Source organism: Nocardia sp. NPDC059764, from assembly GCF_042732555.1.
GTDB lineage: Bacteria > Actinomycetota > Actinomycetes > Mycobacteriales > Mycobacteriaceae > Nocardia.
In genome coordinates this window covers 1-53,815 of sequence record NZ_JBHWHH010000030.1, presented here as the reverse complement: position 1 = coordinate 53,815, position 53,815 = coordinate 1, and the positions used below count along the sequence as shown (strand labels likewise).

Sequence of the window (53,815 nt, the reverse complement as noted above, 5' to 3'; positions counted from 1 at the left end):
ATGCGAGAGCGTTGCCGACTGCTCGGCGGCGACCTCGAGGCGCAACCGCATCCGGATGGCGGATTCGAGGTCGCGGCCCGGCTGCCCCTCGCCCCGGCGGGGTCGCCGCGATGACGGCCCAACCCATCAAGGTGTTGCTCGCCGACGACGAGATCCTGGTCCGGTCGGGCTTCAAGGTCCTGCTCGACTTGGAGGAGGACATCACCGTCGTGGCCGAGGCCGCCACCGGCGCGGAAGCCGTCGAACGCGCCCGCGCCACCCGCCCGGACGTCGTCCTGATGGACATCCGCATGCCGAAACTCGATGGCATCGAAGCGACTTCCCACCTCGCCCGTATCCCCGGCCTCGAACGCACCCGCGTCCTCGTGCTCACCACCTACGACACCGACCAGAACGTCTTCGACGCCCTCCAGGCCGGGGCCAGCGGCTTCCTGCTCAAGGACGCGGGCCCGGCCGAACTCCTGCACGCCATCCGGGTCATCGCCGCCGGCGACGCCCTCCTCGCGCCCCGCATCACCCGCCGCCTCATCGGCCGCTTCGCCGCGCACCAGGCGGCTGTGCGGATCGCCGAGGAAACGCTGTCGGTGCTGACCGACCGCGAGCGGGAAATCGTCGCACTGGTGGGCGAGGGCCTGAGCAATACCGAGATCGGCACCAGGCTGGGGCTCAGCCCCGCCACCGCCCGCACCCATGTCGGCAACGCCATGCGCAAGCTGGGGGCGCGCGATCGCGCACAACTCGTCGTCATCGCCTACCGCACCGGACTGGTCACGCCCTGACCCGCGGCCGCCGACCGTGCGGGACACCTGCGGTCGGCGGAAACGGTTTGAGTGGCTGGGCCTTCCGGCCGGAAGGCATCGCGGTGGGTGATGATGGTGGAATGAGCCCCGGTTCGCAGGAGAGCTTTCCGACCGACCTGGATGCCCGTCTTCTCGCGACGGCCATCGCCATTGCCGGGCGGGCGCGGGAACGGGGGAATCACCCATTCGGGGCGTTGCTCACCGGGCCCGATGGGGCGGTGTTGCTGGAGGCCGAGAACACGGTGGTGACCGGACGGGACGCGACCGGGCACGCGGAGACGAATCTGGTGCGGGCGGCCAGTGCGGCTTATGATGCCGAGTTTCTGCGTGGCTGTACGGTTTACACCAGTTGTGAGCCCTGCGTCATGTGTGCCGGGGCGATCTATTGGGCGAATATCGGGCGGGTGGTTTATGCACTCGGGGAAGACCAGCTTCTGGGGCTGACCGGGGCGAATCGGGAGAACCCGACGATGGCGCTGCCGTGCCGGGCGGTATTCGCGGCGGGGCAGCGGGGGATCGCCGTGGTGGGGCCGGTCGAGCTCGCGGAGGCGCGGGCGGTGCACGGCGGGTTCTGGCGCGGAACGACGGCGTAGTAATACCTTCCAGCGCATAGGTATTCGACGTTTCCGGAGGTCGCGGCGGGGTCGCCGGATGGTAGCGGACGGTCGGCTCGGAATCGGCTGAATGACACCTGTGAAAATAGCGGCGCGACGCGCGGAAAAGCGCTCGAAATTTACATGCCGCCTGCGGCGCGGTGCGCTGGTGTTCCGCTATCGTTCATCCCACTATCCGATGCTGCTACTGGCGCGCCAGGGCTGGTTCGTCGATTCCGGAGTGGGTGGCCGGGGCGGCCAATGCCTGACGCGACCCCCGACCGTCTCCGAAAGATCGAGGGAACGTGCCCGTACCCGTTACTCTGACCGGCCGTCTGGTACGGCTGGAACCCCTTGCGCCGCAGCATGCGTCGGGTCTCGCGGAGGCCGCGGCGGGGAATCGCGACGATTATGCGTTCACTCCTGTCCCGCACGGTATGGACGAGGCGCTGGAATACATCGCCCAGGCACTGGCCGGGCATGCCGCGGGCACCTCGCTGGCCTTCGCCATCGTGGCCATGGCCGGCGGCCGGGTGCTGGGCTCGACCCGGTTCACCCGCTTCGACTATTGGCAGGGGCCGGTGGTGTGGCCGCTGGTCCACGGTGCGCCCAGTGACAATCCGCTGCTGGCGGTGCCCGACGCCGCCGAGATCGGGAACACCTGGCTGTCCCGGGAGGCCCGCGGCTCGGGCATCAACCTGGAGTCCAAACTGCTGTTACTCCAACACGCCTTCGAGGTATGGCGGGTGCGGCGCATCGCCATGCGCGCCGACGTCCGGAACCTGCGCTCCCGCATGGCGATCGAGCGGCTCGGCGCCACCAGCGACGGGGTCCGGCGGGCGCATTCGCGCGGGCTGGACGGCGAGGTGCGCAGCACCGCGTTCTATTCGATCCTGGAGGACGAGTGGCCCAATGTCCGGGCCATCATCGAGGGCGAATTGGCGGCGCTGCCCGCACCTGGGACGCGCAGTCGTCTGGTCGGCGCGTAGGCCGGGGGAGCGCCCGCGAACCCGTTCGGACCGGCCGGAAGACCGGTCGGTCCGATCCATGGCCGACGACTATAATTCCCGGTGTTGCACCGGTCGGGCGTCGAGGAGAGATCTGTCCGAGTCTGGTCACTCGACGAGCCGGCACCACCTCGGATGACCATGCCAGCAACCCTTCTCCCGAAGGAGCGGCGCATGCCCGACCCCATGCGCACGAAAGTCTGCCTCTCCGACAGCGTGTCCGGATCCCCGGTCCTGAGCCTGTTCCTCGTTCCCGAACCCCGCGTGCCCGGAGCCGGAGTCCTGCACCTGGTCGAGCAGACGCCGCTCGCCGCCGGGCCTCGCTGGTCGCCCGCCCCCATCCCGAGCCTCAACCCCCACCTCGTCGAGTGGTTGCACGCGCACGGCGCACCCAGCATCCGAACCCGATTCCTGGCCTTCACCGCCGGACAGCACGATCCGCACCGGATGCACGTGGTGCTGCACGATCACTTCATCGCTGATCCGGAGCCCCCCATGGGGCTGGACGCGGACGATCCCGACGAACTGGCCCGGCTCGAACTGCTCCCCGAACACTGGCTCGGCCCGCGCCGCATCGACGACTTCCACAACTACGCCGTCCGGTCCGCCATGCTCGCCGTCTACCGGCATTTCGGCGTCGACCGGCGCATCCCGCTCATGTACCACGGATACGCCGAACCCGAGGACGGCTGGTTCGAGATCCCGGCCGCCGAGGCCTAGTCGAACGGGACGACGGTCAGCAGCCACCACGGCCGCTGCGGCGACCGGAACTCGAAGGTCTGCACGTACATCCGCCGCTCCTTACGGGTCAGCGGATCGTTCATCAGCACCGTGCGCTCGTAGGGCGCGGCCGGAACGACTCCGCTGTCCCACAGGCGATCCCAGTCGGGGGAGCGGCGGGCCAGATTGACGATCTCCTCCACCCGATCCGGGTGCAGCTCGGGGGCGGCGGCACGGAACGCCGACACCATCACCTGCGCCTCGGCCTCCCAGTCGCCCAGCCGATAGCGGGCCATGGGTTCGAGCAGGATCGCGGTCATCAGATTCGCGCCCGGGCCAGTGCCGGGGAACAATTTCTTGAACGCGTCGTTGGCCGCGACCACGTCGTAGCCGCCGTCGTGCAGGCAGGCCGGATGCGGGAGGCTGTGTAGCACCGCGAGATCGGCGTCGGGCGGCGGGGAGGGGTCGAACACCTTAGGCAGTGTGCGGGATAGCTCTTCGGAATGACTTCGTATCGAGTTAAGCCGGGTCACAAGACTGGGTACTGTCGCAGAATTTCTGCCATATTGAGAGGATCCTGTTTGGTTTTATTCGAAGTGGGTACGGGGGTCGGACACCGGCTATGGCGCTGATACGGATCGGGGTGCTGGGCCCGCTGCACATCAGCATCGATGGCCAGCGCGTGCCCCCGGGCGCGCCCATGCAGTGCGCGGTCCTGGGCCGGCTGGTCGCCGCCGGCGGCCGCGTGGTGCCCACCGAACGGCTCATCGACGACCTCTGGCACGGCGACCCGCCCGCCAAAGCCGTTGCCGCGCTCCAGGTGTACATCCACAACCTGCGCCGCGTCTTCGAACCCGATCGGCCGCGCCGCGCCCACTCGCGCGTCATCGTCTCCGAATCCCACGGTTACGCGCTCAACCTGGAACCCAACCAGGTCGACTCCTGGCTCTTCGAACAACTGCTGCACGGCCACGAGGCCGCCATGCGCGATCCCGCCGGGCGACCCGAACCCCTCGAACAGGTGCGGGTGCTCGACTCCGCGCTCGCCTGCTGGCACGGCGGCGCCTTCGAATCGTTCCCAGGCATGACCTGGGCGACCCAGGAGACCGCGCGGCTGCAGGCGCTCAAGATGACCGCGGCCGAACTGCGCGCCCAGGCGGCGCTCGAGATGAACCGGCCCGCCGAGGTAGTGCTGGCGCTGCGGCCCATTCTCGAGGAGCATCCCGGCCGCGAGGAGACCGCCCGGCTGCTGGCCCTCGCCCAGTACCGACTGGGACAGTCGCTGGACGCGCTCGCCACCGTGCGCCGCAGCCGCGAATTCCTCACCCTCGAATACGGGGTCGACCCCGGACCCGCGCTGCGCGACCTGGAAACCGCCATCCTCACCCACTCGGTGGACGCCGAGACCACACCACCCGCCGTGGTGGTCCGGCCCGCCGACCCCGAACCGCCGGCAGCCCCGGAACCCCTGCCGGACAGCGGATATGCCACCCAGCGCGACGCCGTGCTGGCCGCCGCCGAAGCCGCCGCCGAAGGGCACGTGCGACTGGTCTGGCTGTCCGGCGAGGCCGGGGCCGGGAAGACCACCCTCGCCACCGCCATCACCACGCACCTGAGCGAACGCGGCTGGACCACCGTCTTCGGCCGCTGCCCCGAGGTCGACTCCGCGCCGCCCGCCTGGTCTTGGGCCGAGGTGCTCACCGGACTCGACGCCGCCGACCCCGAAACCTTCACCGCCGCCGATGCTTTCACCCTGGCCCGCCGCGTGGTCCGGTCCTGCCGGGAACGATCCGCCGGGGCACCCGTCGCCATCGTGCTCGAGGACGTGCACGGCGCGGACACCGCCACCCTGCAGGTATTGCGGCAGGTGGTGAACTGGTTGCGCGACAGCTCGATCCTCATCATCGCCACCCTGCGCGGCACCGAGGCCGGACCCGGCGTCCGCGACACCGCCGCCGCTCTGGCCCTGTTCACCGCCGACCGCATCGAACTCGATGGGCTCGACATGGCCGGGACCCGCCGCGCCGCGGCCGCCGCCGGACTCACCGCCCTCGACGACCGCACCGTCGAACTGCTGCGCCGCCGCACCGGCGGCAACCCGTTGTTCGTCCGCGAACTCGCCAAACTCGTTGCCACCCAGGGTCTTACCGACGCGCTGCCGGACAGCGTGCGCGACCTGCTCGGGCGCCGGATCGCCCAGCTGCCGCCGGACGTGGTGGACCTGCTGCGGCACCTGTCGGTCTGGGGCGACAGCGATATCGCCACCCTCGCGGGCTCCACCCGGCAGTCCCACGACACCGTCATCGACCTCGTCACCGCCGGCGAAACGGCGCGGCTGCTGCGCACCGACCGGGCCGGGCGCGTCACCTTCGACCACGCGCTCGTCCGCGAAACCGTCTATTACGACCTGCCCGCGCTCCGCCGCACCCGAATGCACCGGGCCGCTTTCGAATACCTGCGCGACGACCCCGACGCCGAGACCCGGAACCCGTTGAGCTCGGAGCGTGCCGCCGATGCCGGAAGGTCGTCGACCCGTCCCCCGACCGACGGCGCGGGCTTCCCCCTCGAGGCGGACCGGGCGCTGTCCGCACTGCGCGGCGCCGACGAAGTGGTCGCCGCTCTCCTCGGAATGCCGCGGTACGCCAACGGATCTCGAATCGATCGCACACTGTCGGCCCTGCGCGGCGCGGACGAGGTCGCCGCGGCCACCCCGAACGCCCCAGCCCCGCCCGCACCGAGACTCGATCCGTCGGCACTCTCGGCCGCGTCGCTGCGGATGGCGGGATTGTTCCAGGCCGGAATCAGGCACGCCGCCGGCGATGCCGGCGCGTCCTTCGCGCACGGAACCGTCGCCCCGGCGAATGGATCGCCCGGCACCACGAGCGGAACACCCAGCGCGGCGAACAGGTCGGCCATGGCAGCTCTGAGTACGTCGGCGGTGGGCGGGTTCGCGGCCGAGTTCCCCTTTGCCGGAGCGCATTCCGACGCCGAGGAGCCTCGGGTTCCGCGTGGGCGGGATATCGATGAGTTGGCGCATCACGCGGCGCTCGGGGCCGATGGCGAGACCGCGACGGTGGCATTGCCTTATGTGCGGGCGGCGGCGCGGCGGTGTGTGGAGCGGCGGATGCGGGCCGATGCCGTGCGGCGGTGGCGGTCGGTGCTGGCGTTGCACGATCTGGCGGGGCACACCGGGGAGGGTGCGGCGCAGCGGGATCGGCTGGCGGTGCTGGAGGCACGGTGCGAGCTGGTGGTGGCGCTGGCCTACGACGGGCAGCACATCGCGGCGCGGGCGGCGCGGGCGCAGGCGCTGGATCTGGCCCAATCGGTTGGTGGGACAGCGGTTCTCGCGCACGCGGTCACCTGCTGGCCGACGCCGCTGATCTGGTCGGTGCACGACTGGCACACGCCGGATCCGGGGTTGCGGGGGCCGTTGCGGGCCGCGTCGGCCGATCCGGTGCAGCCGGTGCGGACGCGAATCATGTTGCAGGTCACCGCTGTTTTCGATCGCGCGGTCGAGGATCCGGCCGCCGCCTGTGTGCTGGCGGCCACCGCGATGGCACTGGCCGAACCGCTCGGCGACCCGGATCTGCTGTGCACGGTGCTCAACGCGCAGGCATTCGCGGCCTTCGCGGTGGGCGGCTTCCTGCGCGCCCACGACCTGCGGCGCTACGCCACCCACCTGCTGCGCATCTCCACCGAGGCCGAACTCACCGAATTCCGTGCGCTCGCCCACTATCTGCTGTTCCGCGCCACCCTCGCCGACGCCGATCTGGTGGCCGCCGCCGAACACGCCGCCCAGGCGGGGGCCTACGCCACCGACGGACAGCTGCGGCACCTGCTCGACGCCATCGCGCCCTTCGGCATGGTGCTGGAGTTGTTGCGCGGCAACACCGATGAGGTGCTGCGCCTGCTCGCCGAGGGCAGCGCGGGCATCGACGACCTGGTGGCGCACTCGCTGGAGGGGGCCGCCGAACCGACCCGCGACACCAACGCGCTGCACGTCGGCATCGCCGTATCCATCGGCTGGCTGCGCGGCGACATGTCGGAGTACCTGAACGACCTGCGCGAACGCACCGCGCTCAAACCCGAACTGTTCGTCCACGGCTACGCGCTGGCGCTGGCGCACGCGGGCCGCCCCGAGGAGGCCCGCCGCACCCTCGCCGCCGCGCCGCCCCTCGCGCCGCAGTTCTGGTCCACCTTCACCGCGGTGAAGGCCCGCCTGGCCATCGCCCTCGACGAACCGGCCGACGCGCGTGACATCTACACGCAGCTGCTGCCCTACGCGGGCACCGTCTGCGGATTGGAATCGGGAGCCTCGGCCATGGGGCCCATGGACTTCGTGCTCGCCGAACTGGCCGCCTACCTCGGCGACCACACGCGTGCCGCCGGACACCGGTCCGCCGGGACGAAACTCCAGACCCGGTTGCGCACCCAGCTGGGCGAACTCGCGCCCGCGGGCCTGGGCCTGATGCGGGCCGGGCGGCTCGGCGCGATCGGTCACGGCCGCCTCGAACCGGCCGCCGAATCGGCCGCACGGGTGGGTGAGGGAACTTCCCACCGGTGTGAGACGTCCTAACCGTCGAGGCCGATCACCGGCCGAAGGGGGAGGGTGACATGACGAAGTGGGTGCGCGGCCGCCGGATGCTGGTGGCCGTCCTGGTGCTGGCGGTGGTCAGCGGTCTCGCGGCCGGGGGAGTGGCCGGGGTGCGCTGGTGGCAGCACGGATACCCCGGGACGAATCCGTTCACTGGTCCGCGCAACCTGACCGGCGGCCTGGTGCACGATTTTCCGGCCATCGATTCCACCGGCCTGACCGCCGCGCAGAACCGCGTCGTGGATGTGCTGCGGCAACAATTCGAGGAACAGAGCGGACGCGATAAATACTCGGAGGGTATTGCCGAACCGTGGTGCGCCGACTTCGTGAGCTGGGTGATGCGTGCCGCCGGGCAACCGTTGCACAATCCGAATTCCGGATCCTGGCGCATACCGGGCGTATACACGTTGGAGGAGTACTACCGGGGTCAGCGCCGTTTCGAGGACGCGAACGCAGGTTTTCTACCGCGTGTCGGAGACGTTGTCCTGTACTCCGATTCCAGTGCGTTCCATCAGCACACGAATATTGTGATCGCGGTGGATTCGGATACGATCACCACGGTGGGTGGCAATGAAGCCGGAGAATCCGGTGGCGTCGCCATCCATGAATTCCGCCCATCCGGCACAACGGGGCTGGTCGGTTTCGGGCGATTGGGAACACGCTGATTCCACATTCTGGAAACACGCGGGGCGGGGTGTACAACCGAGCGCATCTTCCGCCTACGATGGTTTCGGCGGCGCCCGGCAGCGTCGCCGATTGATCCCTGTCCTGCTGCCCCCTCATCGGCAGGACAGGGGTCCCCGCCCGACGAAAGAGCTGGATAACGTTGCCCGACGCACCGACCTGGATCGATTACGCCGAATTCGGCGAACGTTTCGTGGCGGCGGCGGTGACGGAATCCCGGATCGAATCCGCGGTCTCCAGTGTGGCCGGTCGGGGCATCACCATCGGGCCCTTCGGAATCGGGCCCGCCGGACTGGCCCGCTTCGTGGCCAAGGGCAGCATCGGCAAGCCCACCATCATCCGGCGCGCCCCCCACGTGCACTTCGACGTCATGCTCCCGGTCACGCTGCGGGTCGACGTCACCCTCGGCGGGCAGCGGCTGCGGCTGGAGGCGGTCGTGGAGATCGACCTCACCATGCACGCGCGCACCGCCGCCCCGCTGCTCATCGTCATCGACATCCCCCCGGTCACCGGCCGCGACGTGAGCTTCGTCATGCGCGCGCAGGCCATCGGCACCGCCTGGGAAGTCCTGCTCAACCCGATCGCGCAGCTGGTGCAGCGCGAGGTCGCCAACCGGATCAACGCGATCCTGGCCGACCCGGACTCCCAGCGCGGTCGCACCTTCGACGTGCAGGCCATCCTGGACGGCACCCGCTCGCCCTACAAGGGCCGCCCCACCCACGAGTGGATCGGCTACGACGAGTTCGGGCACCGGTTCTTCGACCTGATCGTCACCGCGGACCGGGTCCGGCAGGTGGTGGAGTCGATGGCCGGCAAACCCATCGAGGTCGGGCCCTTGCGCACCGGCCCCGGCAACAAGGCCGAGGTCTGGGTGCAGGGCAGCGTGCGACTGCCCAAGGTGGCCGCCGCCGCACCGGTCACCCCGACGGCCCCGCCCGCACCGCGGATCGCCGAATTGCCCAGGGCCGCCGCCGAATCCGCCGCGGCCACGCAGGCCGCCGAAGCCACTGCCGCCGAAGTCCACGATCGCGCGCTGGTGCGCTTCGACCTGACCATTCCCGTGAGCCTGGACATCAGCGTGGACGTGCTGAAGACCAACCGCTACCGGGCCGAGGTGAACGTGCCCGTGGCCCTCACCGCGCGCGCCGCCGAACCGTTGCTGATCGTCATCGACGCCGCCCCGCCCCGGGCCCGCGACATCGATCTGGAGATGATCGCCGAGGGCTGGCGGGCCGCCGCCCTGGGCAAGCTCGCGGGTATGCGCAAGCAGATCGCCGCGCAGGTGGCGACGGTCGTGCGGAGCGAGGTCGCGGATGTCTCGCGCCGGACCATCGACGTGGGCGCGCAGCTGAACAAGACTCGCGTCTGACGGTCTCGGCAACCGCGAAGATTCATAGCTATTTATTCGCTGTCGGCCGGTCGTTGCCTGATTTTCCATCGATGTGACATATGGTGCCGATGTGCTCGATGAGTCTGGCGATTCCAATGTGAATATGGTGAAATGAGGGCACGTTCAGGGGCTCCCGGCGCACGGATGATCTTGTTGTCATCGGGGAAGGTGCGCCGGGCACGCCGCAGGTGGACCGAATAGGTCCAGAGCCAGACTCCTCCAGCACTCGATCGGAATGTTCGACCAGTGCGCGAAGGAGCCGTGATGAGTTCTGCCCCTGTCAACCGACGGAATTTCCTCTCCGGGACAACGGCCCTGGCCGCCGGGATCACCGCCGGAATGGCCCTCCCACCCGCCACCGCCGCCGCCAAGGAATCCCTCGGCACCCTGCTCGACTACGCGGGCGGCGTCCCCACGGCCCAATCCATCAGCGACGACGGCCATCTGGGCGTCATCCGTTATGTCTCCGACCGGCGGCCCGGCGCGGAATGGATGGAAGGCAAACCGCTGCTCGCCCGCGAGGTCGACGCGCTGCGCGCCGTGGGCCTGTCGGTGGTGTCCTGCTACCAGTTCGGCAAGGGCCCGACCGCCGACTGGCGCGGCGGCTACCCGGCCGGATTGAAGCACGCCGCACGGGGACTGGTGCTGCACAAGGCCGCGGGCGGCCCGGACAGCGCGCCCATCTACGCCTCCATCGACGACAACCCCAGCGACGAGGAGTTCGAGTCGATGATCGAGCCCTACCTGCGCGGGTGGGAAACCGTTATCGGGCGCGGGCGGACCGGCGTCTACGCCAACTCGCCGACCATCGACAACATCCGCGACGTCGGACTGGGTTCGTTCTTCTGGCAGCACAATTGGGGCACCCCGAAGGGCTACGTCCACCCCGCCGCCACCCTGCACCAGTTCGAGATCGACAAGCGCGAGGTGGGCGGCATCTCGGTGGACGTCAACTCGGTACTGGCTCCCCAGTTCGGCCAGTGGTGGTAATCGCCGACTCGCGGCGCTCTCGTGTCCCGCTACCTGCGGTAGCGGGACACGAATGTGAACAGGCCCGAGGTCAGGTCTGGCAGTGGCAGGTGGGGTCCTGCGCCAGATCGGGCTCCTCCGCGACTACCCGGAGCATCAGGTGGGGATCGTTGCGTTCCTCGTCGGCGCCGTTGGCGAAGGTCTGCCCATTGCCGTTCCAGGAGAACAGCGAGAAGCGGGACAGGCCGGAGAAGGCCGATCCCAGGCTGCCGAAGGAAGCCGAGGAGATGAGAGAGCCGAACGAGCCCACCGACCCGATCGACAGCACCGAGCCCACGCTGCCGATGGACAGGATCGAATAGGCCGAGCCGATCGACAGGATCGATCCCTCCGAGCGAATCGAGAGGATCGATCGGCGCGAATGCAGTCCCCGTAGCGGGTTGGAAACAGCGGCCATACTTAGCGGTCTACCACAGGAATCCGCTCCTGCAAACGATTTCGCCCCCGCCGCTCCCGGGCTTTCGCTCGGGAGGGACGGGGGCGAATTCTCGGCGCGCGCCGAGACTAGACCGTGAAGAAGCCGATGGTCGGCAGGAAGGAGCAGGTGATCGGCTGCGCCTCCGGGTCGGACTGGGTGGTCAGCGAACCCGAGACGATGGCGACCACGCGACCGGTGCCGGTGTTGGCGATGGCCGACAGGGTGGCCGGGCCGTCCGGGTTGATCTTGGCGTCGTCGGTCAGGTTCATGGTGCCGGAGGCGCGGGTGTCCAGGTTCAGCCACTGCACCGTCATCGGGGTGGGCTGCGGGTCGGTGGGCCGCTTGGTGCCCAGCGCGGTGAACACGAAACCGGCCTGGCCCTGCGCGGGTCCCGGCGGGGGCAGCTGCGCGGGACCGGCGACGGCCAGCGCGGTGCCCACCGAGTCGGCGGACGAGGAGATGCAGCCCTTGCCGATGGTCGGCCACAGGAACTGCGAGATGACCGGGCCGTCCTCCGGAATGTCCGGGCCGCCACCGCCACTGCCGTCGAGGAACTTGATGACCGCGAGCAGCGTGGTCTTCACCTGCGGCGGCAGGTTGCTGTTCTCCAACAGCTGCTTGGCCTGGGCGAGGATGGTGTTCTTGGGGCCGGCATCGGCGATATCGGCGGGCCCGGCGGCCGCGCCCACGATGGCGGGGATCAGCGAGGCCAGGGCGTCGACCGGAACCCCTTCGGGGATCATCGGAATCGACACCGCGCTCAGGGGCGCGGGCGCGGGCTTCGCCTCTGCCGCAGTCGGCACGGCGACGGTGGCGCAGGCCGCCAGGGCCAGCGCGGAGACTGTGAACCGCGTTCCTCGGGTGCGAAGCACTGGTGTAGCCGTCCTTACCTCGGGTACAACTAGCGGCGATGGAGCCCCATCGCTCCGCGCCACTCTAGGGACCGGGCTGCCGTGTTGTACAGCCAGCGTGTGATCTTGGCGAACTTGATCAGCTGACGCTATCGAACGAGCGACCAGAATACGTGTTACTGATGGGGCCGGTGATGCAAATGTTACGCAGAGTGTCCGATGCGCGGCGCAATTCGGGGTACGACTAGGCTGGCCGCGGCCGTAGACCGCCTGAGCTGAAAGACGTGCCGCGTGAAACGACACTTCCACATGGCCGCCGCGGCACTGGGTATTTCGGTGCTGGCCCGTCTGCTGTGGGTGCTCCTGTTGCCCAATGGCATGAACTTCGTGGACCTTCATGTCTACGTCGACGGCTCGGCGAATCTGGGCAGCGGGCATCTGTACGAGTACACCGATGCCAGTAAGACGCCCGACTTTCCGCTGCCTTTCACCTATCCGCCGTTCGCGGCGCTGATGTTCTACCCCCTGCATTTCCTGCCCTTCGGCGTGGTCGCCATCGGGTGGCTGCTGGCCACGGTGGCGGCGCTGTTCGGCGTGGTGTGGTTCGCGCTGGAGATGATCCTGGGCTCCGAGGCCATGCGCGAACAGCGTTGGCGCACAGCCGCTGTCGCGTGGACGGCGGTCGGGATGTGGCTCGAGCCGGTGCGCACGACCTTCGACTACGGCCAGGTCAATGTGTTCCTGGTGCTGCTGGCCATGCTCGCGGTGCGCAGCTCGCGCTGGTGGGTGTCGGGAACGCTGGTCGGCGTGGCGGCGGGCATCAAGCTGACCCCCGCGGTCACCGGGCTGTACTTCGCGGCCCGCAAGCGCTGGTTCACCGCGCTGTGGTCGGCGGTGGTCTTCTTCGGCACCATCGGCCTGACCTACCTGCTGACGCCGGGGGAGACCAACAAGTACTTCCGGGAGCTGCTCGGCGACGCCAAGCGGATCGGCCCGGTGGGTTCGTCGACCAATCAGTCGCTGCGCGGTGCGCTCAGCCGTCTGCTCGGCCATGATGTGGTGTCGGGCCCGGTGTGGATCGCCGCGGCGCTGGTGACCGCGGTCCTGGCGTTCTTCGCTTGGCGCGCACTGTGTTCCGACGATCGACTGGGCACGCTGATCATCGTGCAGCTGTTCGGGCTGATGGTGTCGCCGATCTCGTGGTCGCACCACTGGATCTGGCTGGTGCCGGTGATCCTGTGGCTGATCTACGGTCCGCTGCGCGACGCCCCCGGGGCGCGGGTGCTCGCGGGGTACTGGCTCGCGGTGACCTTGATCGGCGTGCCGTGGGTGCTCGGGTTCTTCCAGGATTCGATCTGGACCATCTCGCGGCCGGGCATCCTGTCCTGGCTCGGCGCGGTGGATGTGATCGGCGTGTTGGCGCTGTTCGCCTGGATCATCTGGGCAGGTCGCCTCGAGAGTCGTAGCCGGACAGACGCTGAAGTGAAAGTCGCGGTGTGAAATTCGCAATAGGCGGATCCCGGTGCCCACGTTTCTTGGGTGCGCGAGATATTCATTACTACGGCTACGCTTATCCGCGCGCCGTCAGGCGAGATCGCCAGCCGTGAACTTCGGTCGGTGACCAATCCGACCCGAAAGTCCGTCTGTGAATCGACGTTTCCAGCTGGCTGCCGTCGCCCTCGGCATCTCGGTGCTGGCTCGTGTGGCCTGGGCGCTGTTCTGGCCCAGCAACCTGATCCTCGTGGACCTGCACGTCTATGTCGAAGGCGCCGCGAATCTCTTCGGTGGGAACCTCTACGAATGGACCGATTCCAGTCGGTCACCACAATTTCCGCTGCCGTTCACGTATCCGCCGTTCGCGGCGCTGCTGTTGTATCCGCTGCATTTCCTGCCCTTCGACGTGGTCGCCGTGGGCTGGTTGCTGGCCACCGTCGGGGCGCTGTTCGGCATCATCTGGATCGCCCTGGAGATGATCCTCGGCCCGGAGGCCATGCAGGAACAGCGTTGGCGCACATCCGCGGTGGCGTGGACCGCGGGCGGCATGTGGCTGGAACCGGTGCGGTCCACCCTCGACTACGGCCAGGTCAACGTGTTCCTGGTGTTCATGGCGATGGCCGCGGCGCGCAGCACCCGGTGGTGGCTGGCGGGCGCGTGGGTCGGCCTGGGCGCGGGCATCAAGCTGACCCCGGCGGTGACCGGGCTGTACTTCGTGGCCCGCAAGCAGTGGCTCGCGATCGCCGCCTCGGTGGGCGCGTTCGTCGGGACCATCGGGCTGACCTACCTGCTCACACCCAACGAGACCAAGAAGTACTTCGGTGAGCTGGTCGGCGACCCGCACCGCATCGGGCCGGTCGGTTCGGTGGTCAACCAGTCGCTGCGCGGCGCGCTCAGCCGCCTGGCCGGGCACGACATCGGCGGCGGGCTGCTGTGGAAGACGGCGGTGCTGGCCACGGCCGTATTGGCCTTCTTCGCTTGGCGCGCGCTGCGTTCCGACGATCGGCTGGGCACACTGCTGATCGTGCAGCTGTTCGGCATGATGGCCGCGCCGATCTCCTGGTCGCACCACTGGATCTGCCTGGTCCCGCTGGTGCTGTGGCTGCGCTTCGGCCCGCTGCGCGACGCGCCGGGTGCGGGCCTGATGCGCGCGTTCTGGCTGTTCAACACGATCGTCGGCATCCCGTGGCTGCTGGGCACGGTGCAGACGAACATGTGGGAGATCTCCCGGCCCTGGTACCTGGCCTGGGCGGGTACGGCCAATGCGGCCGGGGTGCTGGTGTTGTTCGGCTGGATGATCGCGGTGAAGCGGCTCAGCCCTGCTCCCGCAGTCGATCGATCTCCCGTGCGAGAGCCATATCCAGTGGCGTGAGTCCGCCGGCGGAGTGGGTCGAGAGCGTGAAAGTGACCCGCCGCCAGCGGATGTCGATGTCGGGATGGTGGTCGGCGGCTTCGGCCGCGGCCGCCACCCGGCGGACCAGCTCGATTCCGGCCAGGAACGAGTCGGCCTGCACGGTGCGGCTGATGCTGTCGCCCGTTCGGGTCCATTCGGGCAGGTCGGTCAGTGCCTTGGCGATCTCGTCGTCGGAGAGCAACACAGGACTCATAAGTCCTGGTCTACTCCGATTTCAGGCAGCCCGTGCGGCTTTGAGGCACTTCTTGAGTTCCTTGCCGCAGCAGCCGGCGGCCTCTGCCTTCTTCATCTTCATGATGACCACAGGGCATTTCATGCACCGCGTTTTCTTGCGGCAGCATTTCTTCTTGGGCTCGAGACGCGATACGTCCTTCGCCTTGACCTTGCCCATGTTGGTTAGCTTAACCTAACCTCTGGCCGTTGAACAGGTGATCCAGGTCGCCCGGTAATGTGTAGCTCGCCGCATGCCCGGTGGAGTTCGCCATGTCTCGTCGTAGGCAGCCCCACGCATGAGAACCCATCCGGGTCGGCTACAGACTTTTCACCAGGAGGAATCAAACGTGTCGTCTGTCGAGTTCCGCAACGTCGCCATCGTGGCGCACGTCGACCACGGCAAGACAACACTGGTCGACGCCATGCTCCGGCAATCCGGTGCGTTCGCCGAACGCGCCGAACTCGTCGACCGGGTGATGGACTCCGGTGACCTCGAGCGCGAGAAGGGCATCACCATTCTCGCGAAGAACACCGCTGTTCACCGGCATAATGCCGACGGATCGGTCACCGTCATCAATGTCATCGACACCCCCGGCCACGCCGACTTCGGTGGTGAGGTCGAGCGCGGCCTGTCCATGGTGGACGGCGTCGTGCTGCTCGTCGACGCGTCCGAGGGTCCGCTGCCGCAGACCCGTTTCGTGCTGCGCAAGGCCCTCGCCGCCTCGCTGCCCGTGATCCTGGTGGTCAACAAGACCGACCGCCCGGACGCCCGCATCGAAGAGGTCGTCGAGGAATCCCACGACCTGCTGCTGGACCTGGCCTCCGACCTCGATGACGAGGCCTCGGAAGCCGCCGAGCTGGCCCTCGACCTGCCGGTGCTCTACGCCTCCGGCCGCGCGGGCGTCGCCTCCACCAGCCGCCCCGAGAACGGCCAGGTGCCGGACGCGGAGAACCTCGACGAGCTGTTCGAGGTCCTCATGAAGTACGTGCCGGCCCCGAAGGGCGACGCGACCAAGCCGCTGCAGGCCCACGTCACCAACCTCGACGCCTCCCCGTTCCTGGGCCGAATCGGCCTGGTGCGCATCTACAACGGCACCCTGAAGAAGGGCCAGAACGTGGCCTGGATGCACGGTGACGGCGTCAAGACCGTCAAGATCACCGAGCTGCTCAAGACCGTCGGCGTCGACCGTCAGCCGGGCGAAGAGGGCGTGGCCGGTGACATCGTCGCCATCGCCGGCATCCCGGACATCATGATCGGCGACACTCTCGCCGACGTCGAGAACCCGGTCGCGCTGCCGAAGATCACCGTCGACGAGCCCGCGATCTCGGTCACCATCGGAACCAACACCTCGCCGCTGGTCGGCCGGGTGTCGGGCCACAAGCTGACCGCCCGCATGGTGAAGTCGCGGCTGGATCAGGAACTGGTCGGCAACGTCTCGCTGCGCGTGCTCGACATCGGCCGCCCGGACGCCTGGGAGGTCCAGGGCCGCGGTGAGCTCGCGCTTGCCATCCTGGTCGAGCAGATGCGACGCGAGGGCTTCGAGCTCACCGTCGGCAAGCCGCAGGTGGTCACCAAGCAGGTCGACGGCAAGACCCACGAGCCGTTCGAAGAGCTGACCATCGACTGCCCCGACGAGTACCTGGGTGCCGTCACCCAGCTGCTGGCCGCCCGCAAGGGCAAGATGGTCCAGATGAGCAACCACTCCGCCGGGTGGGTGCGCATGGAATTCATCGTGCCGTCGCGCGGCCTGATCGGTTTCCGCACCGACTTCCTCACCGAGACCCGCGGCACCGGTATCGCGAACGCGGTCTTCGACGGCTACGCGCCGTGGGCCGGCGAGATCCGCGCCCGCCACACCGGTTCGCTGGTCTCCGACCGCAACGGCTCGGTCACCCCGTTCGCCATGATCCAGCTGGCCGACCGCGGTCAGTTCTTCGTGGAGCCGGGCGCGGACACCTACGAGGGCCACGTGGTCGGCATCAACCCGCGCTCGGAGGATCTCGACGTCAACGTCACCCGCGAGAAGAAGCTGACCAATATGCGGTCCGCCACGGCCGACGTATTCGAGACGCTGGCCAAGCCGCTGCAGCTGGACCTCGAGGGTGCGATGGAGTTCTGCACCGACGACGAGTGCGTCGAGGTGACCCCGGAGATCGTACGCGTGCGCAAGGTCACCCTGAGCGCCACCGACCGCCAGCGCGAGATCTCCCGCCGCAAGGCGCGTGACCGGGCCGCCGCCCAGTAGATAGACCAACTCTCGGGACTCTCGGGGGCTTCGCGCCCGAATCTCCAACCGCCGATCGCGGTGGATTGGCCCCGAAACCTCGACCGCCCACCCGGATTCCCCGGGTGGGCGGTTCCAGCTCTGACGGACCTTGCATCGGCCGAGCGCCGGTAGCCGGGTGGCGCGAAGGGGATCCAGTAGAGTGCCGAACGTGATGACCGGGGGCCGGAAGCGCGCATCGGTGCGTGCGGTGCTGTTGATGGTGGCGACCCTGCTGGCGGTCGCGACCGGCTGCACCGCGAATCCGCCGCCGCCCATCGAGTCCACGGACTCTCCCAAGACGCAGCCCGCCAAGCCCGGCAAGAATTCGGTCGTGGTCGCGGTGGACGACATCGGGATCGGGTTCAATCCGCATCTGCGGTCGCAACAGTCGCCCGCGACGGCGGCGGTGGCGTCCATGGTGTTGCCGAGCCCGTTCACGGCCGCGCCGACGCCGGGGGTGCCGGGTGCGACCGACTGGATTCTGAATCCGGCGCTCATGGTGTCGGCGGACGTGACCTCGCAGGAGCCGTTCACGATCAGCTACCAGATCAAGAACGAGGCGTCCTGGTCCGATGGCGCTCCGATCGCGGCCGAGGACTTCAAATACCTGTGGCAGCAGATGATCACGCAGCCGGGCACGGTGGATCCGGCGGGGTATCGGCTGATCTCCGATGTCAGTTCCGCGGCGGGCGGCAAGACCGTGAATGTCACGATGGCGCAGCCGTATCCGGCGTGGCGGCAGCTGTTCACGGATCTGCTGCCCCAGCATCTGGTGAAGGACAGCGGTTTCGAGCAGGGCCTGGTCGACACCATCCGGATCTCGGGCGGCCAGTTCCGGATCAAGCAGGCCGATCGCGGTCGCGAGGAGATTCTGCTGGAACGCAATGACCGGTATTGGGGTCAGCCCGCGGTGCCGGATCAGATCCTGTTGCGGCGCGGCGGAACTCCCGCGCAGGTGGCGGAGTCGCTGCGGGTCGGGGACGCGCAGATGGCGCTGGTGCACGGCGGGGTGGCGTTGCAGGCGCAGCTGGCGGCGATCCCCTCGGTGCGCACGGCCGTGATGGCGCAGTCGCGGGAGATGTCGCTGGTGCTCAACGGGCGCAGCGGGGATCTCGCCGACGTTCGGGTGCGGCGCGCGGTGCTGGCGCTGCTGGATCCGGTGCTGCTGGCCACGGTCGGCGCGCAGACCGGCAGCTGGGTGGAACCGGTTCGGGCGCAGGTGCTCTCGCCGTCGGACCCCGGCTACGCGGCCACGCAGCCGCCGCGGCTGCCGGTGGAGGAGGCATTCGCGTTGCTCGCGGAGGCCGGGTTCGCGCGGGCCGCGGAGACGCCCGCGGCGCCGTCGGCGACCTCGCCCGCGCCGCAACCGCGTCCGCTGGCCAAGAACGGAAAATCGCTGACGGTGCGGGTCGGCGCGGTGGACGGCGACACCACGTCGCTGGCGGTGGCGAATACCGCCGCCGACCAATTGCGCAGTGCCGGAATCGATGTCATCGTTCGTAGCGTCGCCGCGGCGACGCTGTACGGCAAGGAACTGACCGACGCCGGGATCGACGCGGTGGTCGGCTGGGAGCGCACCGGACAGGATCCGGCCACCGTGCTGGCCTCCCGGTACGGGTGCGCACCGGTGGCCCCGCCGGGCGACAACGGCGATACCACGGTCGCGGACGGCGCGAAGAAGTCGCCGTCGAATCTGTCCGGGGTCTGCGATGCGGCGCTGCAGCCCGGTATCGACGCCGCCCTGCGCGGCCTGGATCCCGGCAAGGTGATCGCCGAGGCCGAGCCGCGGCTGTGGGAGATGTCGACCGTGCTGCCGATCGTGCAGGACACCCAGGTGGCCGCCGCGGGCCCGCGCGTGGACGGGGCCTCGCTGAGCGGCGCCATCCAGACCGGCATCTTCGCGGATGCCGCCAATTGGCGGCGGCTGCCGTGACCATCGATTCCGCGCGCCACGGCCTGCTGCTGGTGCACGCGCACCCCGACGACGAATCCATCACCACCGGCGGCACCATCGCCCACTACCGTCGTCGCGGCGTCCCGGTCACCGTGGTGACCTGCACGCTCGGTGAGGAGGGCGAGGTCATCGGCGACGAGTACGCGCACCTGGTGGCCGGGTCGGCCGATCAGCTGGGCGGCTACCGGATCGCCGAATTGACCAGGGCCCTGGACGCGTTGGACGCGGGCGTGCCGCATTTCCTGGGCGGCGCGGGCCGCTGGCGGGATTCCGGTATGGCCGGGACGCCGTCGGCGCGTAATCCGCGGGCCTTCGTGAATTCCGGGACCGCCGCCACCGACGCGCTGGTGCGGGTGCTGCTGGAGCTGCGCCCGCGGGTGGTGATCGGCTACGACCCGCGCGGCGGGTACGGGCATCCCGATCACATTCGCGCGCACGAGATCACCATGGCGGCCGTGGCTGCGGCCTCGGACTGGGGCTGGACGGTTCCGAAGGTGTATTGGACGGTCACCGACGCCGCGGTGCTGGCCATGCACACCGAGGCGTTGAAGCGCCGCACCGTGGATCAGCTGCCGGGCGCGCTGCCGCGTGGCTGGCGGCTGCCGCACGAGGGCGAATTGGCTTGTGTCCCGGCGGAATCGGTGACCACCGCGGTGGACGTGTCCGATGTGCTGACGGCGAAGCGGGTGGCGCTGCGGGCGCACGCCACCCAGGTGACGGTGGCGCCGTCGGGCCGGGAGTTCGCGCTCTCGAACGATGTCGCCCAGCCGGTGCTGCCGGAGGAGCATTACATTCTGGTGCGGGGTGAGCGCGGCCCACTCGGCCCCGACGGTCGGGAACATGATCTCTTCGGCGGGCTGGAATGAGAGACTGAGGCTATGTACAACTGGGACCTCCAGAACGCCATCGCGGCGTTCGTCGAGAGCCAGCGGCCCTACTTCGAGTGGCAGCACGAGCTGTACCTTTCGGTGCTGTACGGCTTCGTGGACATGCAGAGTCACCTGCTGACGCTGCTCGGTTTCCCGCCGGTGCCGTGACGGCCGCCTTGGGAGCCCGCTCGGGTGACGCGGTGGCGGGCCCGCGCCCGGGTCGCGTCGTGTTGAACGCGGTGATCGCCGGGCTGCTGCTGATCGACGCCGTGATCACGCTCGGCCTCGAAGTGCTGTTCCTGCCCCTCTACGCCGGGCAGGCGACCATTCCCGAGCCCACCCCGGTGCTGGCCGCGGGTTCGCTGGCCTCGAGCATGACCTCGGGCGCGATCCCGGTGCCGGTGGCCGCCCTGGTGGCCGCGGTGGTGAACGTGCTGCTGGTGATGGGCATGGGTGTCGCGACCGATCGGATCGGCGTGATGGCGCTGCCGATCCTGGTGTGGGCGTTGGGCTTCCTGATCTGCGCGGGTTTCAGCCCGAGCGGCTACGCGCTGCTCATGGGCGATTGGCCCACCATGCTGCTGCTGATCTGCGGTCTGCTGCCCGCGGGCATGTACCTCTACTACCGCGCCACCGCGCGTCTGGCGTCGGCCGGAGCCTGAGTCTCCGGAGCGCTGTCACACTTCGTCGCACACCGTGATTCGCGCCAACTATCCGGTCCAGGGCTGAGCCGGATCACGGCCGGGCCGGGACGCCCAGCTGTCCCGGCGTGACCGCCTCGATGAGCTCCCACGCCTGCTCCAGGGGTAGATCGATGACGTGATACCGCTTCTTGCCCGCCGCCGACGCCGCCACCACGGTGGCGACGCCCGCGCGGCGCTGGAAGAAGGTCTGGCGTACGGTCCAGCCGATGACGCCGGGCGCTTCCAGGCAGTCGCGGTCGCGGTCCAGGCAGCCGCTGCGGGTGATGAGCCAGGCGGGCTTGCCGTCCGCGGCGGGCAGGATGGCGTGGCCGAGACCGCGGTACCGGTCCCACGCGAGGGCCACGGCGAGCGGCACGGATGCGGCGAGCGCGATCCAGATCCACAGCGGAATATGGCCTCCCGCAAGGGCAATCACCAGCGCGACCGCGGTGGCCGCCGCGAGCGGGCCCAGCGCGCGGGTGTAGCGGCGGCGGTGCGCGGCGGGTCCGTGAGGGAGCAGCGGCACGGTCACGAGCGCGGAGGCGTCGGCGGCGCCCACCGCTGACACGGCGGAGATCGGTTGTGTGGCAAGCGATGCCGTGTCGACGGTGCCGGCCCGGCCGGTGCCGAGCAGGTGGCCGAGCGTCCGGTGCACGGCGGCGCGCGGAGCCTGCGGCAGGATCTTCTGCCGCGGGCTGGTGCCGGTCATGATGGCCTCGAGCTCGGCGGCCCCGGCCAGGCGCAGCAGCAGCGGCTCGTTCACCGTCGCGCCGCGCAGGCGGGCCAGGTCGAGGGTGGTCTGACGGGTGGTGAGCAGGCCGTGCCGGATGGTGAGGGTCTTGCCGTCGTCGTGGACCAGGAGGCCGAACCAGGTCAGCAGGTAGCGGGCGCAGGCGGCCACGCTGACCACGACCACGAGCAACACGATCAGCAGCGCGATGACGCCCGCGATGACGCCCGCGCTGCGGTGGCCGACATCCTGGACGGTGCCGGACTTCAGGAAGATCTGCGCGAAGCCGTACTGGAAGGCCAGACCCACGACCGGGGCGATGATGGCGAAGCCGGTCAGCGAGAGCGGGGCGTACCGCACCCATTCCGCCTGCCAGTGCGCGATCTCCACGGCATCGCCGGCCACGGCCGGGGTGGCTGCTTCAGGCGTGATCGACTGCGGGGCAGTCGATTCCGCGCTCGCCCGGGTGTGTGCCAGCAGTGCGGTCCGCAGGTTCGGCACCAGTTTCGCGTCCAGGGAGTCCAGCTTGAACTGTTCCCGCTTGTCCGCGTGCTGCCCGGTGCCGATGGACAGCACTGCCAGTCCGAGCGCCCGGTGCAGCAGGTCGGCCTCCACGTCCACCGAGCGGACCCGGTTGCGCGGGACGGAGAGTCGTTTGCGCTGGATCAGGCCGGTGCGGAGTTCCACATTGTCGGGGGTGATGCGGTAGGTGGTGGTGAACCAGCGGGTGAGCGCGAAGGCCACGATCACGCCGACCACGGTGAGGCTCCACAGCGGGCTGTCGGCGCGCGCGCCCGCGACCAGCGTGGCGATCAGCACCGGGATGAAGCGGATGAGTTCGGTGACCGGGTGCACCAGCAGCATGCGCTTGTCGAGCCGCTGCCAGCCCGCGCCTGCCGGTTCGAGACTCGCGTGCAGTGGTGAAAGCTGTTCTGTCGGATAGGAATCGGAGAAGGAGTCCTCGTCGGGCGGCAGGCTCACGTGGCGTCCCCGCGGTGCTGGGCGGCGATCGCGGTCAGCTGGGCGACGGTGTCCCGCGCGTCGGTCAGCGCCAGCGCGCTGATGTGCACCGCCCCCGCCGAGGAAGCGGTGGTGACGGTGACGGTGGCCAGCCCGAGCAGTCGCTCGAGCGGCCCGCGATAGGTGTCGACCGTCTGCACCCGGGTGATCGGAGCGACCCGGCTCTCCTGGGTGAACCAGCCGGTCCGGGTGTAGACGGCCTCGTCGGTGATCTCCCACCGGTGCACCGCGTACCGCCACAGCGGAATCACCACGACGCTGAAAACCGCTGCCAGCAGCACGATTCCGAGTACCAGTCCCTGTAACCCGCGCCGGTGCGTGTCGAACAACGCCCAGACCCCCACCCCGAGGACCGGCGCCACCCAGGACAGGGCGGCGCTCAGCGCCCACAGCAGTTTGGCGCGGGGGCTGGGCCGCCGGGCCGGGTCGGCCAGCAGGCCGCCGGGAGCGAGGGGCTGGGACATGGTGCCCATGCTTGCATGAATCGGGCCGCGGAGGCGGTTGTTGCGAGCGAGTACCGAACGCTCGGTTCGGTCGCCTCCGCCGCCGCGGCGGACCGTCTACTTGGGTGTGACGCGGTACAGCCCGGTCGTGGTGCCCTGGTACTGGATTCGGCCGGGCGCGATCGTCCCGACCATCTCGAGAGTGTCGTTGATCGTGGTCGCCCCGACGAACTGCTCGCAGTCGACCTTGCCGGTATTGGCGTCGATCACCGCGAAGCTGTAGTTGTCGGTGACGCCCGCGCTGCCGCTGCCCAGACCCGCGCTGCCGCTGCCGAGCGCGGAACTGCCGCTGCCGAGCGCGCTGCTGCCGCTGCCGAGCAGCGAGTGCCGGGTGAAGGTGTAGATCTTGCCGTCCGCCACGGACAGGCGCGGCACCGCCGAGGACGGCACGGTGTTGGTCCACACCACGGTGCAGCCGGAGCCGGTGACGTCGATGCGGGTCATGCCGCCCGAGATCGGCGCGCTGGCGGGCTGGCTGGCGCCCGCGTTGGGCGGCAGCGCCGGGTACGGGTAGCCGTAGGTGCTGGCGACGAACACGCTGTTGCCGGATCCGATGGGGGAGTTCTCGGTGCCGTCGATGGCGGGCACCGAGCAGACGGGCGTGCCGGTGGCCGTGTTGTAGACGAGCAGGTTCTCCTTGGTGGCGGCATTGTCGGTGATGGCCAGGTATTCGGTGCCGTCGCCGGGGCCGAAGAAGGTCGGGGTGGCGCCGGTGCCCCAGCTCAGCTGGCCGGGTTTGCGGGCGGGGCCGCGGTCGTAGGCCTGCCGCCAGACGATCCGCGGGTTGCCGCCTCCGTCCACATCGAGCAGGTAGAGGGCGTGGTCGGTGGCGACGGCCATGCCCTGGGGTCCGGTGGCGATGCTGTTGGCCACGTTCTCGCCGGGCGCGAGCACGATGGAGCGCGCGCTGCCGTCGAGGTTGACGAATCCGGCGGCCGCGCCGTCGGTGGCGAACCAGACCCGGCCCTGGTAGTCGGGGGACACGGAGCTGACCGCGTCGCAGTCGCCGCCGCCGCAGTGCCCGGTGACCGCCTGTGTCACATCGGTTTTGGACGCGATGGACAGCGACCACTTGCCGTCGGCGCCGCGCTGGTGCCCGATCCGCAGCAGATTGCCGGAGCCGTCGACGGTGACCATCCGGTCCTGGTTGTCGAGGTAGGCGTAGACGCCGCCGAGCAGGCTGCCCTTGGTGAGGTCGAGCTTGGCGAGGGTGTTGCCGTTGCTCGGATCCAGCAGCAGCACCTCGGGCGCACGGTCGGTGATCTTGGTGCACAGCGCCTGCGGGAGACCGTCCGCGCCCTGCAGGATGGTCGGGCAGGCCGCGCCCTGTTCGTGGAAGTCGGCGTTCACCCCGCCGGTGCCGACGCCCGGCAGCGGGGTGGTGTCGGAGGCTTCCGAATCGCCGTGCATGGTCGCGGTGCCGACCGGTCCCAGATAGGGATTGGCCGGTGGGAGCGGCCCGAAGGCCGATGCGGTGCTGGTGGCGATGGTGAGCAGGGCGGTGGCGCCGAGGCCGGCGACGACGGCGGCACGTCGGATTTGCGCGAGCACGAAGATCTCTCCCTTTGCTGCTGGGAAGCGGTCGCTCGCGAGGCTATTTCATGGCCTCGGGAATATGAGTAGATGGAATCAACGATACGAATATTCGTATGTAACCGGTCGGCTGATTTGGTGCCGACCGGGGTAACTCGTCGGGTACGCCCAGATTCGGTTCGGCTCTCAACCGCCGGCACGGGTGGCCAACGGTGAGCGGCTCTCGGCCGCCCGCCGAAGACACGGAGAGGCGGAGGAGTGCATGATCGTGGACGTGACGGATCTACCCACCCCGAGTCTGCCCAGCGCGCCGCGGGAGCAGGTGACACCCGATGCCGAGGTCATGCGGGCCGCACTGGGACGGGCCCGGGACGGCGCGACGCTCGACCTGGACACGGCCGTCGTGCTGCTGCGGGCGCGCGGCGCGGACCTGGTCGAGCTGTGCGAGTCGGCGGCGCGGGTGCGCGACGCCGGGCTGCGGGCATCCGGGTACGCGGGCGAGACCCTGCCGATCACCTACTCGCGCAAGGTGTTCATCCCCATCACCCACCTGTGTCGCGACCGCTGCCACTACTGCACCTTCGTCACCGTGCCCGGCAAGCTGCGCGCCCAGGGCAAGGGCATGTACATGGAGCCCGAGGAGATCCTCGACGTCGCCCGCCAGGGTGCCGAACTCGGTTGCAAGGAAGCGCTTTTCACGCTCGGCGACCGTCCCGAGGACCGCTGGCCCGAGGCCCGGCAGTGGCTCGACGAACGCGGCTACGCCTCCACCCTGGACTACATCCGCGCCATGGCGATCCGGGTGCTCGAGGAGACCGGGCTGCTGCCGCACCTGAACCCCGGCGTGATGAGCCATGCGGAACTGGTGTGGCTCAAGCCGGTGTCGCCGTCCATGGGCATGATGCTGGAGACCACCTCCACCCGGCTGTTCACCGAACCCGGTCAGGCGCACTACGGTTCGCCGGACAAGGATCCGGCGGTGCGGTTGCGGGCGCTGACCGACGCCGGTCGCCTCGCGGTGCCGTTCACCACCGGCATCCTGGTGGGCATCGGCGAGACCATCGTCGAGCGGGCCGAGTCCATTCTCGCGATTCACCAGCTGCACAAGGCTTTCGGGCACGTGCAGGAGGTCATCGTGCAGAACTTCCTGGCCAAGCACGACACCGCCATGCGGCACAGCCCCGACGCCGGGATGGAGGAGTTCCGCGCCGCCATCGCGGTGACCCGCCTGGTGATGGGCCCGGGGATGCGCATCCAGGCCCCGCCGAACCTGGTGTCGCTCGAGGAGTGCCGGGCGCTGCTGGGGGCGGGCATCGACGACTGGGGCGGGGTCTCGCCGCTGACCCCCGACCACGTGAATCCGGAACGTCCGTGGCCGAACCTGGACACCCTGGCGCGGATCACCGCCGATTGCGGGTATGTACTGACCGAGCGCGTCACCGCCCACCCGGAATACGTGCTGGCGGGCGAACCCTGGATCGATCCGCGCATCGCGGGCCATGTGGCCGGGCTGGTCGACCCGGTGACCGGTCTGGCCGCCGACGTGCGGCCGAAGGGCCTGCCGTGGCAGGACTGGGACGACCTCGCACGGCCCGGACGGGGTCCCGAGGTGACCGCCCGAAGTTAGGGCAGGCTGTGCAAGAGTAATGTTGGCTGGCCGGGATAGGGTTTCGCCGGGGGGAGGTATCCCCCTCAGGTGTGGACAGACTAGGAGAGCGGCAGTGCCGTACATCATCGCTGAACCGTGCGTTGACGTGAAGGACAAGGCGTGCATCGAGGAATGCCCCGTGGACTGCATCTACGAGGGCGGACGCATGCTGTACATCCAACCCGACGAGTGCGTGGACTGTGGTGCGTGTGAGCCGGTCTGCCCGGTGGAAGCCATCTTCTACGAAGACGACACCCCGGATCAGTGGGCCGGTTACGTGAACGCCAACGTCGACTTCTTCGACGACCTGGGTTCCCCGGGCGGCGCCACCAAGGTCGGCAAGGTCGACTACGACCCGCCGTTCATCGCCGCGCTGCCGCCGATGGCGAGCGAGTAGGACCGAGATTTGACCGCGCGTGGCCGGGTCAGCGCACTGCTACCCGATTTCCCCTGGGACACCATCGCTTCCGTGAAGGCGAAGGCCGCTTCGCATCCGGACGGCATCGTCGACCTCTCGGTCGGAACCCCGGTCGATCCGGTGGATCCGCTCATCCGCGAGGCGCTTTCGTCGGTGGCGGAGGTGCCCGGGTACCCGACCACGCACGGCACGCCCGAATTGCGTGAGGCCGTCGTGGCGGCCCTGAAGCGGCGATTCGGGATCACGGGGGTGGACCCGGCGGCGGTGTTGCCGGCCATCGGCACCAAGGAGCTCATAGCCGGGCTGCCGCGGCTGCTGGGGCTGGGCGCCGAGGATCTGGTGGTCATCCCCGAGGTCGCGTACCCGACCTACGAGGTGGGCGCGCTGCTGGCCGGCACCCGGTACCTGCGCGCCGACAGCACGGTGGCGCTGGGCCCCGAGCGGCCCGCGCTGATCTTCCTGAACTCGCCGTCCAACCCGACCGGCAAGGTGCTCGGCGTCGACCATCTGCGCAAGGTGGTGCGGTTCGCCCGCGAGCGCGGCGCGATCGTGGCCTCCGACGAGTGCTACCTGGGCCTGGCCTGGGAGGGCCGCGCGGTGTCGATCCTCGATCCCGAGGTGTGCGACGGTGATCACACCGGCCTGCTGGCCATCCACTCGCTGTCCAAGACCTCGAATCTGGCCAGCTACCGCGCGGGTTTCGTGACCGGTGACCCGGAGCTGGTGGCGGAGCTGCTGGAGGTGCGCAAGCACTCCGGCATGATGCTGCCGTTCCCGATCCAGGCCGCCATGACCGCGGCCCTCGGCGATGACGCACACGAGGTCCAGCAAAAGGACCGCTACCGTGCCCGCCGGGTGGTGCTGCGAGATGCGCTGCAGCGCGCGGGATTCCGTATCGACGATTCCGAGGCGGGTCTGTACCTGTGGTCGACGCGGGACGAGCCGTGCCGCACCACCCTCGATTGGCTGGCCGCGCGCGGCATCCTGGCGGCTCCGGGCGAGTTCTACGGACCGCGCGGGAATCGGCATGTGCGCATTGCCCTCACGGCCACCGACGAGCGTATCGCGACCGCGGCTGATCGCCTGACCAGCTGATTTTCGGTTACTCGGGCCTGCGTGATACCGTCTACGACGTCGCCAGGCCGGATGGCCGAGCGATTCGTAAGGCCCTGTGGCGCAGTTGGTTAGCGCGCCGCCCTGTCACGGCGGAGGTCGCGGGTTCGAGTCCCGTCAGGGTCGCAAGTGAAGAAGCCTCCCCACCGATTTCGGTGGGGAGGCTTTTTGCTGTCACCCTCCGGATGTGTCCTCGGTTGCTCGCCGTTAGCGAGATATGTTGTCAGCGCTCGTTTTGTGAAAACTGACACACGTTCTCTCCAGAACATCTATAACAAGTTCTCATCGCAACTCGATGAGGAGTATTTCAGTGCGTGGATTGTCTTATGAAACCCCCGGCAAGAGTGTCTACGGCAGCAATGTCAGCCGACGAGGGTTCCTAGCTGCAACGGGGGTTGTTCTCGGGGCGGCCGCGCTACTAGGGAAGCTCCCAGCGGCCCGGGCCTTACCCGCCGGGTCGATCACTGACGGCGACCAGATGCCGGTTCTGGTAATTGGAACAGGTTATGGCGGCGCGGTCGCGGCCCTGCGGCTCGCGCAGGCCGGGCAGAACGTGGTCATGGTCGAGAAGGGCATGTCCTGGAGCCAGCCCGGTTCCGACGGCAAGGTCTTCTGCAACATGCTCAATCCGGACGGCCGCTCGTTCTGGCTGCGCACCGAGACCGACCAGCCCGTCAACCACTTCATGGGCGCGCCCTACAACAAGTCCATCTCCCGGTACACCGGCGTGCTGGATTCCGAGCAGTTCAGCGGGATTCGCATCTACCAGGGCCGCGGCGTCGGCGGCGGCTCGCTGGTCAATGGCGGTATGGCGGTGACGCCGCAGCAGAGCTGGTTCCCGACCATCCTGCCCTCGGTGGACCCGGGCGAGATGTACAGCACCTACTACCCGCGCGCCAATGCCGCGCTCAAGGTGAACAACATCGACCCGACCTGGTTCGACAGCGCCGACTGCTACCAGTTTGCGCGCGTTGGACGTAAGCAGGCCGAGCGGTCCGGCTTCAAGTGGAGCTTCGTTCCCAACGTCTACGACTTCAACTACATGAAGCAGGAGCAGGCCGGCACCGCGCCGCGTTCCGCGCTCAACGCCGAGGTCATCTACGGCAACAACTACGGCAAGAACTCCCTCGACAAGACCTATCTCGCGGACGCCTCGGCCACCGGCAAGGTGACCATCGTCCCGCAGCACGTGGTCACCACCGTGTCCCCGGCCAACGGCGGCGGGTTCTCGGTCGTGATGAACCAGATCGACACCAGCGGCAACACCGTGAAGTCGAAAACGGTTACGGCGCAGAAGGTCTTCTTCGCGGCCGGCAGCGTGGGCACCAGCAAACTGCTGGTGACCCAGAAGGCCACCGGCAAGCTGCCCAATCTGCCCGACTCGGTCGGCACCGGCTGGGGCAATAACGGCAATGTCATGGTGGCCCGGCAGAACCAGGCCTGGGACGCCACCGGCAGCCTGCAGTCCTGCATCCCCTGCCTGGGCATCGACAACCTGGCCGACAGCGGCGGTCCGGCCTTCGCCGAGGTCTCGCCGTTCCCGGCCGGGATCGAGACCTTCGCCAGCCTGTACCTGGCCATCACCAAGAACCCGAACCGGGCCAAGTTCACCTACAACTCGGGCAGCGGCGGCGTCGACCTGAACTGGCAGACCGCCTGGAACCAGCCCGGCATCGATGCGGCCAAGCGGATCTTCGACAAGATCAACAGCAAGGAAGGCACCATCTACCGGACCGACCTGTTCGGTACCTACAAGACCTGGGGCGACGACTTCGCGTACCACCCGCTCGGCGGCTGTGTGCTCAATGTGGCCACCGACAACTACGGCCGCCTCTCGTCCTACCCGGGCCTCTACGTCATCGACGGCTCCCTGATCCCGGGCTTCACCACCGTGAACCCCTTCGTCACGATTACTGCGTTGGCGGAACGCAACATCGAAAAGATCATCGCCGAGGACTTCCACTGAGTCGACAGGCGACACCTGATCTCGAACCGTGGGGGTACCTCACCGGGTACGGCCACAATCGGTTCGGCTCCTGCGCAGCCTCGGGTCGGGGCGGCGAGCGGCTCCCAGCCTGCCGCCGAAGATCCGGGGAGGCGGGGGAGTGGATTGCCACTGATGTAAAAATTCCGCTGTAGCGGCCGTCGGGGCGTGTTCTGTCCGGCCGGGCGGGGGCGATCGCGATAGTGTTGGATATGGACGCTGTCACGGTTGTCCCCGCTCCCGTCAATGAACCGGTGCACACCTACGCCCCCGGCAGCCGCGAACGCGAGCTGCTGGCCGGGCGGCTGGCCGAACTCTCCGCCGAAGCCGTTGAAGTGCCGCTGGTGATCGGCGGCAAACATCAGCCCGGCGCGGGTGAACGCCGCGATATCGTGATGCCGCACCGGCGCCGGCACGTACTGGGGACATACGCCAACACCACCCACGACGAAGCCCGGGCCGCCATCGCCGCGGCGACCGCGGCCGCGCCCGACTGGCGGGCCATGCCCTTCGAGGAACGGGCCGCCATCCTGCTCCGCGCCGCCGACCTGCTGGCCGGGCCCTGGCGCGAGACCATCGCCGCCGCCACCATGCTCGGACAGTCGAAATCGGTGCAACAGGCCGAGATCGACGCACCGTGCGAGCTGGTCGACTTCTGGCGGTTCAATGTGGCCTTCGCGCGGGGGATCCTGCGGGAACAGCCGCAATCCTCACCCGGCGTGTGGAATCGGATGGACTACCGGCCGCTCGAAGGGTTCGTGTACGCCATCACGCCGTTCAACTTCACCGCCATCGCCGGGAACCTGCCCACCGCGCCCGCGCTCATGGGCAATACCGTTGTCTGGAAACCGTCACCGACACAGACGCTTTCGGCCTACTACACCATGAGATTGCTGGAGGAGGCCGGGCTGCCGCCGGGGGTCGTCAATATGGTGACCGGCGACGGCGTGCAGCTGTCGGAGGTGGCGCTGGCCGATCCGCGGCTGGCGGGCATCCACTTCACCGGCTCGACCCGCACCTTCCAATACCTGTGGCAGACGGTGGGCGCGAATATCGGCCGATACCACGGTTATCCGCGTCTGGTGGGCGAGGCCGGCGGCAAGGACTTCATCCTGGCGCACCCCTCCGCCGATCCGGACGCGCTGCGCGTGGCCATGATTCGCGGCGCCTACGAGTATCAGGGCCAGAAGTGCTCGGCCGCCTCGCGCGCCTATATTCCGAAATCGGTGTGGCGGCGGATGGGCTCGGACTTCCTGGCCGAGGTGGAGGCGCTGACCTACGGGGACGTCGCCGACCTCTCGAATTTCGGTGGGGCCGTGATCGACGACCGCTCCTACGCCAAGTGCGTGGCCGCCATCGGGCGCGCGCGCGAGCAGGGTGTGTCGATTCCGGCGGGCGGCGGCTACGACGACAGCGAGGGCTGGTTCGTGCGGCCGACCGTGCTGCTCAGCGACGACCCCGGCGACGAGTCCTTCGAGACCGAGTACTTCGGTCCGATCCTGTCGGTCTACGTCTACGACGACGGCGCGCCCGACGCCTTCGAGGAGATCATGGACGTGGTGGACGGGACCTCCCCGTACGCCCTCACCGGCGCCATCTTCGCCCGCGACCGCCAGGCCGTCGAAGCCGCCACCGGCACACTGCGATTCGCGGCCGGGAACTTCTACATCAATGACAAGCCCACCGGCGCGGTGGTCGGCCAGCAGCCCTTCGGCGGCGCCCGGGCCTCGGGCACCGACGACAAGGCGGGCTCCCATCTCAACCTGTTGCGCTGGGTCGCGCCCCGCACCCTGAAGGAGACGTTCGTTCCGCCCACCGAGTACCGCTACCCCCACATGGAGGCGTGATGAATCCACTGCGCCCGGCGATCCTGGCGGCCGCCGGGTCGTCCCGCATCAAGGACGTCATCACGAAGGTGCCGGTGACCGCCGCGGTGGTGCGGCGGTTCGTCGCGGGGGAGACCCGCGCGGACATGGTGCCGGTCGCGCGGGCGCTGCTGGAGAGCGGGCGCTCGGTCAGCGTCGACTTCCTGGGCGAGTACACGACCGACCGCGCCCAGGCGGATGCCGCGGTGGCGGAATACTTCTCGCTCATCGACGATCTGGCCGAGGCGGACCGGACGGCCGCCGGGGTGCTCACCGACATCCCGCGGGTGGAGGTCTCGCTCAAGCTGTCGGCGCTGGGCCAGTCGCTGGGGCAGGACGGCCCGGCCATCGCCGCGGAGAACCTGCACAAGCTGTGTGCGAAGGCCGTCGAACGCCACGTCTGGGTGACCGTCGACGCCGAGGACCACACCACGACCGTCGACACTCTCGAAGCGGTCCGCAATGCCCGCGCCGAATTCCCGTGGCTGGCGGTAGCTTTGCAGACCTATCTGCGTCAGGCCGAGCGCAATGCCCGCGACCTGGCGGCCGACGGCACCCGAATCCGCCTGTGCAAGGGCGCCTATCAGGAACCCGACACCGTCGCCTACCAGCGCCGCGCGGAGGTGGACGCCTCCTACCTGCGCTGCCTCGAGGTGCTGCTCCGCAACGCCTGGTACCCCATGATCGCCTCGCACGACCCGGCCATGATCTCCGCCGCCCTCGCGCTGGCCGCCGAAAACCACCGCAAACCAGGCGATTTCGAGTTCCAGATGCTCTACGGCATCCGCGACGCCGAACAGCGCCGCCTGGTCGACGACGGCCACTCGCTGCGCGTCTACATTCCCTACGGCACCCAGTGGTACGGCTACCTCATGCGCCGTCTCGCCGAACGCCCGGCCAATCTCGGCTTCTTCCTGCGCGCGTTGACCGAGCGCGGCTGAGGGCCGTCCGACGGTCGGGTTCAGACCAGCGGACGGCCGAAGCGCCGGCGCAGGCGCATGTCCGCCAGGAAGAAGTTGTAGGGGAACAGCCGCAGCGCCGTGGGCATGCGGGTCCAGACCGCGGAGATCACGCGCAGGAAGCTCGTGAAGATGCGCTCGTCGCGGGCGCTCCAGGTCATGGACATCTCGTCGCGCAGGTGCTGGGGGAGCAGCGCGGTGACGATGAAGCGGTGCAGGCCGCCCAGGGCGAACTGCACCGGCCACGACACCATCTTCAGATCGGTGAGGTCGTTGAAGTACTTGCGGGTGGGCCCGTCGATGGACTTGGTCGCGAGGTTCTCGTCCCAGTAGGCGTAGAAGTCCTCGCGGGTGGCGGGCCACATCTCCGGGCGCATCTGCAGTGTGGTGCCCAGGCGGGCGCAGTACTGGTAGAAGGCTTCGGCCAGTTCGGGATCCATCGGTCCCCGCATGCGGTGGTACAGGTCGTCCACACCCCAGTACAGGCAGGCCGCCACCCACAGTTGGAGCTTGGGGTCGAAAGCGTTGTACTTGACCGGGCCGCCGGGCTTGGAGTGCACGCTGCGGTGCGCGCCGTTCACGGCCTCGCGGTAGGTGCTTCGGTCCAGATCGTTGCCGAGCAGGGCGACCGAGAGGTAGGTGAGGGTGGTGCGCAGCCGCTTGACCGGGTGCAGGGTCACCTTGCCGCTGTCCACGTCACTCTCCATGACGCCGTAGGCGACCGGCTTCAGCGACAACTGCATCACCACATTGGCCGCGCCGCCCAGGAAGGCGGCGACGCCGTCGATGTGCTCACGGATGTCCGCGGGGGTCAACGGCTGATAGGCCGGGGGAAACTCGTCGAACTTGCGCAGCGGGGCGGTCATCGTTGACTCGACTCCTCGTCGTCACTCCTCGCCGGTGAGGAGAGTGTGAGAAATTTCGCCACTCACCTTCTCACCATGGGGTGCCGGTGTCAATGTGCGAAGATTAGTGCCTCACCGTTTCTTTGCGACCGGAAAGGGCCCGGACCATGGCCAAACTGGCCAAACTGCTGCCGCTCGTCCGCGGATCCGGCCCCGAGGACCGCAATCAGGCCAAGGTCCTCGACGCCGCCCTGCTCGCCTTCCTGGACTTCGGCATCAAACGCACCAGCATGGTCGAGGTCGCCCGCCGCGGCGGACTCTCGCTGGCTACCCTCTACCGGCGCTTCGCCGGGAAGAACGATCTCATCCAGGCCGTTGGGCTACGGCAGGCCCGCCAGTTCATCGACGACGTGGACGCCGCCGTGCAGGGGCCGATCGAGGCCGACGCCAGCGCCGAGGAGCAGATCGTCGCGCTGTTCGTCGCCTTCACCGAGGGCCTGCGCAACAACCAGCTGCTGGACCGGCTGCTCGAGACCGAACCCGAGATCGTGCTGCCCTATCTGACCGTGCGGGGCGCGCCGGTGATCGAACTGGGCCGCGACTACCTGGCCGAGTTCACCGCCCGGCTCCAGGCGGAAGGCAAACTGCCGCAGTACGATCCGCTGCCGCTGGCGGAGATGACCGCCCGGGCCGCGCTCTCGCTGGCGCTCACCCCGCAGACCGTCATCCCGCTCGGCGATCCGGAGGCGCTGCGCAAGTTCGCCCGCGAGCACGTGATTCCCGGCTTCCGAATCCTCTGACCGGCAACGGGTTTCACACCAGCTTCAGGCCCAGCCGGCGGCGCAGCCGCATATCGGTGAGATAGACGTTGAGCGGGAAGGCGCGCAGCGACGTCGGCGCCACCGACTCGACCGCGCCCGCCGTCCTCAGCATGGCGGCCAGCGCCCGGTCCTGACGCGGCGTCCAGGTCATGCCCATCTCGTCCCGGAGGTGTTGCGGCAGCAGCCCGGTCACGAAGAAGCGGTGCACGCCGGCGAACGGCGGGCGCAGCGGGCGGGGCAGCATCTTCAGGTCGATGAGATCGTCGAAGTACGCCTTGATCTTCGGGTCGATGCGGGTCCTGGCGAGGTTCTCGGCCCAGTACCGGTCGAAGGCGGCGCGGTCGGCGGGCCACATCTCCGGGCGCACCTGCAAGGTGGTGCCCAGGCGGGCGGCGTGGTGGTAGAAGGCGTCGGCGTCGTAGTCGTCCATCGGGCCGTGCATGCGCTCGTAGATGTCGCGGGCGCCCCAGTACAGGCAGGCCGCCACCCAGAGCTGGAGTCTCGGGTCGAAGGCGTTGTACTTCACGGTGCTGTCCGGGCGGGAGCGGACGTACTTGTGCACGGCGTCGACCGCCTCGCGGTAGGCGGCGCGGTCCTCCTCGGTGCCCAGCAGCGCGACGGCCAGGTAGGTCAGGGTGGTGCGCAGCCGCTTGAACGGGTGGATCATGACGTTCCCGGACTCCACCGGGCTCTCGACCACGCCGTAGCCGACGGGGGGATTGGAGAGCTGCATGATCACGTTCGCGGCCGCGCCGAAGAAACCGGCCGCGCCGTCGAGGTAGCGGCGGACATCGATCTCCGGTGCGGGCGCGGCGGATTCGACGGGGTGGGGCAGCGGCCTGGTCATCGTCGACCACATCCTCGGGTGAGAAGGTTGTGCAGAAACTGTCTTACCCACTCGGGTGGTCTGTCAACCGGCGCGACGGCTTCGCAAGCGAACCGTTGCGCGCCGCGCGGCGGGTCGGCGGACCGCGACCTCGGGTAGCGTGAGCCCGTGTCGCCGCTCTTGCTGAGTTCGCTGAATCCGGCCGCCATCGCCGCCGGAGCCGATATCCCCGATGCCGTCACCATCGACGGGGAGACCCTGTCGCGCAGTGATCTGCTCGGCGCGGCCACCTCGGTCGCCGAACGCGTCGCCCAGGCCCGCCGGGTCGCGGTGCTGGCCGAGCCGACCGTCACCACCGTGCTCGCGGTGATCGGCTGCCTGATCGCCGGAGTCACCGTGGTCCCGGTCCCGCCGGACGCGGGCAGCGCGGAACTCGCCCACATCCTGCGCGACTCCGAGGCGCAGGCCTGGCTGGGCAAGGCCCCCGAAGGCTCCGAACTGCCGGTGATCCCGGTCCGCAAGCACGCCCGATCCTGGCACCGCTACGCCGAACCCGCCAGGACCGCAACGGCTTTCGTGCTCTACACCTCCGGTACCACGGGTGCGCCCAAAGGGGTGATGCTGAGCCGCGCCGCCATCGCCGCCGGGCTGGACGCCCTGATCCAGGCGTGGGGCTGGACCTCGAACGACGTTCTGGTGCACGGCCTCCCGCTGTTCCACGTGCACGGCCTGATCCTGGGCCTGCTCGGTCCGCTGCGGGCGGGCAGCCCGCTGGTCCACACCGGCAAGCCCACCCCGCGCGCCTACGCCGACGCGCACGGCACCATGTACTTCGGCGTTCCCACCGTGTGGTCGCGGATCGTCGAAGAGCCGGACGCCGCACGGGAATTGGCGAAAGCGCGCATCCTGATCTCCGGCAGCGCCCCGCTGCCCGTGCCGGTGTTCGAGCGGCTGGCCGACCTCACCGGGCACGCCCCGATCGAGCGCTACGGCATGAGCGAAACCATGATCACCCTCTCCACCCGGCCCGACGGCGAACGCCGCCCCGGCTGGGTGGGCACCCCGGTCGCCGGGGTGGAGACCCGGCTGCGCGACGAGTCCGGCGCGCCGGTGCCGCACGACGGGGAAAGCGTTGGCGGACTGCAGGTTCGGGGCCCCATGCTGTTCGACGGCTACCTGGGCAAGCCGGAGGTGACCGCCGAGAACTTCACCGCCGACGGCTGGTTCAAGACCGGTGACGTGGCCGTCATCGACGCCGAGGGCTTCCACCGCATCGTGGGCCGGGAATCCGTGGACCTGATCAAATCCGGCGGCTACCGGATCGGCGCGGGCGAGATCGAGACCTCCCTGCTGGGGCATCCCGCGGTGGCCGAGACCGCCGTCATCGGCGTCCCGGACGAGGACCTCGGACAGCGCATCGTCGCCTACGTGGTGCCGCGCGACGCCGCGGACGCCGCACTCGCCGACGAGCTCATCGCCCATGTGGCGGAGGAACTCTCGGTGCACAAGCGGCCCCGCGAGGTGCGCCTGGTGGACGCGCTGCCGCGCAATGCCATGGGCAAGGTGCAGAAGAAGCTCTTGTCTTGACCTGAAGCGCGGTCGAGGTTCTAGCGTGATCGCCATGACCGCATCCCTGTCGACCGCTCAGATCGACTACCTGAACAGTCAGCGGCTCGGACGGCTCGCCACCGTCCGGCCCGACGGCTCCCCGCAGAACAATCCGGTCGGCTACCGCTACAACGCGGCGCTCGGCACCATCGACATCGGCGGCCACCACATGGGCGCCAGCCAGAAGTTCCGCAATCTGTCGAAGGAGGACCGGATCGCCTTCGTCGTCGACGACGTGCCCTCCGTCGACCCGTGGACCGTGCGCTGCCTCGAAATCCGCGGCACCGCACAGGCTCTGCGCGATGTCGAACCGTTCTACCCCGGCCTGTCCCCGGAGATCATCCGCATCACCCCGGAGCGCGTCATCGCCTTCGGCATCGGCTGACACCGAGGTTCTGCTGCCGAGGGTTTCGGGGTCTGGCCGCCGATCGGAGCCGCCTCTAGCGTCCTGGACGTTGTTTTTCGTCATCCAGGAAGGCCGAACGATGCCCACCGCACTGCGCACCACCATGGCCGCCACCGCTGTCCTCGCCGGACTGCTGGCCCCCGCCGCCGCGGCGACCGCCGCGCCACTGCCGCTCACCCCGATGCCGCAGCCCGTCGAGCCGGTCGCCGGGACCAACACCGGATCGGTGAACACCGGGCCCACCGGCACCGGATCGTTCGATCCGTCCGCGGCCGGTTCCTCGAACCTGATCAAGGCGCTCCAGACCGGTTCGGGCCAGTGCAACAACACCGGCCCGATCCCGCCGCTCGACGGACAGCCCGCTCCGTGGTGCGCCCTCTACAAGTGAGCGTGCCCCGCCGCTGAAGCCCGAAACGACGAAAACCCCTGCGGCCCAGGCCGACAGGGGTTTTCTTCTGTTACGACTCAGTCGTTGGCGTGCAGGGCCGCGTTCAGCTCGATGCCGGTGCCCTTGCGGGGCCGCACCTCGACCGCGCCGGTCAGCGAGTTGCGGATGAACAGCAGGTTCGACTTGCCGGACAGCTCACCGGCCTTCACGATCTGGCCGTCGGGCAGCGCCACCTTGGTGCCCGCGGTGACGTAGAGGCCCGCCTCCACCACGCAGTCGTCGCCGAGCGAGATGCCCAGGCCCGAGTTCGCGCCCAGCAGGCAGCGCTCGCCCAGCGAGATGACCTGCTTGCCGCCGCCGGACAGGGTGCCCATGATGGACGCGCCGCCCCCGACATCGGAGCCGTCGCCGACCACCACACCGGCCGAGATGCGGCCCTCCACCATCGAATTGCCGAGCGTGCCGGCATTGAAGTTGACGAAGCCCTCGTGCATGACGGTGGTGCCCGAGGCCAGGTGCGCGCCCAGGCGCACGCGGTCGGCGTCGGCGATGCGGACGCCGGAGGGCAGCACGTAGTCCACCAGGCGCGGGAACTTGTCGACGCCGTACACGGTGACCTGGCCGCGGGCCCGCAGCTTCAGGCGGGTCAGCTCGAACTCCTCGGTCGAGCACGGACCGTGGTTGGTCCACACCACGTTCGCGAGCAGCCCGAAGATGCCGTCGAGATTCGCGCCGTGCGGGCGGACCAGGCGGTGCGAGAGCAGGTGCAGGCGCAGGTAGGCGTCGTGGGTGTCGATCGGCGCGGCGGCCAGGTCGGCGATGACGGTGCGGACCACCACGGTCTCGACCCGCCGGTCCTCGTCGACGCCCGCCGAGGCGGCGAACTTGGCGTACTCGGGATCGGAGGCGTCCAGCCGCACCGTGCCCACCTCGTCGGCGGAGAATTCGCCGAGCGTCGGGTACGGGTACCAGGTGTCGAGGACCGTCCCGTTGACGGTGATGGTGGCGATGCCGACTGCTGCTGCTCCCTGAGTACTCACGTCCCCACACGTTACCGGGCTGCGAATTCATACCGCATGCGGTGCCGATTTGTGCCAACGCAGCCACCGTGCGAAGAACTGCGGTTATTCCTCCTTTATGGTGGATCGAGTGACCATCGATCTGAGAGCCGACCCGATTTCACTCACCGCCGCGCTCGTGGATATTCCGAGCGTCTCTCGGAACGAGAAGGTCATCGCCGACATCGTCGAAAAGGCCCTGCGCGAACAGACCACCGGATTCGAGATCCTGCGCCACGGCAATACCGTGCTGGCGCGGACCAATCGGGGCCTGCCCAGCCGGGTGATCCTCGCGGGGCACCTCGACACCGTGCCGATCGCCGACAATGTGCCCGGCCACTTCGAGACCACCGCCGACGGCGAACGGCAGCTGTGGGGTTGCGGCACCGTCGATATGAAGTCCGGCGACGCGGTCTTCCTGCACCTGGCCGCCACCGTCGCCGACCCCGTGCACGACCTGACCCTCATCTTCTACGACTGCGAGGAGATCGCGGCCGAGTACAACGGGCTGGGCCGCATCGAACGCGAACTGCCCGAATGGCTCGAGGGCGACCTCGCGATTCTCGGTGAGCCGTCCGGCGGCTGGATCGAGGCGGGCTGCCAGGGCACCCTGCGCGTGCGGCTCACCACCGCCGGCGTGCGCGCCCACACCGCGCGAGCCTGGCTGGGGGACAACGCCATTCACCGCCTCGCCCCGATCCTGGAGCGGCTGGCCGGATATCGGGCCCGCGAGGTCGAGATCGACGGCTGCACCTACCGCGAGGGCCTGTCCGCGGTCCGCGTCGAGGGCGGTGTGGCGGGCAATGTGGTGCCCGACGTCGCCACCGTGGACGTGAACTTCCGCTTCGCCCCCGACCGCACCCTGGACCAGGCCACCGAGCACGTGCGCGAGGTGTTCGCCGGACTGGAACTGGAATTCGAGCGCACCGACGGCGCGCCCGGCGCCCTGCCCGGTCTGTCGAATCCGGCCGCCAAGGACCTCATCGAGATCGTGCACGCGCACGGCTCCGGCGGGGTGCGCGCCAAGTACGGCTGGACCGATGTCTCGCGGTTCGCCGCGCGCGGCATGCCCGCGGTGAATTTCGGTCCCGGCGACCCGAACCTGGCGCACAAGCGCGACGAGCACCTGCCCGTCGAGCAGATCACCCAGGTGGCCTCGATGCTGCGCAGCTACCTCACCGGCGAGAAAGCCCGATGAACTGTTCAGCACCACGCTGAACGGGCGACCGACAGCGGTCATGCGCTCGCTGTACGGTTGCCTGTATGTCTGCCGACGGCGAAAACGAGGGTGCGGGTTTGTCGAAGACACCACGGTTCCGGGGCCCGATCATGTTGCGGCGAGACCGCAAGAAGGGCATCGGAACCACCGATCAGCATCTGCTCGACGAGCGCGGTCCGGCCGACTGGGTGCACACCGACCCGTGGCGCGTCCTGCGCATTCAGGCCGAATTCGTCGAGGGCTTCGGCGCTTTGGCGGAGGTGCCGCGCGCGGTGGCCGTCTTCGGCTCCGCCCGCACGCCCGGCGACTCGGCCGAGTATCAGGCCGGGATCGCGATCGGAAACGCCTTGGCCCATGCCGGTTTCGCGGTCATCACCGGCGGCGGGCCGGGCGTGATGGAGGCGGCCAACCGTGGCGCGTCGGAGGCGGGCGGCTATTCGATCGGCCTCGGCATCGAGCTGCCGTTCGAACAACACCTCAATGAGTGGGTCGACCTCGGCATCAACTTCCGATACTTCTTCGCGCGCAAGACCATGTTCGTGAAGTACTCCCAGGCGTTCGTCTGCATGCCCGGCGGCTTCGGCACCCTCGACGAGCTGTTCGAGGCGCTCACCCTGGTGCAGACCCACAAGATCACCCGCTTCCCGATCATCCTCTTCGGCGTTGAATACTGGTCGGGACTGGTGGATTGGATACACAACTCGTTGCTCGGCTCGGCCAAGATCGCAGCCGGAGATCTGGGGCTGTTGCACGTCACCGACAGCGTCGACGAGGTGGTGGAGATCGTCACCCTGGCCGCGCGGGCGCGCCGGGAAATGAACGAGGCGGGGGTGGATGATCAATGGTGAGCGATGCCTACGCGGTCTGCGTGTACTGCTCGGCCAGCGTCGACGATCCGGTGGCACTGGACCTGGCCACCCGGGTCGGCGCCGAGATCGGCCGTCGCGGTTGGCAATTGGTGTCCGGCGGCGGCAACGTCTCCATGATGGGCGCGGTCGCGCAGGCGGCGCGGGCCGCCGGGGCGCATACCGTCGGCGTCATCCCCAAGCATCTGGTGCACAAGGAGGTCGCCGACACCGACGCCGACGAGCTGATCGTCACCGACACCATGCGCGAGCGCAAACAGGTCATGGACGAGCGCGCCGACGCGTTCCTCACCCTGCCCGGTGGCATCGGCACGCTCGAGGAGCTCTTCGAAACCTGGACCGGGGCCTACCTGGGCGTGCACGCCAAACCGGTGGTGGTGCTCGACCCGCAGGACCATTACCGCGGCCTGTTCGACTGGATCGGGGAGCTGCGGGTGCGCGGCTACGCCGGGCTGGAGGCCATCGACCGGGTGCTGGTGACCAAGAGCTTCGACACCGCCTTCGCCGGACTGCGTCTCACCCGCTGACCGGAACTCCACGGTTTCACTCGACAAGATCGGACGAATCGGTCAGGGTAGGCACACGAGAGCGCGGCGTGCGCACGACCCGGTGAGGAGCACAACGAAGTGAGTACCGACGCCCGATCGACGGTGAGCCTGCTCGACCTGGTTCGCGCCCTGCCCGGCATGGCGCGGCAAGCCCCCGGCATGGTCCGCAATGTCGGGCGCCTGCTGGTGAAACCCGGCGACCAGGCCTCGATCGGGCTGTTCTTCCAGCGCGGCGCGGCCAAGCACCCGGACCGGCCCTTCCTGAGATTCGAAGGGCGCGAGTACACCTGGGGCGAGGCCAACGCGCTGGTCAATCGGTACGCGAAGGTGCTCGCGGCGCACGGCGTCACGCGCGGCGACGTGGTCGGCATCCTCATGGTGAACCGGCCCGAGGCGCTGTTCACCGTGCTCGCCACCGTGAAACTCGGCGCCACCGCGGGCCTGCTCAACCACAATCAGCGAGATGTGGTGCTGCAGCACAGCTTCGGGCTGCTGAACTCGGTGCTCGACGTCATCGGCGAGGAGTGCGCCGACGCGCTGGACACCCTCACCGAGGCGCGGCCCGCCCTGCTGTGGACCGAACAGCTGGATGCCGAGGCCGCCACCGCCGACCCTTCGAATCCGACTGTCACCGAACAGATCGCGGCCAAGGAACGCGCCTACCTGATCTTCACCTCCGGCACCACCGGCCTGCCCAAGGCCAGCGTCATGACCCACATGCGCTGGACCAAGTCCATGGCCGGGATCGGCGGGCTCGGCGTGCGACTGGACGGCAAGGACACCCTCTACAGCTGCCTGCCGCTCTATCACAACAACGCCCTCACGGTGGCCCTGTCCTCGGTGATCGCGGGCGGCGCCACCTTCGCGCTGGGCCGCAAGTTCTCGGCCACCCGCTTCTGGGACGAGGCCATCGCCAATCGGGCCACCGCCTTCGTCTACATCGGCGAACTGTGCCGCTACCTGCTCAGCCAGCCCGCCAAGCCCACCGACCGGCAGCACACCATCCGGCTGTGCGTCGGCAACGGCCTGCGGCCCGAACTGTGGGACGAGTTCCAGCAGCGGTTCGGCATCGCGCGGATCGTCGAGTTCTACGGCGCCAGTGAGGGAAACGTCGCCTTCATCAACGCCTTCTCGGTCGACCGCACCGCCGGATTCACCCCGCTGCCCTTCGCCGTCGTGGAATACGACGACGCCACCGGCAAGGCGCTGCGCCACCCCGACGGCCGGCTGCGCCGGGTACCCGCGGGCGGGGTCGGGTTGCTGCTGGCCAAGGTCACCGACCGCTCGCCGTTCGACGGCTACACCGACGCCTCCGCCACCGAATCCAAGCTGGTGCGTGACGGTTTCGCGGACGGCGACTGCTGGTTCGACACCGGCGACCTGGTCCGCGACCAGCGCTTCGGCCACATCGCCTTCGTGGACCGGCTCGGCGACACCTTCCGCTGGAAGGGCGAGAACGTGGCCACCACCGAGGTCGAGGGCGCGTTCGACGGCATCGGCGAGGTCACCCAGGCGGTCGTCTACGGCGTCGACATCCCCGGCACAGACGGCAAGGCCGGCATGGCCGCGGTGACCCTGCACGAGGGCGCGCACTTCGACGGCAAGGTCGCCGCCAAGGCCCTCTACGACCGCCTGCCCACCTACGCGGTGCCGCTGTTCATCCGCGTGGTGCCCGAACTGGAACAGACCTCCACCTTCAAGAACCGGAAGGTGGAACTGCGCAAACAAGGCTGTTCGCCGGACGCCGAGAGCGCTCTCTATGTCCTCGCGGGCCGCGCAGAAGGCTACGTCCCGGCCTATCCCGAATACGTTGCCGATGTCGCCGCGGGGCGTGCGCCCGGCAACTGAATATCGCACCGGGTCACTCTGCTCCAAATCCCTTTACAGCCAGGTCAACCCGGTGTTCGCGGCCCGCCCCGATCTGGACCGACGGAGCGGGGGAGCGAAGCGGAGGAGCGGAGGAGGGAAGATCGGGGTTACGAGGGCCGCGAACCGCCGCAGCGAAGCGGAGGCAAATTAGACGCAGTACAGTCGAGGGCATGTGTGCGCCGTTGCCGACATTGTGCGGGAAGCCGGTGGCGACGGATCGGGCGCTTGTCATGGCGATCGTGAACCGGACGCCGGACTCCTTCTATGACAAGGGCGCGACGTTCACCGACGAGGCCGCCCTGCGGGCCGTGGACACCGCGGTCGCCGGCGGCGCGGATCTGGTCGACATCGGCGGGGTGAAGGCCGGGCCCGGGTCGGACGTGGACGCCGCGGAGGAGTCGCGCCGGGTGGTGCCGTTCGTGGCGGCTATCCGCGAGCGTTATCCCGAGCTGCTGATCAGCGTCGACACCTGGCGGGCCGACGTGGCGCGGGCCGCGGTCGCCGCGGGCGCGGACCTGATCAACGACACCTGGGCGGGCGCGGACCCGGAACTGGTCGGCGTGGCCGCCGAACTGGGTGTGGGAATCGTCTGTTCACATACCGGGGGCGCCATTCCGCGGACTCGTCCGCACCGGGTGCGGTACGCCGATGTAGTGACCGAGGTCACCGAGACGGTGGTGGCCGCGGCCGAAAATGCTGCGGCGGCCGGGGTGGCCAAGGACTCGATTCTGATCGACCCGACCCATGATTTCGGGAAAAATACCTACCACGGGCTCGAATTGTTGCGGGCGATAGACGTTCTTGTGAAAACCGGATGGCCCGTCTTGATGGCGCTGAGCAATAAGGATTTCATCGGAGAGACTCTTGGTGTCGAGCTGTCCGAACGATTGGAGGGCACATTGGCAGCGACTGCTTGGTCGGCCGCCGCGGGTGCTCGCGTCTTCCGAGTGCATGAGGTGGCCCAGACCCGCCGGGTCGTGGACATGATCGCCGCCATCCAGGGTCACCGCCCACCCGCCCGTACTTTGCGAGGTCTCGCATGAAAACAGACTGGGTGAACACCAACACCTTCGACCGTCCCGACTGGTCGGTCCCCGAACTCGTCGCGGCCAAGGGTGACCGCACCGTCTCGGTGGTCCTGCCCGCCCTCAACGAGGAGGCCACCGTGGCCGCCGTGGTGGCCAGCATCCGGCCCCTGCTCGGCACGCTGGTGGACGAACTCGTCGTCCTGGACTCCGGGTCCACCGACGGCACCGCCGCCCGCGCACAGGCCGCCGGAGCCCGCGTGGTCACCCGTGAACAGGCCGTCCCCGAACTCGACCCGGTCCCCGGCAAGGGCGAATGCCTGTGGCGGTCGCTGGCCGTCACCAGCGGCGACCTCATCGCCTTCGTCGACTCCGACCTCATCGACCCCGATCCGAACTTCGTGCCGAAGCTGCTGGGCCCGCTGCTCACGATCGATGGCATGCACCTGGTCAAGGCGTACTACCGCCGTCCGCTGCGCACCGGCGAATCCGTCGACCACCACGGCGGCGGCCGCGTCACCGAACTGGTGGCCCGCCCGCTGCTGGCCGCGCTGCGCCCCGAACTCTCGAATGTGCTGCAGCCCTTGGGCGGCGAGTACGCGGGCACCCGCGAACTGCTCACCGCGGTGCCCTTCGCTCCGGGCTACGGCGTGGAGATCGGCCTGCTGCTCGACACCTACGACCTGCTCGGCCTCTCCGCCATCGGACAGGTGAATCTCGGTGTCCGCCAGCACCGCAACCGCCCGCTGGCCGACCTGGGCGTCATGAGCCGCCAGATCCTGGGCACCGTCCTGGGCCGCAGCGGCATCCAGGACTCGGGCGCCGCGCTGACCCAATTCCCCATGGTGGCAGGCGAATTCATCGCGAACACGACGGATGTCTCGCTCGCCGACCGCCCGCCGATGAACACCCTGCGCTCCGAGGAGGCCGCGGCCTGAGGGAGCGCCCGACCCAGAGGTTCGCGGCGCAAGCGGGGGAGGCGGAGCGCTCGTTCTGGACTGAGTGGAGGGGAGGGGCGGAGGGAGGGAAGAACGAGACCTCCAGGGCCGCGAACCCGCCCGGAGCGAAGCGCAGGGCAATCAGGCTCTGTCGTGGCGATAGATCGGGGTGAGCAGGTCCGCCTCGATCGGCTCCCCCGTGGAGCGGTCGTAGCGGACGCCGACCACCGCCGAGAACGGATGGGTGGCCGCCCGCTCGTGCAAAGTCGCGAGCCGGGTGGCCAGCAGCCGGATCGCCCCCAGGGAGGCGGGCGGATGCAGGCCGTCGATGACCAGCACGCTGCCCTTGCCGTCCGGGCGGGGGAGGCGGGCCAGGTAGGCGATGTCGTAGGGCTCGGTGCCGCCCGGGCGGTAGACCCGCCGCGCGGCCCGGTCCTCGATACCCCGCCGCACCCGGCCGGCCCGGGCCACCGTGCGGCGCAGCCGGGGATCGGCGGCCACCAGATAGCGCAGGCTGGGTGACAACTCGGGCCCGCCGAGCACGATCAGGCCGTCCCGGTCCAGATCGAGCGGGCGGCCGGGTAGGAACCGCTGGACATTCGCGGTGAAGCCGAGTTCGCGCAGCAGCTCCACCAGCCGGTGCGGCGCGGCCGCGTCGGGCGCGCCGACCAGGGCCATGGAGCGGGTGGTGCTGCGCACGTCCGGCGTGAGGATGGTGAGCGGACCGTGACCGAAGAACAGGCCCTCGGGCACCGGGCCCTGCGTGCTCACCTGATGGATGCGGGCGCGGGAAAGGCCCGCGGCCGCACCGATTCTGGCGAACGTCCAGCCCTCGGCATGTAGTTCGCGGATGACTGCGCGGCGGATGCGCGTCAGCTCATTGATCTGCTGCTGCGCGGCTGCCACGCCTTCGGTGGCGGCTTTCAGGCGTTCGACCTTGTCCTCGATCGCGAATACCCGGGCCACCTCGTCGGCCGACATGTGCGCAGTCTAGATAGCTGGACAGCATCATGCGTCAAGTCCGGTAGACAGAATTGATCTCAGGTGGCGTCGGGATCCACCGGCGGACGTTCGTTGCGCTCCAGAGGTTTCTGTTCCGGTGGCATGGAAATCGGGCCGTATCCGGTATTGCTGGAGCCGTTTCCGCTGTTCGCGGCGCTGCCCGGCTTGTCGAATTTGGTCAGGTCGGTGAAGCTGTTCAGGATCGAGTCGTCCCCGTCCAGCAGGTGTTTGGTCACCACCGACCGTGGATTCATACTCCGCAGTTCGTTCAACTGCTCCAACGGTTTCCGGATCTCGTCGAATTCCGGGCCGAGCTCATCGCGCAATTGCTGGGAAGCGCCGGTGGCGTAATCGCGAGCCTGTTTCAAGGCGTGCGCGGTCCAGCGAACGGCGCCCGGCAGTCGCTCCGGACCCAGAATCACGAGGGCGGCGACAAGCAGAATGAGCATCTCGCCCCAGCCGATATTGCTGAACACGAGTACAGGCTACCTACCCGTTCTTCTTATCCGTTTCCAGCGTCACCGGAACATCGACCTCACGGCCGTCGCGAATGAGTTTCACGTTCACCGTCTGACCGATTTCGTGGGACTGCACCGCCACGGTGAGCTCCTCCGGACCCGACACGTCGCGGTCGCCGACCTTCACGATGACGTCGCCCTCGACGATGCCCGCCTTGGCGGCCGGGCCGCCGGCCTGCACGTCGGCCACCGCCGCGCCGCTCATCACGTCATTGGCGACCAGCTTGGTCTTGGCGCTCACGCCCAGCATGGGGTGGAACACCTCACCGTTGCGAATCAGCGCCTGCGAGATGCGCTTGACCTGATCGACCGGGATCGAGAAGCCCAGGCCCACCGAACCGCCGCTCTCGGACTTGATGGCCGAGTTGATGCCGATCAGCCGGCCCTGCATGTCCACCAGCGCGCCACCGGAGTTGCCGTGGTTGATCGCGGCGTCGGTCTGCACGGCGTCCAGCGTGGCGTCGGTGTCGGTGCCCTCGCCGCCCACCTTCACCGGCCGGTGCAGCGCCGACACGATGCCGGAGGTGACCGTCTTCTCCAGGCCCAGCGGGGAGCCCAGCGCCAGCACCTCGTCGCCGACCTGCACGTCGCCGGAATTGCCGAGCTGGATCACCGACAGGTTCTTCACGTCGACCTTGAGCACCGCCAGGTCCGTCTTGACGTCGCGCCCGACGATGCGGGTCGGCACCCGCTGGCCGTCGGAGAACACCACGTCCAGCTTGGCCTTGCCCGACTTGTCATTGGCGGCCAGCGAGATCACGTGATTGTTGGTGACGATGTAGCCCTCGCCGTCGATCACCACGCCCGAACCGGTGGAACCGGTGTCGCCCAGCCAGGCGCGGACCGTCACCACCGCGGGCATCACCGCGTTGACCACCTTGGTGATCTGGTTGTGCGATTCGGGGGCCGCGGGCGCGGACTGCAGTGTCACCTTGCGCGACAGCAGCGCCGAACTCGACGAGCCGGTGACCGAGCCGACGAAACCACCGATCAGGCCGATCACCGCGGCGATGGCCGCCAGCAGCGACAGCGCCCGCCACGACACCCGGCCACCGAACAGCACCTCCCGCGCACCCAGCTTGGGTCCGGGGGTGAGTGGCGGCGCCGGGGGCTGCGGCACGGCCGGAGTGGCCAGGCGCGCGGCCGAATTCGGATCCCGCCACGGGTCGGCGGGCACGCTCGACGCGGCGCTCTCGCCCTTGGCCTCGGGATCGCGCTGCAACAGCTCGGACGAACCCTCCGGACGCCCGAACGCCTCGGCCAGCACCGAATCCGGCGGCCGGTTCTGAATCTCGGAGCCCCCCGCGGCTGCCGCGGCCGCCGCACCCGCGGTGCGGGCCGCGAACGAGCCGTTCTGGCCGTTCGGGCGGCGGAAAGCGCGCGCGGTGTGATTGTCCACATGCGGCCGGTACACCGGCCGCGGCCCCAGCACCGGTGCGTCCGACGGCCGCAGGTTCCCCCGATCGGCCGCCGAATCGGAGGTCGCCTCCCGGTCGGGCTCGGGCCCGGTGTTCTTCGATTCGGTGGTCACGCTATGGACTCTACTTGCGCCACCATGAGGTCCACCGTCTGCTGTCGAACGAATCTTGGCGCAGCCCGAAGGAACTCATGCCGCGCGCCAGCGGACCCCGATCCCGATCGGCCGGATCCGGCGCGGGGTGATTGGCGCACTCCTGCAACAGCGCCCGCGGAATCCGGCTCAGCGTGTCGTGCAGGCTCAGCGGCGCGGAGATCTGATCCGAGGACTGCCGCAGCGCGATCCGCGCCTGCTGCTGGGCGTCCACCTCGGCCGCGCACTCGCGGCACACGGAGATGTGGTGGGCGGCACGCAGATACGCGTTCATCCGTAGTTCGCCGTCCACGTAGGCGGCGATGGCCTCACTGGCCAGATGCTCGGTGGGGGCGAAACGCGGGGGACGACGGTGCGGTCGGTCCTCGCCGTTCATACGCTGCACACCCTTCCGGACGATTCGAGTTCTTCGGGCGAGCGCTGCCCGCGGGTCACCCGATCTGCTCGGCGGCGATGCGCCGCTCCACCCCATTATGCTCGAGTTGCTCGCGCAGTGCCTGACGTCCTCGGTGGATGCGGCTGCGCACGGTGCCCAACTTGACGCCCAGCGTCGCGCCGATCTCCTCGTACGACAGACCCTCGATGTCACAGAGCACCACGGCGGCACGGAACTCCGGGGCCAGCGAGTCCAGCGCGGACTGCAGATCCGGGTCCAAGTTGGCGTCGTGGTAGGCCTGCTCCGGATCGGGACCCTCGGACGGGACGCGGTCGTAGTCCTCGGGCAGCGCCTCCATGCGGATGCGGTTGCGGCGGCGGACCATGTCCAGGAACAGGTTCGTGGTGATGCGGTGCAGCCAGCCCTCGAAGGTGCCGGGCTGGTAGTTCTGCAGCGAACGGAAGACCCGGATGAAGGTCTCCTGGGTCAGGTCCTCGGCGTCCTGCGGGTCACCGGTGAGGCGGTAGGCCAGGCGGTACACGCGGTCGGCGTGCTCACGGACCAGTTCGTCCCAGGTGGGCATGACATTGCGGTCGCCGGTGGCGTCGAAGGCGGCGGTCCCGGTGAGGGCGGCCTCGTCGTCGGCGGGGGACAGCAGCGACACACCGTCCAGCGGGGTGTCGCTGTCGTGCGGCTGAATCTGCGGGTGCAGGGTGTTGGCGTGTTCACGCGCCGCGTCGACCATGTGGATGGGGTTACCTCCTACTCGGGACCGTGAACCTCGGTTACCGGTGTCAACCCATCCGTTCGATCGGCTGTTCCCGTTCCCCGAGACCGCGGTCGCTGGCCTGGCGTGAGCATTACTCTGGTCGGTCGTGATGTGGCAGCCGTATGCAGAGGCTGAGGGACACCTGAGAAAAATCGCCACACCGGCCGGTCACCGCCACGCCTTACCGGTGTATCGCCATTAGCCTCTACTGCGTGAGCCTGACTCCCGCGGCACAGAACCTGCAGCGCAACCTCGAATACGTCGAGGAATCCGTCGCCGAGGACGACATCCTCGTCGGCGCGCGCGAACGCGCCCTCGAACTCGGCGCCGCCCCGATCGCGCCGGCCGTCGGCGCACTGCTCAGCATGTACGCCCAGTTGCTCGGGGCGCGGGCCGTGGTCGAAGTCGGCACCGGGGCGGGGGTGAGCGGGCTGTGGCTGCTCGACGGCATGCGCGAGGACGGCACGCTGACCACCATCGACTCCGAGCCCGAGCATCAGCGCGCGGCCCGCGAGGCGTTCCGGTCGGCCGAGATCGCGCCCGCGCGCACCCGGCTCATCAACGGCCGCGCCCTCGACGTGCTGCCGCGACTCGCCGACGGCGCCTACGACCTGGTCTTCATCGACGCCGCGCCGCTCGAGCACCCGCAGTACGTGGCGCAGGCGGTGCGGTTGCTGCGCGAGGGCGGGGCGATCCTGCTGCACAACGCGCTGCTCGGCGGGCGGGTGCCGGATCCGAACCAGCGCGACCCGCAGACCACGGCCGTGCGCGCCGCCACCCGGGCGATCGCCGAGGATCCGGATCTGACCAGCGTGCTGATCCCGGTGGGGGACGGCCTGCTCTGCGCCTCGCGCGGCTGAGATCCGGTGCCTCGCGCGGCTGAGATTCCAGCGCGCGGGGCGAGAACCCCACGCCCGGTGGTGATTTCGACGTCGCCGGGGTGTTCCGCCCGGCGATAGTCCGCACGGGGATCATTGCTCGCAGGCGTTTGTCCGCGCGCGGAAAATACCCGATGCGCACGCCAGATTTCTCTGATGACCAATCGGACCGAATGGGTCCCGCGCTCCCTCTTGCGCTCGCTTTGAACGAGTGTTTAATCTGTTGAACGTGCGTTCAATCGACGATCTGACCACCCGGGCGCGGATTCGCGACGCCGCGATCACCGTGTTCGGGGAGCAAGGGTTCGGGGTCGGCGTGCGTGCCATCGCCACCGCCGCCGGGGTGTCCCCCGGGCTGGTCATCCACTATTTCGGGTCCAAGGACGGACTCCGGGAGGCGTGCGACGACCAGGTGCGCGCGACCGTCAAGGCCGCCAAACTGGAGTCGGTCCAGGACCCCTCGCCCACCGCGACGATGCGGCAGCTCGCCGAGATCGAGGAATTCGCGCCGCTGATGGCCTACCTGATGCGCAGTCTCCAGGCGGGTGGGCCACTGCTGCGGAACTTCTTCGAGCACATGGTCGAGGACACCGAGCTGTACCTGCGGGCCGGGATCGCGTCCGGCACCGTGCGGGCCGTGCCCGACATCCCGGGCATGGCGCGCTACATCGCCACCCAGAACGGCGGCGGCATGATGATGTTCCTGCAGCTGTACGCGGCCGAGCACGACGGGCCCGTGGACTACCGGAAGGCGTTGCGCGACTACGCCGATCACATGATGCTGCCCGCGCTCGAGCTCTACAGCTCCGGCCTGCTGGCCGACCGCACCATGCTGGACGCCTACCTCCACCAGCAAGCCGAATAATCCCTCGGCTCCCCACAATCGTTTTCCTACAAGGAGATTCGATGACCACTCCCGCCACCCCGGCGATCGAAGTCCGGGACCTGCACAAGAACTTCGGGCAGGTGCGCGCGCTGGACGGCCTCGACCTCGAGGTCGCGCACGGCGAGGTGCACGGCTTCCTCGGGCCGAACGGGTCCGGGAAGTCCACCACCATCCGCGTCCTGCTCGGCATCCTGTCCCGCACCTCGGGCCAGGCCCGGGTGCTGGGCCGTGACCCGTGGACCGACGCGGTGGCGCTGCACCGCGACATCGCCTACGTACCCGGCGATGTCACGCTGTGGCCCTCGCTGTCCGGCGGTGAGACCATCGACCTGCTGGCCCGCATGCGCGGCGGCATCGACGAGGCCCGGCGCGCCGAACTCATCCAGCGCTACGAGCTGGACCCGACCAAGAAGGCGCGCACCTACTCCAAGGGCAATCGGCAGAAAGTGGCGCTGGTGTCGGCGTTCTCGTCGAACGCGCGACTGCTGCTGCTCGACGAACCCACCTCCGGACTGGACCCGTTGATGGAGCAGGTGTTCGGCGAATGCGTGGCCGAGGCGGTGGCGCGCGGCACCACCGTGCTGCTGTCCAGCCACATCCTGTCCGAGGTGGAGAAGCTGTGCCAGCGGGTCACCATCATCCGAGCCGGCAAGACGGTGGAGACCGGCACGCTCGCGGAGATGCGGCACCTGTCGCGCACCTCCATCACCGCCGAGATGATCGGCAGCCCAGGAGATCTCGGCCGGGTGCCCGGCGTCGAGGACATCAGCGTCGAGGGCAACACCCTGCACTGTCAGGTCGACAGCGAACACCTCGGCGAACTCATCCGGATGCTCGGTGACGCGGGGGTGCGCAGCCTGGTCAGTCAGCCGCCGACCCTGGAAGAACTGTTCCTGCGCCACTATTCGCTCGACGGCGGCGCGCCCGCCGACGAGCGCGAGAAGGTGTCGAAATGACCGCCGTCACCGCCACCGCGCCCCGAATCGCCGAATCACCGTTGCGGGCGGCCGATTTCACCGGTACCGGGCAGCTGCTGCGGCTGTATCTGCGGCGCGATCGGATCGTGCTGCCGCTGTGGGTGCTGCTGCTGTCGCTGCCGCTGGGCAGCGTCTACATCAAGAGCGTCGAGAAGGTGTACGGCACACCGCAGGATCTGGCGCACTTCGCGGCCGGCATCCTCGCCAGTCCCGCCCAGCTCGCCATGTACGGGCCCGTCTACAACCCCACCGACCTGGGGGCCGTGGGCATCTGGAAGGCGGGGATGTTCCACACGCTCATCGGCATCGCCACCATCCTCACCGTCATCCGGCACACCCGCGCCGATGAGGAGACCGGCCGCACCGAACTGCTGGCCGCCACCCGAGTGGGACGCTTCGCGGGCCTCACCGCGGTGCTGATCTTGACCTACGGCGCGGCGCTGGCCACGGGGCTGCTCGGATTCGTCAGTCTCGCGGGCACGTCGGTCGCGAAGACCGGGTCGCTGGCGTTCGGGCTGGCGCTGGCCGCGTCCGGCATCGTGTTCGCCTCGGTCGCGGCGGTCACCGCGCAGCTGTCGGTGAGCGCGCGGGTGGCGCGCGGACTGGCCTTCGCGGTGCTGGGCGTCACCTACACGCTGCGGGCCATCGGCGACGCGCGCGCCGGAGACGGGCCGACCAGTCCGCTCACCTGGCTCTCGCCGCAGGGCTGGTCACTGCAGGTGCGGCCGTACGCGGGCGACCACCTCGCCATCCTGCTGCTGCACCTGGCCGCTACCGTGGTGCTGACCGTGGCCGCGTATTACCTGCTGGCACACCGGGATATCGGCGCGGGCATGATCGCCGAACGACCCGGCGCGGCCGGCGCCGGGCCCGGCCTGCGGGGCCCGTTCGGACTCGCGTGGCGGTTGCAGCGCGGCACCCTGCTGGCCTGGACCATCGGGCTCGGGTTGTACGGACTGCTGATCGGCAGCGTGATCCACGGCATCGGTGACGAGCTCGGCGCCAGCCAGACCATCAAGGACCTGATCACCCGCATGGGCGGCTCGGACTCGCTGGAGAAGGCGATGGTGAACTACGCGTTCACCATGGTCGCGGTCGGCGCGGCCGCGTACGCGGTATCGGCCACCCTGCGGCTGCACGCCGAGGAGAGCACCGCGCACGCCGAGACCCTGCTCACCGGTGCGGTGTCGCGAACCCGCTGGGTGGCATCGCATCTGGCGTACGGGCTGCTCGGGCCGCTGCTGGCCCTGATCATGTCGGCCGGGCTCGCCGGGCTGGTCTACGGCCGTGCCGCCGGGGACGTCGGCGACAAGCTGAGTCAGACCCTGGCCGCGGCTCTGGTGCAGGTGCCCGCGGTGTGGACCTTCGCGGCCATCACCGTGGCCCTGTTCGGACTGCTGCCGCGCTGGAGTTCCGTCGCCTGGGGTGTGCTGACCGCCGCCATCGCCGCGTTCCTGCTCGGCTCGCTGTCCGGTGCGCCGCAATGGCTGCGCGATCTGAACCCCTTCGAACACGCGCCCAAGGTGCCGGGCGCGGCGTTCACCGCCACCCCGATCGTGGTGCTGCTACTGGTCGACGTGGCCTTGATCACGGTGGGGCTCATCGCATTCCGCCGCCGGGACCTGCGCTCGGCGTGACGGCGACCGCCCCGCGAACGGCCGCTCCGGAC

49 protein-coding genes, 1 tRNA gene and 2 pseudogenes are annotated in these 53,815 nt (G+C 69.1%); 36 read left to right on the top strand and 16 right to left on the bottom strand.

The features are described 5' to 3' along the window. The first annotated feature begins 110 nt into the window (after positions 1 to 110). From ACFV4K_RS09310 to ACFV4K_RS09295, 4 genes are all read left to right on the top strand, one after another. Positions 111 to 779, top strand: a complete 669-nt coding sequence (locus ACFV4K_RS09310; protein WP_379273420.1) for a response regulator — start codon at positions 111 to 113, stop codon at positions 777 to 779. A gap of 47 nt (positions 780 to 826) precedes the next feature. Next, the gene (locus tag ACFV4K_RS09305; protein ID WP_379273418.1) at positions 827 to 1,393 is read left to right on the top strand and encodes a nucleoside deaminase; all 567 of its coding nucleotides are present in this window, start codon (positions 827 to 829) and stop codon (positions 1,391 to 1,393) included. Positions 1,394 to 1,698: 305 nt separating this feature from the next. Continuing rightward, positions 1,699 to 2,382 (top strand): GNAT family N-acetyltransferase, encoded by a 684-nt coding sequence (locus tag ACFV4K_RS09300; protein WP_379273416.1) that lies wholly within the window; start codon positions 1,699 to 1,701, stop codon positions 2,380 to 2,382. Positions 2,383 to 2,574: 192 nt separating this feature from the next. Further along, entirely contained in the window at positions 2,575 to 3,120 is a 546-nt protein-coding gene (locus ACFV4K_RS09295) for a hypothetical protein (protein WP_379273415.1), read from the top strand. Here the strand turns inward: ACFV4K_RS09295 and ACFV4K_RS09290 are convergent. Further along, complete coding sequence (locus tag ACFV4K_RS09290) at positions 3,117 to 3,593, bottom strand: hypothetical protein (protein ID WP_379273413.1); 477 nt, start codon at positions 3,591 to 3,593, stop codon at positions 3,117 to 3,119. The two genes, ACFV4K_RS09295 and ACFV4K_RS09290, sit on opposite strands and share 4 nt — an antisense overlap. A gap of 149 nt (positions 3,594 to 3,742) precedes the next feature. Between ACFV4K_RS09290 and ACFV4K_RS09285 the strand changes: the two genes are divergently transcribed. From ACFV4K_RS09285 to ACFV4K_RS09270, 4 genes are all read left to right on the top strand, one after another. Continuing rightward, a complete protein-coding gene (locus tag ACFV4K_RS09285) occupies positions 3,743 to 7,696 on the top strand; it encodes a BTAD domain-containing putative transcriptional regulator (RefSeq protein ID WP_379273411.1) in 3,954 nt (1,317 codons plus the stop codon). Positions 7,697 to 7,761: 65 nt separating this feature from the next. Then, entirely contained in the window at positions 7,762 to 8,379 is a 618-nt protein-coding gene (locus ACFV4K_RS09280; RefSeq protein ID WP_379273409.1) for a CHAP domain-containing protein, read from the top strand. Positions 8,380 to 8,540: 161 nt separating this feature from the next. Then, positions 8,541 to 9,767 (top strand): hypothetical protein, encoded by a 1,227-nt coding sequence (locus tag ACFV4K_RS09275; protein WP_379273407.1) that lies wholly within the window; start codon positions 8,541 to 8,543, stop codon positions 9,765 to 9,767. Between the two features lie 285 nt (positions 9,768 to 10,052). Then, positions 10,053 to 10,778, top strand: coding sequence for a DUF1906 domain-containing protein (locus tag ACFV4K_RS09270; RefSeq protein ID WP_379273405.1), 726 nt, complete (start codon positions 10,053 to 10,055; stop codon positions 10,776 to 10,778). Between the two features lie 70 nt (positions 10,779 to 10,848). On the opposite strand, the gene ACFV4K_RS09265 is transcribed toward ACFV4K_RS09270, so the two are convergent. Beyond that, on the bottom strand, positions 10,849 to 11,214 hold the full coding sequence (locus tag ACFV4K_RS09265) for a hypothetical protein (RefSeq protein ID WP_379273403.1): 366 nt from the start codon (positions 11,212 to 11,214) through the stop codon (positions 10,849 to 10,851). A 107-nt stretch (positions 11,215 to 11,321) separates the two neighbouring features. Continuing rightward, complete coding sequence (locus ACFV4K_RS09260) at positions 11,322 to 12,107, bottom strand: hypothetical protein (protein ID WP_379273402.1); 786 nt, start codon at positions 12,105 to 12,107, stop codon at positions 11,322 to 11,324. Between the two features lie 270 nt (positions 12,108 to 12,377). Here ACFV4K_RS09260 and ACFV4K_RS09255 point away from each other — a divergent pair, with 270 nt between their 5' ends. Continuing rightward, positions 12,378 to 13,586: a mannosyltransferase gene (locus ACFV4K_RS09255; protein WP_379273400.1), complete on the top strand. Its 1,209-nt coding sequence runs from the start codon at positions 12,378 to 12,380 to the stop codon at positions 13,584 to 13,586. Between the two features lie 145 nt (positions 13,587 to 13,731). After that, complete coding sequence (locus ACFV4K_RS09250; RefSeq protein WP_379273398.1) at positions 13,732 to 14,952, top strand: mannosyltransferase; 1,221 nt, start codon at positions 13,732 to 13,734, stop codon at positions 14,950 to 14,952. Here the strand turns inward: ACFV4K_RS09250 and ACFV4K_RS09245 are convergent. Both ACFV4K_RS09245 and ACFV4K_RS09240 read right to left on the bottom strand, forming a co-directional pair. Next, on the bottom strand, positions 14,894 to 15,187 hold the full coding sequence (locus ACFV4K_RS09245; protein WP_379273396.1) for a 4a-hydroxytetrahydrobiopterin dehydratase: 294 nt from the start codon (positions 15,185 to 15,187) through the stop codon (positions 14,894 to 14,896). The genes ACFV4K_RS09250 and ACFV4K_RS09245 overlap by 59 nt on opposite strands. Before the next feature lie 21 nt (positions 15,188 to 15,208). After that, a complete protein-coding gene (locus ACFV4K_RS09240) occupies positions 15,209 to 15,385 on the bottom strand; it encodes a hypothetical protein (RefSeq protein WP_379273394.1) in 177 nt (58 codons plus the stop codon). A gap of 169 nt (positions 15,386 to 15,554) precedes the next feature. Here ACFV4K_RS09240 and typA point away from each other — a divergent pair, with 169 nt between their 5' ends. From typA to ACFV4K_RS09215, 5 genes are all read left to right on the top strand, one after another. Further along, positions 15,555 to 17,453 (top strand): translational GTPase TypA, encoded by a 1,899-nt coding sequence (gene typA, locus ACFV4K_RS09235; RefSeq protein ID WP_379273392.1) that lies wholly within the window; start codon positions 15,555 to 15,557, stop codon positions 17,451 to 17,453. Positions 17,454 to 17,646: 193 nt separating this feature from the next. After that, on the top strand, positions 17,647 to 19,407 hold the full coding sequence (locus ACFV4K_RS09230) for an ABC transporter family substrate-binding protein (RefSeq protein WP_379273391.1): 1,761 nt from the start codon (positions 17,647 to 17,649) through the stop codon (positions 19,405 to 19,407). Then, positions 19,404 to 20,294, top strand: coding sequence for an N-acetyl-1-D-myo-inositol-2-amino-2-deoxy-alpha-D-glucopyranoside deacetylase (gene mshB, locus ACFV4K_RS09225; RefSeq protein ID WP_379273389.1), 891 nt, complete (start codon positions 19,404 to 19,406; stop codon positions 20,292 to 20,294). Before ACFV4K_RS09230 ends, mshB begins: the two co-directional genes overlap by 4 nt. Positions 20,295 to 20,306: 12 nt before the next feature. Beyond that, positions 20,307 to 20,465 (top strand): hypothetical protein, encoded by a 159-nt coding sequence (locus ACFV4K_RS09220; protein ID WP_167333469.1) that lies wholly within the window; start codon positions 20,307 to 20,309, stop codon positions 20,463 to 20,465. After that, positions 20,462 to 20,959 carry a hypothetical protein gene (locus ACFV4K_RS09215; protein ID WP_379273387.1) on the top strand — a complete coding sequence of 166 codons (498 nt, stop codon included), beginning with the start codon at positions 20,462 to 20,464 and terminating at the stop codon, positions 20,957 to 20,959. Before ACFV4K_RS09220 ends, ACFV4K_RS09215 begins: the two co-directional genes overlap by 4 nt. Before the next feature lie 73 nt (positions 20,960 to 21,032). Here ACFV4K_RS09215 and ACFV4K_RS09210 read toward each other — a convergent pair whose 3' ends face one another. The 3 genes from ACFV4K_RS09210 to ACFV4K_RS09200 form a co-directional block, all read right to left on the bottom strand. Continuing rightward, positions 21,033 to 22,574, bottom strand: coding sequence for a PH domain-containing protein (locus ACFV4K_RS09210; protein WP_379273422.1), 1,542 nt, complete (start codon positions 22,572 to 22,574; stop codon positions 21,033 to 21,035). Positions 22,575 to 22,687: 113 nt separating this feature from the next. Then, the gene (locus ACFV4K_RS09205) at positions 22,688 to 23,194 is read right to left on the bottom strand and encodes a PH domain-containing protein (RefSeq protein WP_379273386.1); all 507 of its coding nucleotides are present in this window, start codon (positions 23,192 to 23,194) and stop codon (positions 22,688 to 22,690) included. Positions 23,195 to 23,290: 96 nt separating this feature from the next. Next, on the bottom strand, positions 23,291 to 24,784 hold the full coding sequence (locus tag ACFV4K_RS09200; RefSeq protein ID WP_379273384.1) for a hypothetical protein: 1,494 nt from the start codon (positions 24,782 to 24,784) through the stop codon (positions 23,291 to 23,293). Between the two features lie 244 nt (positions 24,785 to 25,028). Here ACFV4K_RS09200 and cofG point away from each other — a divergent pair. From cofG to ACFV4K_RS09165, 7 genes and pseudogenes are all read left to right on the top strand, one after another. Next, a pseudogene (cofG, locus tag ACFV4K_RS09195) lies at positions 25,029 to 26,357 on the top strand (7,8-didemethyl-8-hydroxy-5-deazariboflavin synthase CofG); the annotation flags it as partial. Positions 26,358 to 26,487: 130 nt separating this feature from the next. Beyond that, positions 26,488 to 26,811 carry a ferredoxin gene (gene fdxA / locus ACFV4K_RS09190; RefSeq protein ID WP_040812194.1) on the top strand — a complete coding sequence of 108 codons (324 nt, stop codon included), beginning with the start codon at positions 26,488 to 26,490 and terminating at the stop codon, positions 26,809 to 26,811. Between the two features lie 9 nt (positions 26,812 to 26,820). Continuing rightward, positions 26,821 to 27,927: a succinyldiaminopimelate transaminase gene (gene dapC / locus ACFV4K_RS09185; RefSeq protein ID WP_379273382.1), complete on the top strand. Its 1,107-nt coding sequence runs from the start codon at positions 26,821 to 26,823 to the stop codon at positions 27,925 to 27,927. A 70-nt stretch (positions 27,928 to 27,997) separates the two neighbouring features. Then, a tRNA-Asp gene (locus ACFV4K_RS09180) sits at positions 27,998 to 28,071 on the top strand. Positions 28,072 to 28,423: 352 nt separating this feature from the next. Next, complete coding sequence (locus ACFV4K_RS09175; protein WP_379273380.1) at positions 28,424 to 29,911, top strand: GMC oxidoreductase; 1,488 nt, start codon at positions 28,424 to 28,426, stop codon at positions 29,909 to 29,911. Positions 29,912 to 30,141: 230 nt separating this feature from the next. Then, on the top strand, positions 30,142 to 31,776 hold the full coding sequence (gene pruA / locus ACFV4K_RS09170) for an L-glutamate gamma-semialdehyde dehydrogenase (protein WP_379273378.1): 1,635 nt from the start codon (positions 30,142 to 30,144) through the stop codon (positions 31,774 to 31,776). After that, positions 31,776 to 32,735: a proline dehydrogenase family protein gene (locus ACFV4K_RS09165; RefSeq protein ID WP_379273377.1), complete on the top strand. Its 960-nt coding sequence runs from the start codon at positions 31,776 to 31,778 to the stop codon at positions 32,733 to 32,735. The genes pruA and ACFV4K_RS09165 overlap by 1 nt, the downstream gene beginning before the upstream one ends. Positions 32,736 to 32,755: 20 nt before the next feature. On the opposite strand, the gene ACFV4K_RS09160 is transcribed toward ACFV4K_RS09165, so the two are convergent. Beyond that, a complete protein-coding gene (locus ACFV4K_RS09160; protein WP_379273375.1) occupies positions 32,756 to 33,619 on the bottom strand; it encodes an oxygenase MpaB family protein in 864 nt (287 codons plus the stop codon). Between the two features lie 146 nt (positions 33,620 to 33,765). Here ACFV4K_RS09160 and ACFV4K_RS09155 point away from each other — a divergent pair, with 146 nt between their 5' ends. After that, on the top strand, positions 33,766 to 34,398 hold the full coding sequence (locus tag ACFV4K_RS09155; RefSeq protein WP_379273374.1) for a TetR/AcrR family transcriptional regulator: 633 nt from the start codon (positions 33,766 to 33,768) through the stop codon (positions 34,396 to 34,398). 13 nt (positions 34,399 to 34,411) lie between these two features. On the opposite strand, the gene ACFV4K_RS09150 is transcribed toward ACFV4K_RS09155, so the two are convergent. Further along, a complete protein-coding gene (locus ACFV4K_RS09150; RefSeq protein ID WP_379273372.1) occupies positions 34,412 to 35,266 on the bottom strand; it encodes an oxygenase MpaB family protein in 855 nt (284 codons plus the stop codon). 147 nt (positions 35,267 to 35,413) lie between these two features. Between ACFV4K_RS09150 and ACFV4K_RS09145 the strand changes: the two genes are divergently transcribed. The 3 genes from ACFV4K_RS09145 (at position 35,414) to ACFV4K_RS09135 (ending at position 37,647) form a co-directional block, all read left to right on the top strand. Continuing rightward, the gene (locus ACFV4K_RS09145; RefSeq protein ID WP_379273370.1) at positions 35,414 to 36,832 is read left to right on the top strand and encodes an acyl-CoA synthetase; all 1,419 of its coding nucleotides are present in this window, start codon (positions 35,414 to 35,416) and stop codon (positions 36,830 to 36,832) included. A gap of 34 nt (positions 36,833 to 36,866) precedes the next feature. Then, on the top strand, positions 36,867 to 37,238 hold the full coding sequence (locus ACFV4K_RS09140; RefSeq protein ID WP_379273368.1) for a PPOX class F420-dependent oxidoreductase: 372 nt from the start codon (positions 36,867 to 36,869) through the stop codon (positions 37,236 to 37,238). Between the two features lie 100 nt (positions 37,239 to 37,338). Then, on the top strand, positions 37,339 to 37,647 hold the full coding sequence (locus tag ACFV4K_RS09135; protein WP_379273366.1) for a hypothetical protein: 309 nt from the start codon (positions 37,339 to 37,341) through the stop codon (positions 37,645 to 37,647). Between the two features lie 77 nt (positions 37,648 to 37,724). Here ACFV4K_RS09135 and dapD read toward each other — a convergent pair whose 3' ends face one another. After that, the gene (gene dapD / locus ACFV4K_RS09130) at positions 37,725 to 38,687 is read right to left on the bottom strand and encodes a 2,3,4,5-tetrahydropyridine-2,6-dicarboxylate N-succinyltransferase (protein ID WP_379273364.1); all 963 of its coding nucleotides are present in this window, start codon (positions 38,685 to 38,687) and stop codon (positions 37,725 to 37,727) included. Between the two features lie 109 nt (positions 38,688 to 38,796). Between dapD and dapE the strand changes: the two genes are divergently transcribed. The 6 genes from dapE (at position 38,797) to ACFV4K_RS09100 (ending at position 45,170) form a co-directional block, all read left to right on the top strand. Beyond that, positions 38,797 to 39,903 carry a succinyl-diaminopimelate desuccinylase gene (gene dapE, locus ACFV4K_RS09125; protein ID WP_379273362.1) on the top strand — a complete coding sequence of 369 codons (1,107 nt, stop codon included), beginning with the start codon at positions 38,797 to 38,799 and terminating at the stop codon, positions 39,901 to 39,903. Positions 39,904 to 39,968: 65 nt separating this feature from the next. After that, positions 39,969 to 40,772 (top strand): TIGR00730 family Rossman fold protein, encoded by an 804-nt coding sequence (locus tag ACFV4K_RS09120; RefSeq protein ID WP_379273360.1) that lies wholly within the window; start codon positions 39,969 to 39,971, stop codon positions 40,770 to 40,772. Further along, complete coding sequence (locus ACFV4K_RS09115; RefSeq protein WP_379093710.1) at positions 40,766 to 41,317, top strand: TIGR00730 family Rossman fold protein; 552 nt, start codon at positions 40,766 to 40,768, stop codon at positions 41,315 to 41,317. The genes ACFV4K_RS09120 and ACFV4K_RS09115 overlap by 7 nt, the downstream gene beginning before the upstream one ends. 99 nt (positions 41,318 to 41,416) lie before the next feature. Continuing rightward, the gene (locus tag ACFV4K_RS09110; protein ID WP_379273358.1) at positions 41,417 to 43,186 is read left to right on the top strand and encodes a long-chain-acyl-CoA synthetase; all 1,770 of its coding nucleotides are present in this window, start codon (positions 41,417 to 41,419) and stop codon (positions 43,184 to 43,186) included. Between the two features lie 191 nt (positions 43,187 to 43,377). Further along, complete coding sequence (gene folP / locus ACFV4K_RS09105) at positions 43,378 to 44,250, top strand: dihydropteroate synthase (protein WP_357091437.1); 873 nt, start codon at positions 43,378 to 43,380, stop codon at positions 44,248 to 44,250. Next, complete coding sequence (locus tag ACFV4K_RS09100; protein WP_379273356.1) at positions 44,247 to 45,170, top strand: glucosyl-3-phosphoglycerate synthase; 924 nt, start codon at positions 44,247 to 44,249, stop codon at positions 45,168 to 45,170. Before folP ends, ACFV4K_RS09100 begins: the two co-directional genes overlap by 4 nt. Positions 45,171 to 45,311: 141 nt before the next feature. Here ACFV4K_RS09100 and ACFV4K_RS09095 read toward each other — a convergent pair whose 3' ends face one another. The 5 genes and pseudogenes from ACFV4K_RS09095 to sigE all read right to left on the bottom strand — a co-directional run. Then, the gene (locus ACFV4K_RS09095) at positions 45,312 to 46,151 is read right to left on the bottom strand and encodes a hypothetical protein (RefSeq protein ID WP_357091433.1); all 840 of its coding nucleotides are present in this window, start codon (positions 46,149 to 46,151) and stop codon (positions 45,312 to 45,314) included. 59 nt (positions 46,152 to 46,210) lie between these two features. Then, positions 46,211 to 46,648, bottom strand: coding sequence for a Sec-independent protein translocase protein TatB (tatB, locus tag ACFV4K_RS09090; RefSeq protein WP_379273354.1), 438 nt, complete (start codon positions 46,646 to 46,648; stop codon positions 46,211 to 46,213). Positions 46,649 to 46,661: 13 nt separating this feature from the next. Continuing rightward, complete coding sequence (locus ACFV4K_RS09085) at positions 46,662 to 48,221, bottom strand: S1C family serine protease (RefSeq protein WP_379273352.1); 1,560 nt, start codon at positions 48,219 to 48,221, stop codon at positions 46,662 to 46,664. A gap of 10 nt (positions 48,222 to 48,231) precedes the next feature. Next, positions 48,232 to 48,636, bottom strand: a complete 405-nt coding sequence (locus ACFV4K_RS09080; protein WP_357283308.1) for a hypothetical protein — start codon at positions 48,634 to 48,636, stop codon at positions 48,232 to 48,234. Between the two features lie 55 nt (positions 48,637 to 48,691). After that, a pseudogene (gene sigE / locus ACFV4K_RS09075) lies at positions 48,692 to 49,303 on the bottom strand (RNA polymerase sigma factor SigE); the annotation flags it as partial. Between the two features lie 314 nt (positions 49,304 to 49,617). Here sigE and ACFV4K_RS09070 point away from each other — a divergent pair. The 4 genes from ACFV4K_RS09070 to ACFV4K_RS09055 all read left to right on the top strand — a co-directional run bounded on the left by ACFV4K_RS09070 (position 49,618) and on the right by ACFV4K_RS09055 (position 53,783). Then, on the top strand, positions 49,618 to 50,265 hold the full coding sequence (locus tag ACFV4K_RS09070) for an O-methyltransferase (RefSeq protein ID WP_379273350.1): 648 nt from the start codon (positions 49,618 to 49,620) through the stop codon (positions 50,263 to 50,265). 247 nt (positions 50,266 to 50,512) lie between these two features. Further along, on the top strand, positions 50,513 to 51,148 hold the full coding sequence (locus tag ACFV4K_RS09065) for a TetR family transcriptional regulator (protein WP_379273348.1): 636 nt from the start codon (positions 50,513 to 50,515) through the stop codon (positions 51,146 to 51,148). A 41-nt stretch (positions 51,149 to 51,189) separates the two neighbouring features. Beyond that, positions 51,190 to 52,125, top strand: coding sequence for an ATP-binding cassette domain-containing protein (locus ACFV4K_RS09060; protein WP_379273346.1), 936 nt, complete (start codon positions 51,190 to 51,192; stop codon positions 52,123 to 52,125). Beyond that, positions 52,122 to 53,783, top strand: a complete 1,662-nt coding sequence (locus ACFV4K_RS09055; protein ID WP_379273344.1) for an ABC transporter permease — start codon at positions 52,122 to 52,124, stop codon at positions 53,781 to 53,783. Before ACFV4K_RS09060 ends, ACFV4K_RS09055 begins: the two co-directional genes overlap by 4 nt. Positions 53,784 to 53,815: the final 32 nt, after the last annotated feature.

Excerpts from the sequence above, each read along its gene's own strand:
- ACFV4K_RS09095 (WP_357091433.1), bottom strand. The coding sequence starts at position 46,151 with ATGTCGGCCGACGAGGTGGCCCGGGTATTCGCGATCGAGGACAAGGTC.
- ACFV4K_RS09060 (WP_379273346.1), top strand. The coding sequence starts at position 51,190 with ATGACCACTCCCGCCACCCCGGCGATCGAAGTCCGGGACCTGCACAAG.
- ACFV4K_RS09295 (WP_379273415.1), top strand. The coding sequence starts at position 2,575 with ATGCCCGACCCCATGCGCACGAAAGTCTGCCTCTCCGACAGCGTGTCC.
- folP (WP_357091437.1), top strand. The coding sequence starts at position 43,378 with ATGTGTGCGCCGTTGCCGACATTGTGCGGGAAGCCGGTGGCGACGGAT.
- ACFV4K_RS09115 (WP_379093710.1), top strand. The coding sequence starts at position 40,766 with ATGGTGAGCGATGCCTACGCGGTCTGCGTGTACTGCTCGGCCAGCGTC.
- ACFV4K_RS09245 (WP_379273396.1), bottom strand. The coding sequence starts at position 15,187 with ATGAGTCCTGTGTTGCTCTCCGACGACGAGATCGCCAAGGCACTGACC.
- ACFV4K_RS09285 (WP_379273411.1), top strand. The coding sequence starts at position 3,743 with ATGGCGCTGATACGGATCGGGGTGCTGGGCCCGCTGCACATCAGCATC.
- ACFV4K_RS09155 (WP_379273374.1), top strand. The coding sequence starts at position 33,766 with ATGGCCAAACTGGCCAAACTGCTGCCGCTCGTCCGCGGATCCGGCCCC.
- ACFV4K_RS09220 (WP_167333469.1), top strand. The coding sequence starts at position 20,307 with ATGTACAACTGGGACCTCCAGAACGCCATCGCGGCGTTCGTCGAGAGC.
- pruA (WP_379273378.1), top strand. The coding sequence starts at position 30,142 with ATGGACGCTGTCACGGTTGTCCCCGCTCCCGTCAATGAACCGGTGCAC.
- ACFV4K_RS09080 (WP_357283308.1), bottom strand. The coding sequence starts at position 48,636 with ATGAACGGCGAGGACCGACCGCACCGTCGTCCCCCGCGTTTCGCCCCC.
- ACFV4K_RS09165 (WP_379273377.1), top strand. The coding sequence starts at position 31,776 with ATGAATCCACTGCGCCCGGCGATCCTGGCGGCCGCCGGGTCGTCCCGC.
- ACFV4K_RS09100 (WP_379273356.1), top strand. The coding sequence starts at position 44,247 with ATGAAAACAGACTGGGTGAACACCAACACCTTCGACCGTCCCGACTGG.
- ACFV4K_RS09055 (WP_379273344.1), top strand. The coding sequence starts at position 52,122 with ATGACCGCCGTCACCGCCACCGCGCCCCGAATCGCCGAATCACCGTTG.
- ACFV4K_RS09210 (WP_379273422.1), bottom strand. The coding sequence starts at position 22,574 with ATGCTGCTGGTGCACCCGGTCACCGAACTCATCCGCTTCATCCCGGTG.
- ACFV4K_RS09280 (WP_379273409.1), top strand. The coding sequence starts at position 7,762 with ATGCTGGTGGCCGTCCTGGTGCTGGCGGTGGTCAGCGGTCTCGCGGCC.
- ACFV4K_RS09150 (WP_379273372.1), bottom strand. The coding sequence starts at position 35,266 with ATGACCAGGCCGCTGCCCCACCCCGTCGAATCCGCCGCGCCCGCACCG.
- ACFV4K_RS09140 (WP_379273368.1), top strand. The coding sequence starts at position 36,867 with ATGACCGCATCCCTGTCGACCGCTCAGATCGACTACCTGAACAGTCAG.
- ACFV4K_RS09160 (WP_379273375.1), bottom strand. The coding sequence starts at position 33,619 with ATGACCGCCCCGCTGCGCAAGTTCGACGAGTTTCCCCCGGCCTATCAG.
- ACFV4K_RS09205 (WP_379273386.1), bottom strand. The coding sequence starts at position 23,194 with ATGTCCCAGCCCCTCGCTCCCGGCGGCCTGCTGGCCGACCCGGCCCGG.
- ACFV4K_RS09230 (WP_379273391.1), top strand. The coding sequence starts at position 17,647 with ATGACCGGGGGCCGGAAGCGCGCATCGGTGCGTGCGGTGCTGTTGATG.
- ACFV4K_RS09175 (WP_379273380.1), top strand. The coding sequence starts at position 28,424 with ATGCCGGTTCTGGTAATTGGAACAGGTTATGGCGGCGCGGTCGCGGCC.
- ACFV4K_RS09135 (WP_379273366.1), top strand. The coding sequence starts at position 37,339 with ATGCCCACCGCACTGCGCACCACCATGGCCGCCACCGCTGTCCTCGCC.
- ACFV4K_RS09270 (WP_379273405.1), top strand. The coding sequence starts at position 10,053 with ATGAGTTCTGCCCCTGTCAACCGACGGAATTTCCTCTCCGGGACAACG.
- ACFV4K_RS09240 (WP_379273394.1), bottom strand. The coding sequence starts at position 15,385 with ATGGGCAAGGTCAAGGCGAAGGACGTATCGCGTCTCGAGCCCAAGAAG.
- ACFV4K_RS09265 (WP_379273403.1), bottom strand. The coding sequence starts at position 11,214 with ATGGCCGCTGTTTCCAACCCGCTACGGGGACTGCATTCGCGCCGATCG.
- ACFV4K_RS09310 (WP_379273420.1), top strand. The coding sequence starts at position 111 with ATGACGGCCCAACCCATCAAGGTGTTGCTCGCCGACGACGAGATCCTG.
- ACFV4K_RS09120 (WP_379273360.1), top strand. The coding sequence starts at position 39,969 with ATGTCTGCCGACGGCGAAAACGAGGGTGCGGGTTTGTCGAAGACACCA.